Genomic DNA, 57,671 nt, shown 5'->3' on the forward strand with positions numbered 1-57,671 from the left:
TTTTCCTGCACGTCCAGATAGCTGACTTCAAAGCCCTGGCGCTCCAGTTCACGCATGGTGTCCAGCACAGCCTTGTGCTCGGTCTTCACGGTGATCAGGTGCTTGCCCTTGCCTTGATAGAAATGCGCTGCGCCCTTGATGGCCAGGTTGTCCGACTCGGTCGCACCGCTGGTCCAGACGATTTCACGCGGATCGGCGCCAATCAGATCAGCCACCTGCTTGCGGGCCTTCTCGACGGCCTCTTCGGCTTCCCAGCCCCAGGCATGGCTGCGCGATGCGGCATTGCCAAAATGTTCACGCAGCCAGGGAATCATGGCGTCCGCCACGCGGGGATCCACCGGAGTGGTTGCACCGTAGTCGAGATAAATGGGAAAGTGCGGGGTCATGTCCATGACTGGCTCGTCTTGTTTTTGGCTGACAAATCGTGAGGAATCGATGCACCTTGTGGTGCCATCAGGGCGAAGAAACATGCCGCACAGCCATGCATGCATCCAGGCCCTGACTATCGGAGTCGGGCTTCATGCCGATCTGGTTGCCGCCCGAGCACTGCTCGAGCGGCCCCGGATCAGGATTTTGCGAAGGCGTTACCCAGGGCGAACACCGAGTTCGGTGCGTTCACACGGATGGGCTTGACCACGGGTGCTGTGGAGATGGCGCGGCGCACCACGGGCTTGTCCTCGATCTGGATGCCCTTGGCCAGTTGCTCGTCCACCAGCTTTTGCAAAGTGACGGAGTCCAGGAATTCCACCATGCGCTGATTCAGAGCTGCCCACAGCTCATGGGTCATGCAGCGGCCGGCTTCGCCCAGACAGTTTTCCTTGCCACCGCACTGGGTCGCATCAATGGGTTCATCCACCGAGACGATGATGTCGGCCACGGTGATGTCTGTCGCCTTGCGGGCCAGGGTGTAGCCGCCGCCGGGGCCACGGGTGGATTCCACCAGTTCGTGACGACGCAGCTTGCCAAACAACTGTTCCAGATAGGACAGCGAAATCTGCTGACGCTGGCTGATGGCAGCCAGGGTCACAGGGCCATTGTTCTGGCGCAGTGCCAGGTCGATCATCGCGGTGACCGCAAAGCGGCCTTTGGTCGTAAGACGCATACGAGCTCCTTCAGTCAGGATTGTTCGTTACAGAAACGCACGCCCGGTCACAGTACCTAGACGAGCACAGTCTCCGCCCTTACTCCGTCCTGTGATTAGGTTCAGAGCCCTTCTGTGAGGGAAGTTTGTTGTTGAGTGTTTGACGTGAGTATATCACATTCCCCATCAATTTTGTCGGGTAACAGCGTGCACTCACGTAATAACCCCGAGAGTTGCGAAGAAATATTCCTACGGTGCAGCCCCGAACAATTGCTGCTTGAGAAGCGAAAGCTGGTCTCGCACGCGCGCTGCCTGCTCGAATTCCAGGTTCCTGGCGTGCTCGAGCATTTGCTTCTCCAGACGCTTGATCTCCTTGGCAATGTCTTTCTCCGACATATCCTCGACACGTGCCTGCTGTAGTGCCTGCTCCTGCAGGCGTTCGGCCTCTTTGCCGCTCTTTTCGCTGTAGACACCATCAATCAGGTCTTTCACCCTCTTGACAATCTGCTTGGGCACGATTCCGTTGGCTTCATTGAAAGCCATCTGTTTTTCGCGGCGTCTTTCGGTTTCGCCGATGGCTTTCTTCATGGACTCGGTTATGCGATCCGCGTACAGAATCGCCTTGCCGTTGACGTTGCGCGCTGCGCGACCGATGGTCTGGATCAGGCTGCGCTCGGCACGCAGAAAACCTTCCTTGTCGGCGTCCAGGATCGCCACCAGCGAGACCTCGGGAATATCCAGGCCTTCGCGCAGCAAATTGATACCGACCAGCACATCGAAGGCCCCCAGACGCAGGTCGCGGATGATTTCCACTCGCTCCACCGTATCCACGTCGGAGTGCAGATAGCGCACCTTCACGCCGTTGTCGGTCAGGTATTCGGTCAGCTGCTCGGCCATGCGCTTGGTCAGCGTGGTGATGAGCACGCGTTCCTCCAGCTCCACGCGCTGGCGGATTTCCTGCAGCACATCGTCGACCTGGTGAATCGCCGGCCGCACTTCGATCTCGGGGTCGACCAGGCCGGTGGGGCGCACCACCTGCTCCACCACCTGCCCCGCGTGGGTCTTCTCGTACTCGGCGGGCGTGGCCGAGACAAACACCACCTGGCGCATGCGCTGCTCGAACTCCTCGAACTTGAGCGGGCGGTTGTCCAGCGCCGACGGCAGGCGAAAACCATATTCCACCAGCGTGGTCTTGCGCGCCCGGTCGCCGTTGTACATGGCGTTGAGCTGGCCGATCATCTGATGGCTCTCGTCGAGGAACATGATGGCGTCGCGCGGCAGATAGTCGGTCAGCGTGCTGGGCGGATCGCCGGGCTTGGAGGCCGAAAGATGGCGGGTGTAGTTCTCGATACCCTTGCAGTGCCCGACTTCGCTGAGCATTTCCAGATCGAAGCGCGTGCGCTGCTCCAGGCGCTGCGCCTCCACCAGCTTGCCCATGCCCACCAGCTGCTTGAGGCGCTCGGCCAGCTCTTCCTTGATGGTCTCCACGGCCGCCAGCACCTTGTCGCGCGGCGTCACGTAGTGGCTGCTGGGATAGATGGTGAAGCGCGGAATGCTCTGGCGCACCCGGCCGGTGAGCGGATCGAACAGCTGCAGGCTCTCGACCTCGTCGTCGAACAGCTCGATGCGCACGGCCAGCTCCGAATGCTCGGCCGGGAACACGTCGATGGTGTCGCCGCGCACGCGGAAGGTGCCGCGCGAGAAATCCTGGTCGTTGCGCTGGTACTGCATGCGGATCAGCTGCGCGATCGCATCACGCTGGTTGAGCGTGTCGCCCGCGCGCAGCGTCATGATCATGCGGTGGTAGCTCTCGGGCTCGCCGATGCCGTAGATGGCCGAGACGGTGGCCACGATCACCACATCGCGCCGCTCCATGATGCTCTTGGTGCAGGACAGGCGCATCTGCTCGATGTGCTCGTTGATGGCGCTGTCCTTTTCGATGAACAGGTCGCGCTGGGGCACATAGGCTTCAGGCTGGTAGTAGTCGTAGTAGCTGACGAAGTACTCGACCGCGTTTTTCGGGAAAAACTCCCTGAACTCCGAGTACAGCTGTGCCGCCAGTGTCTTGTTGGGCGCAAACACGATGGCGGGCTTGCCCAGGCGCGCGATCACGTTGGCCATGGTGAAGGTCTTGCCCGAGCCCGTCACGCCCAGCAGCGTCTGGAAGGACTCGCCGTCATTGACGCCTTCGACCAGTTTTTCGATGGCCGCAGGCTGATCCCCCGCCGGTGGATAGGGCTGGAACAGCTCGAACGGCGAGTCCGGGTATTGCACGAAACGGCCTTGCGGCTCGGCATTCATATTTTGTTCTTGCATGATCTCATGTCCATGACGCATAGGGTAAGCGCGGAGTAGAATGGCAGCCCAACCCTCAAGCCTAACCTAGGCTGATGCGTTTTTTCGAGCACCGGGCAATGCCCTGCCCGTCTGACGCGCTCGGAGCAGTAGCTGGGGGTGACCTGACTTATTTCCATCCCTCAAGGATTTTTTCATGTCTCTGTTTACCGCCGTCGAAATGGCCCCCCGCGACCCCATCCTGGGTCTGAACGAGCAATTCAACGCTGACTCCAACCCCAACAAAGTGAACCTGGGCGTGGGCGTGTACTTCGACGACAACGGCAAGCTGCCCCTGCTGGAGTGCGTGCAGGCCGCCGAGAAGGCCATGATGGAAAAGCCCACCGCCCGTGGCTATCTGCCCATCGACGGTATCGCCGCCTATGACAACGGCGTCAAGGCCCTGGTGTTCGGTGCCGAATCGGACGTGGTCAAGTCCGGCCGCGTGGCCACCGTGCAGGCCATCGGCGGCACCGGCGGTCTGAAGATCGGCGCCGACTTCCTCAAGAAGCTCAACCCCAACGCCAAGGTCCTGATCTCCAACCCCAGCTGGGAGAACCACAAGGCCATCTTCACCAACGCTGGTTTTGAAGTCGGCACCTACGCTTACTACGATGCAGCGACCCGCTCCATCGACTTCGCCGGCATGCTGGCCGACCTGAACGCTGCCGCTGCCGGCACCGTGGTCGTGCTGCACGCCTGCTGCCACAACCCCACCGGCTACGACATCACTGCCGCTCAGTGGGATGAAGTGATTGCCGTCGTCAAGGCCAAGGGCCTGGTCGCCTTCCTGGACATGGCCTACCAGGGCTTCGGCCACGGTATCGCCGAAGACGGCGCCGTGATCGGCAAGTTCGTGGCTGCCGGCCTGAACATCTTCGTGTCGACTTCGTTCTCCAAGAGCTTCAGCCTGTATGGCGAGCGCGTGGGGGCCCTGTCCGTGGTGGCCTCCGACAAGGAAGAGGCCGCTCGCGTGCTGTCGCAGCTGAAGATCGTCATCCGCACCAACTACTCCAACCCTCCCACCCATGGCGGCGCCGTGGTGGCAGCGGTGCTGAACAACCCCGAGCTGCACGCTCTGTGGGAAAAGGAACTGGGCGAGATGCGTGTGCGCATCAAGGCCATGCGCCAGAAGCTGGTCGACGGCCTGAAGGCTGCCGGCGTGACCCAGGACATGTCCTTCATCACCACCCAGATCGGCATGTTCTCGTACTCCGGCCTGTCCAAGGACCAGATGGTGCGCCTGCGCTCCGAGTTCGGCGTGTACGGCACCGACACCGGCCGCATGTGCGTGGCCGCGCTGAACAGCAAGAACATCGACTATGTCTGCAAGGCCATCGCCGCCGTGATCTAAGCTCACGATTCGGGGCTTCGGCCCTGAAGACCAAAGAGCAACGGATTAAAAGTCCGTTGCTCTTTTTTTATGGCCGCTTCAGGTCTACCTATTAATTGATAGCTTCCAGCGCCCTGCCCATATTGTTTTCAGATAGAAAAGCATCTAAAAACCTTTTGAATCAAGCGCAGCAAGCTACCAAAATATTGATCAGGCGCTCAACCCCCAGATGGCCGAGCGCATGGAGAGCGCCGCATACTGGTAGGCCGTGTTGAACACGCGCGGCGCTTCGCCCTCCTGCACGGCCCCTGCCGCATACAGCAGGGGCAGATAGTGGTCGTGCGTGGGATGGGCCAGACGGGCCTGCGGCCCCCAGTCCAGAAAGGTGCTCAGATCAGCCAGATTGCCGCTGTCCAGGCGCTGCTGCACTTCGGTGTCGAACTGTATCGTCCAGTCATAGGCCTGGTTGTCGCTGGCACCGCGCTGCATGGCGCGCAGGTTGTGCACGATATTGCCGCTGCCCACGATCAGCACGCCGCGCTCGCGCAGCGCACGCAGCTGGCGGCCCATCTCGAAATGCTTTTCGGGCGCCAGCCCATAGGGCATGCTCAGCTGCATGACGGGAATGCTGGCCTCGGGGAACATGGGCAGCAGCACCGACCAGGTTCCGTGGTCAAAACCCCATTTCTGGTCCACCAGCAGGGCTGATCCGTCCAGCGGCGACTGCAGCTCGGCCGCCAGCTGCCTGGCCACCTCGGGCGCGCCGGGGGCGGGATATTGCTGATCGAACAGCTCTTGCGGAAAGCCACCGAAGTCATGAATCGTGCGCGGCTGGGCCATGCCGGTCAGCGCCCAGTCGGACTCGGTCAGCCAATGGGCCGAGATGCAGAGAATCAGTTGCGGCGCAATGCCCTTGGCTGTCAGCTCCTGGCCCAGCGCCTTCCAGCTCTGGCGCCAGTGCGTGTCCTCGATCACATTCATGGGACTGCCATGGCCGAGGAACATCACCGGCATGCGCGGCGAAGGCTTGAGCTGCTGCAGCAGCTGCTCGGGCAACAGGGAAGAAGAAGTGGAGTTCATGGAAAAAGCCTTCCAGCCCCCGCCGGCTGCCAGCACGGAGGCTGCGCCCAGGGACAAAAGCGTACGTCTACGCATCTCGGTCAATCGAACACGCCCCTAGGGGCATTTTTTTTACAGATAGCGCAAGCTTGCCACAGCGCAACAGCGCCTGAAAGCATCGCCACCGCAACAGACTGTCCTGAAAGTGCCAGTGCCGGGGGCCGGCTTGCACTACAACAGCAGTTGAACAAGCACGACTCACCTCAAACAGGCTCAGGCAAGGGCTTCGCCTCAAGGAAACCATCCTGATGCCACCCTGGCTTGCACAAGCCCAGACAAGGAATACTCCCACTCATGCCCAGCACCACCATTCAGCCCCTGCAAGGAATTCGCATACTCAGCCTGGCTCTGAACCTGCCCGGCCCTGCCGCCCTGTGGCGCTGTGCCGGCATGGGAGCCGATTGCCGCAAGCTTGAGCCTCTGGCCCCCGGCGCAGGCCGCAGCGCCGACCCCATGGGCCTCTACTGCCCCGATGCCTACGCGCAGATGCATGACAAGGTGCAAACCCTGCAGGCCGATCTCAAGACTGCCGAAGGCCAGGCCAGCCTGCATGCGCAACTGGCGCAAACCGATGTGCTGCTGACCTCGTTCCGTCCCTCGGCCCTGAGCAAGCTGGGCCTGGGCTGGGAAACCCTGCAGCAGCGCTACCCCCGACTGTCGCTGGTGCGCGTGGTTGGCAGCGCCGGCGAACTGGCAGATGTCCCTGGCCACGACCTCACCTATCAGGCCGAAGCGGGCCTCGTTCACAGCACCGCCCTGCCCCCCAGCCTGTTTGCCGATATGGCGGGGGCGCTGATGGCCAGCGAGGCCGTACTCCAGGCCGTACTCGTCAGCAGCCGCAGCGGGCACGGCATCCTGCGCGAAGTCGGACTGGCCCAGGCCGCGCAATGGCTGGCCCTGCCCTGGCACTGGGGCCTGACCCAGCCCACGGGCGATGTCGGCGGCGCCCATGCGGGCTACCGCATATATCCCTGCGCCGACGGCATCGTGGCCGTGGCCGCGCTGGAGCCTCACTTTGCCCAGCGTCTGTGCGAAGCGGCAGACCTGCCCTTCGGCCATCCCACCGATATGCGCAAGCCCGAAATCCATCAAGGCGTGGCCCGGTTTCTGGCAGCCCGCAGCTGCGCGCAACTGATGCAGCTGGCGCAGGACAGGGATATTCCACTGCACGCCCTGTCCCAAACCTGAAGCAAACCAGAACCTGTTTACGCTCCCCCTCCGCGCCAGGGCCTTCGCGGGATGGGATGCTAGCCTGGGCGCTTTTCAAACGCGTATTTCTCGGTATCCACCTCGCCCTGGCCTTGCAATGCATAGCGGTCGCCGGCAATGGCTTCGGGCTTGAAGATGTCATCGAGCTCGGCCAGCAGCTCGGCGCCGAGATGGACGCGGCCACCGCGAATGTCTTCGTGCAGATGCTCCACGCTGGTGGTGCCGGGCAAGGCAATCACATGCTCGCCCTGGTGCAGCACCCAAGCGATGGCCAGCTCGGCCAGCGTGCAGCCGGCTTTTTCCGCCACGGCCTGCATGGGCGCCAGCAGGCGCAGATTCTGCGCATAGGCCTCGCCGGCAAAGCGCGGCATGGTGGCGCGGATATCGCCCTTGACCAGGTTGTCCACCTGCTGCAGCTTGCCGCTGAAGAAGGCGCGGCCCATGGGGCTGAAGGCTACATAGGCAATGCCCAGCTCCTTGCAGGCGGCGAGCGTGCCCAGCTCTGCATTGCGCGACCACAGCGAATATTCGCTTTGCAGCGCCGCAATCGGGTGCTCCTTGTGCGCGCGGCGCAGTGCATCGGCCCCCACTTCCGACAGGCCCAGGGCGCGAACCTTGCCCTCTTCCTTCAGACGCGCCATCTCGCCCACCGACTCCTCGATGGGCACATTCTTGTCCCAGCGATGCAGATAGTAGAGATCGATCACATCGGTGCCCAGGCGCTTGAGACTGTCTTCGCAGTTCTGGCGCAGGGTTTTGGGGCGACCGTCGATGACGCGGCGCATCACGCCGTCTTCGCCGCGCACGCCGGCCATGCCGCATTTGCTCGCCAGGGTGATGTGGTTGCGGTGGGGCTTGAGCACGGGACCGATCAGCGACTCACTGGCGCCAAAGCCATAGAGGGCAGCGGTGTCGAACAAGGTCACACCCGCATCCAGTGCCGCGTGCAGCACGGCGTGCGACTGCTCGGTAGAGACGGGGTTTCCGTAGGCATGGCAGAAATTCATGCAGCCCAGCGCGACATTGGCGACGCTGAATGGGCCGATTTTGCGGTTTTCCATTAACTTTCCTTAAGCATCCAAAGGCCTTCAACCGAACCAAGCGAGGGCGCAGGCCGCTATACAAGCTGGAGCAATATTATTCCAGCAGCTGCCTTCCGGTTCGTCGATGGCCGATGCCAAGCCAAAATAATGTCCGCATCGAAATCCGTGCTCGTCTGGTGCGTGCCCGGCACTGCCTCACTGCACTGCACTGCCAGGCACGGGCACGGGCACGGGCACGGGCACGGGCACGGGCACGGGCACGGGCGCAGAGGCAGGGCCGCATGCGCCGTCGCCGCATATGTGCACCAAAGGCTCAGGCTCTGGAGATACAGCGGTCAACGATGTCAGATAGCTGCGACAGCGCCGGCACATCCAGAAAGCCCGCCGCCGCATAGGCCGGATTCGGGTAGTCGTAATAGCCCTTGCCCGCCAGCATGCCAGTACGGCCCTTGTCCATCAACTGGGTCTTGACATATTCGGCATTGGCCAGCTGCTGCGCATCGCCCTGCAACTGCCCCCAGTAAATGGATACGTCATAGCAGGTCTTCATGCCCACGATGTCCATCATGCCGAACGGGCCCATGCGGGCACCGCGGTTGGCGATCAGGAAGGTGCGGTCCACATCCTCGGGTGTGGCGATTCCATTGGTCACCAGCGTCTGGGCGGCCTTGAGCAGTGCGGGGAACCAGGTGTTGATGACATAGCCGTTGTGCTCCGTGGCGATGGGAATCGGCACCATGCCGGTCTCGATGCCGAACCGGGTGACGGTCTCCTGCGTGGCCCGGGCCGTCGCTGCATGCGGCATGATTTCCACGACATTGGCCGACCAGATGTAGTTGGCGTAGTGCAGCGCGCAGAACTTCTCGGGCCGGCCCGTGGCAGCCGCGAAGTCGCTGGGCAAAAAGGTGGACGAGTTGGTGGCAACCACGGTATGGGCTGGCAGCAGCGGCGCCATCTGCTGATAGACGCCGGTCTTGACATCCGGGATCTCCGGAACGGCCTCGATGACCAGATCAGCCTTGGCCACGGCCCGGGCCATGTCCGTGGTAAAACTCAGACGCTGGCGCGTGGCCTCGATGTCGGCCTCGCCCGCACCGAGTTCTGCCAGATAGATGGCTGCGTACTGCGCCTGTGCGGCGCGGCAGCGCGCCAGCGCATCTTCCGAGATGTCGTAGACAACCACGGTTTTGCCCTTGAACGCGCTGTGCCAGGCAATCTGGCCACCCAGCACGCCCGAGCCCAGGACGGTCAAATGATTCACATGGGTCATATTGGTTTCCTCAACGGGTTTGCGATTTCAGCAGCCCGGCAAAGCGCTCGATGCTGCGCGTGATGACGGCCTGCGCGCCCGGCGACCAGCGGCCCATGTCGAAGAAGCCATGGATCATGCCCGCCCCTTCAATCAGCTCGGCCTGGCCACCTGCGGCGCGCAGTGCATGGGCATAGGCCGCTCCCTGATCACGCAGCGGATCGAACTCGGCATTCACGATCACGGCGGGCGGCAGGTTGGCCAGACTCTTGGCCTGCAGCGGTGCCAGGCGCGGATCCAGCGCATTGTGGGAGGTGCCGGCGTAATGGTTGTAGAACCAGGCCATGGTCTCGGCTTCCAGGAAATAGCCCTTGGCGTTCTGCTCGGCGCTGGCGTACTCGGCGGCGGCGTGGTCTACCGCGGGGTAGATGAGGAATTGCGCAGCCAGGGGAATGCCCCCATCGCGCAGCTGCTGCGTCACCACGGCGCAGAAGTTGCCGCCAGCGCTGTCGCCCGCCACGGCCACGATGGCACTGTCCCCCAGCTCATGCGCATTGGCAACCACCCATCTGGCGGCAGCCACGGCGTCCTCTATGCCTGCGGGGAAGGGATGCTCGGGGGCAAGCCGGTAGTCCACCGACACCACCACGGCCTGCGCGCCGCGGCAGATCTCTCGGCACATATTGTCATGCGTGTCCAGGTTGCCGATGACATAGCCTCCGCCGTGGAAATACGCCACGGTCGGAAAAGGCCCAGTGCCTTCGGGCCGATAGATGCGTGCGGCCACAGGGCCTGCGCCGCCGGGCACGGTGATGTCCTGAACGCTGGCCACGGGCACGATCTGCTCGGGTGTGAGCGAGCCACGGGTCAGCGCCAGATAGCCGGCGCGGCCCTCTTCGGGCGTACCGTCTGCGATGGCTTTCCTGTTGGCAGCGGCCAGTTGCTGCAGGACGCCGGCCAGATGTGGATCGAGAGCCATGGTTGAAGTCTCCTGTCGTTATAAAGAGTGAAAGAACGGATACGGGGCCGGACCTAGCGATAGGCCAAGGCATCGTCCTGCAGCGATGCGGCGGTCAGAGCCAAGCGTTCTTCGGCGTACTCCATGTCGTGCCTCCAGGGCTGGCGGTCGCCCTGGCCGAACATGGCATCTTGCGCACGCAGCACATAGCCGGCGTTGAAGTTGTCGGCCTCTATCCACGACAGGCGTTGCATGCCGGCATCGGCTGCGGCCACGATGGGCCGTACCTCGGCATGGCCGTGCTCGCGCATATGGGCAAGCAGGCGGCACACCCAGTCGCACACCAGGTCGCAGCGCAGCGTCCAGCTGGAGCGGAAGTAGCCCTGGGTGTAGGCCATGTTGGGCATGCCCTCGATCATCACGCCCCGGTAGGAGATGCGCTCGCGAAAATCCACCGGCGCGCCATCCACGCTGAACGCTATGCCGCCGAACAGCTTGAGATTGAAGCCTGTGGCAGTAACGATGATGTCGGCGTCCAGATGTCCGCCGCCGGTCAGCTGTATGCCGCCGGCATCGAAGCTCTCTATGGTGTCCGTCACCACCGAGGCCTTGCCCTCGCGCATGGCCTGGAAGAAGTCGCCGTCGGGCACCACGGCAATGCGCTGCTGCCAGGGGCGGTAGCTGGGATTGAAGTGCTTGTCGATGTCGAAGCCCTCGGGCAGGTGCGAGCGGATCTCTCCAAGCAGGAAGGCGCGCATCGCTTCGGGGTGCTGCCTGGAGGTTTGCACGATCTCGTCGGTGCGCGCGATGAAGGCGCGGCGCATGATCTCGTGGTACCAATCCTCGGGCAGGTTCAAAGGCTTGAGCAGCGGCACCAGCGGATGCTCGGACGCGGGCAGGAAAAAGGTGGGCGAGCGCTGCAGCATGGTCACATGGCCCGCATCCGGCGCCAGGCTCGGGATCAGCGTGGCCGCCGTGGCACCCGAGCCTATGACCACGATGCGCTTGCCCGTGTAATCCAGACCCTGCGGCCAGTGCTGCGGGTGAATGACTTGGCCCTTGAAGTCCTTGAGCGTCGGCCACTGCGGCGTATAGCCCTGGCCGTGGTCGTAATAGCCGGCGCAAACCCAGAGAAAACCCGTGGTGAAGGTCTGCACCTCGTCCGAGCCGCTTTGGGTGACTTCCAGCGTCCAGCGCCTGTCTTCGGACGACCAGCGGGCCGATTGCACCTTGTGGCCGTAGCGGATCAGCGGGGCCAGATCGTTCTCCTCAATGGTCTCGGCCAGGTAGTGGCGAATCTCATCGGCCGTGGCGATGGCATTGCCCGTCCAGGGCTTGAAGCCATAGCCATAGGTGAACAGGTCGCTGTCCGAGCGCGCACCCGGGTAGCGGTGCGTCCACCAGGTGCCGCCGAAGCTGTCCATGGCTTCGAGGATGGCGAGGCTGCGATCCGCGAACTGCTCACGCAGATGACGGGCCGCACCAATGCCGGAAATACCGGCGCCAATGATGAGAAAGTCGAAATGCTGTGCCATACCGGGTGTCTCCTGCTTGTCTGCTAGGGCGTGAGCCGACAGGAATGAGCAGGTATCACGGCCTTGAGGTGAAGCTCCAGCCTGGGCCCGACATGCATCAATCGTGTCTGTCACGCAGACATGCTAGGTCTAGCCCTCTGGCAAAACTTGTGTTTGCGCGACAGGATTTTGATGTTGAACGACATGCAGTACATACCCCGATGCCTGCCAAGCCCGCTGATTCCGCCGTCATGACCAGTGTCCGCGCCGCCTCGCTCGCGGGTTTCGAAGAATTGGTGCGCGCACAGGGCGGCGACCCCGCCGCCATCCTGCGCGCCTGCGGCCTGGTGCCGGAAGATCTGGCCGACCCCGAGCGCTACCTGCCCAGCCACGCCGTGGCCCTGGTCATAGAGGAAGCCGCCTGTGTGCTGGGCGTGCACGATTTCGGGCTGCGTCTGTGCGCCCGGCAAGGTGTCGAAACCCTGGGCCTGCTAGGACTGGCCATACAGTCCGCGCCCACTGTGCGCGAGGGCATGATGCAGGGCGGCAAGTATGTCCACTTCCACAACCCCACCCTGAGCTACAGAACCTTCATGGCGCCTGACGAGGGGCTTGAATGCGTGGAAGTGCTGTCACGCCTGCCCTCCCAGGCCCTCATGCCCCAGGGAACGGAAATCTGCGTGGCCTATATGTGCCGCCTGATCCATGTGCTGTCCGAAGGCGCGCTGCGCCCTGCGGCCATCCATCTGCGCCATGCCCCCGTGGGCAGCAGCGCGCAGTACAGGCGGCACCTGGGCCAGTTGCCGCGCTTTGGCTCCAGCTTTGACGGCATTGCCATCGACCCGCTGGCCTGGCGTCAGCCCATGCCTCGCCACAACCGGCTGCTGCAGCAGTTTGTCGAACGCTTCTTGCTGGGAGCCGCGCCAGGCAGGAATACCAGCATGACGGACCAGGTGCGCAGCGCGCTGGCCAATCTGGTTCGCATGGGCATGGCCGACCTGCCCTCGGCGGCACGCGCCCTGAGCCAGCACCCGCGCACCCTGCAGCGACGCCTGCAGGCAGAAGGCGCGGCCTTCGAGGATCTGCGCGATAGCGCGCGCAAGACCTGGGTGGCGCAATTGCTGGCGCAGCCCGACCTGAGTCTGGGCCATATCGCGCAATTGCTGGGGTATTCAGACCAGGCCGTGCTCACCCGAGCGTGCCAGCGCTGGTTTGGCCAATCCCCCCGTCAGCTGCGCCATCGTTCCTGGGAGGGATAGCCTCGGTATAGGGCCTGGATTCGGCCACACAAGAATGCGACTACGATCTCCTCGTGCAGCGACAGAGACTTTGCGCGATGAAACAAGCCCCCGCAGCCACAGGCTGCGGGGGCTTTCGTGCGGAGATGCGCCAGGCAATCAGTCCGCGCTGATCAATCCGCGTTCAGTTGCTGCTCCAGGTCGTGCAAGACCTTGTAGCAGTTGAACACCTGCTGCACGCTGGAGTTGGGTTCGCGGCCTTCACGGATGGCGGCGAAGAATTCGCGGTCCTGCAGCTCGATGCCGTTCATGGAGACATCGACCTGGGACACGTCGATCTTCTCGTCCTTGCCGGTGTACAGGTCGTCGTAGCGGGCCAGATAGGTGCCGGTGTCGCCGATGTAGCGGAAGAAGGTGCCCAGAGGGCCGTCGTTGTTGAACGACAGGCTCAGCGTGCAGATCGCGCCGTTGGCGGCCTTGAGCTGGATGCTCATGTCCATGGCGATGCCCAGATCCTTGTGGATGGGGCCTTGCACGGCATTGGCCTTGACGATGGGGCTGCCGGCCTGGTAGGCGAACAGGTCCACGGTATGGGCTGCATGGTGCCACAGCAGGTGATCGGTCCAGCTGCGGGCCTGGCCCAGTGCATTCATATTGGTGCGGCGGAAGAAGTAGGTTTGCACATCCATCTGCTGGATGTTGAACTCGCCGGCTGCTATCTTCTTGTGCACCCACTGGTGGCTGGGGTTGAAGCGGCGGGTGTGACCCACCATGGCCACCAGACCGGTCTGCTTTTGCAGCTCGGCCACTTCCTGCGCGTCCTTCAGGGCATCGGCCAGAGGGATCTCGACCTGCACATGCTTGCCGGCCTTCATGCAGGCAATGGCCTGCTCGGCATGCATCTGTGTGGGCGTGCACAGGATCACGGCATCGACTTCGGGCAGTGCCAGGCTTTCGGCCAGATCGGTTGCCACATGCTGGATGCCGTATTTGTCGGCCACTTCCTTGGTCTGGTCAAAGCGGCGACCGACCAGGGAGACGACTTCCACGCCGTCGATGTTCTTGATGCCGTCAAGGTGCTTGATGCCGAAGGCACCAGCGCCAGCCAGCGCTACTTTGATGGTCTTGCTCATGATTTGGGTCTCCGTAGAGCCGCCTCAAGGAGGCGAAGCCCCCCACTGGGGGGCGGTGGATACGCGAAGCAGCGAACGTGGTGAAACGTTCACTGATTCTCGAGGATCAGATGGCCCACAGCGGTGTTCGATGCGGGCACATGGTAGAAGCGGTGCGCCACCTTGGGCAGCGGTGCGGGGCCGTCCACATCGGACATGGCGCCGCGCGCGATCAGCCACATCACCAGCTCGATGCCTTCCGAGCCGGCTTCGCGCACATAGTCGATATGCGGCATCTGGGCCAGTCCGTGCGGGTTCTCGATCAGCAGGTCCAGGAACTGGTTGTCCCATTCCTTGTTGATCAGGCCGGCGCGCGCACCCTGCAGCTGGTGGCTCATGCCGCCCGTGCCCCAGATATGCACGTTGATGTCCTGGTCGTAGCTCTCCACGGCCTTGCGGATGGCGCGGCCCAGGTTGAAGCAGCGCTGGCCGGTGGGCACGGGGTACTGCACCACGTTCACGGCGAAGGGGATCACCGGGCAGGGCCAGGAGCCGGTCTTGGGGTCCTGCTCGCCACACATCAGCGACAGCGGCACCGTGAGGCCGTGGTCCACGTCCATCTTGTTGACGATGGTCAGGTCGAAGTCCTGCTGAATCACGGACTGGGCAATGTGGCTGGCCAGATCGGGATGGCCGACCACCTTGGGCACGGGACGCGGGCCCCAGCCTTCGTCGGCGGGCTGGAACTCGGCAGCCGTGCCGATGGCGAAAGTGGGAATGCAGTCCAGGCTGAAGGCCGTGGCATGGTCGTTGTAGACCAGGAAGATCACATCGGGCTTGTTGTCCTTCATCCACTGGCGGGAGAAGTCATAGCCCTTGAACAGGGGCGCCCAGTAGGCCTCCTGGGTCTTGCCCATGTCCATGGCAGCGCCGATGGCAGGCACATGCGAAGTAAAAACGGATGCGGTGATGCGTGCCATGTCTTAGTTGCCTTCCTTGTTCTGGTTGCCTGCGCTGCCCTGGGGTTGATGGTGTGCCTGAGCATCACCGTCCTCGCCCACGTAGCGATTGCCTTCGGCAGAGCGACCGCCGCCCATCATCATGGCGCGGTACTCTTCTTCGGTCATGCCGGTCATGGAGCCGGCCATCTGCTGGAAGCTCTTGCCGTCGGTGGCGCCGATCTTGGCCAGGAAGTAGATATTGCCGCCGGTGCGCATGCACCAGTTCAGATCGCGCGCCAGCACGGCCTGCTTCTGCTCCTCGGTCATCGCCCACTCGTCGAGATAGGCTCGCTCGTCGGCGCGAAAGCGCTCGCGGTTCTCGGCCTTCATCAGGCTCATGCAGAACTGGTTGAGCCAGTAGCCCTTGCGGGACTGCTCGGCATCGAAAATGATGGTGCCGGGCACGTCCAGATACGGTTTTTCCAAAGCCATAAATTCTCCTCGTTTACGGATGGCGCAGCCCATGCGACAAGGCTGCGACCTGTTTCCGGGTGTATGTGTCGCCGGAACTCCGTCAGACCTCTTCGGGCCAGTACAGACGCATGGGGTTGTCCACCAGCAGCTTTTGCTGCAGCTGCGCGGTGGGCGCGATATGAGGAATGAAGTCCACCAGCAGGCCGTCGTCGGGCATGTGGTCCTTCAGGTTGGGGTGCGGCCAGTCGGTGCCCCAGAGCACGCGATCTGGGAACTCCTCGACCACGCGGCGCGCGAACGGCACTACATCCTGGTAGGCGTTCTGCTCACCATGAAGGGCCTTGGGGCCGGTGACGGACAGGCGCTCGGGGCAGGACACCTTGCTCCACACGTTCTGGTGCTCGCGCATGAACTTCAGGAACAGGGCGAACTCTTCGCTGTCCACGCCCTTGGTGACGTCGGGACGGCCCATGTGGTCGACCACCACGGTGGTGGGCAGCGCGGTGAAGAAGTCCCACAGCTCGGGCAGATCCACGGCTTCGAAATAGATCACCACATGCCAGCCCAGCTTGGCGATGCGGCCGGCGATCTCCATCAGCTCGTCCTTGGGCGTGAAGTCCACCAGGCGCTTGACGAAGTTGAAGCGCACGCCGCGCACGCCGGCGTCATGCAGCTCCTGCAGTTCGGCATCGCTGATGGAGCGCTTGACGGTGGCTACGCCACGGGCCTTGCCGCCCGAGGACTTGCAGGCATCGACCATGGCGCGGTTGTCCGCACCGTGGCAGGTGGCCTGCACCACCACATTGCGTGCAAAACCCAGGTGGTCGCGCAGCGCATACAGCTGGGCCTTGCTGGCATCGCAGGGGGTGTACTTGCGCTCGGGGGCGAAGGGGAACTCGTTGCCAGGGCCGAACACATGGCAGTGTGCATCCACAGCGCCGGCAGGCAGCTTGAACTGGGGCTTGCTGGGGTTGGCGTACCAATCCATCCAGCCGGGAGTCTTTTCAAATTCGCTCATTTGTCTTTTCCTCGATGGTCTGTGAGTGGGCCATAGCCGCCAATACTGGCGCCGCACAACTCAGAGATGCCAAGCAAGAGCCGCCTCGCAGCGAGGGCATCGTCCCCCTCCGCATTGCCAAGCAAAGCGAGAGAGGGGGAAGGCGCGGGGCCGCCCAGGCGAAGCGACTCAGGGGGTGTTAGTCAATATATTTCAGGCCGGCCTTTTCCAGGGGCTCGCGCATCTTGTACATATCCAGGCCCAGGACGCCCGAAGCCAGCTTGGCGCGCTTTTCGCCTTCGAAGCTTTCACGCTTCTGGGCGGCGGCCAGCACTTCCACGGCACGCGCGGCAGGCACGCAGACCACGCCGTCGTCGTCGGCCACGATCACGTCACCGGGCGTGACCAGCATGCCGGCGCAGACGATGGGGATGTTGACCGAGCCCAGGGTGGCCTTGATCGTGCCCTTGGAAGAGATGGCCTTGCTCCAGACCGGGAAGTCCATCTCCTGCAGCGTCTTCACGTCGCGCACGCCGGCATCGATGATCAGCGCGCGTGCGCCGCGCGCCTGAAAGCTCGTGGCCAGCAGGTCGCCGAAGTAGCCGTCGGAACACTCGGCGGTAACGGCAGCAACCACGATATCGCCGGGCTGAATCTGTTCGGCCGCCACATGCATCATCCAGTTGTCGCCGGGCTGCAGCAGCACCGTGACGGCGGTGCCCGAGACCTGCTTGCCGGCGTAGATGGGGCGCATATAGGGCTTGAGCAGACCGACGCGGCCCATGGCCTCGTGCACGGTGGCGGAGCCCAGGGCGGCCAGGCCGTCAGCAGCAGCGCGGTCGGCGCGCTGGATATTGCGGTAGACAACTCCCAGTTCGTACATGGAAATACCTCTTTGCTAAGACGTTATTGAATCAAAAAAGTGAGCTGGCACCGCTGGTCATTCATCAGATCTGAATAGTTTTCTTGCTGAAAACATTTCATACCTTGCGATAGCAGCTCTTTTTTTGAGAAGTTACAGACCCTTGGCCTTCAGCGCCTTGTCCAGGCGCGTGAACACGCGGCGGGCATTGCCTTCGTAGACGGCGTGCTTTTCATCGGCGCTCAGGTTCTGCGTGGCTTCGATGTAGCGCTTGGTGTCGTCGTAGTAGTGACCGGTCTGCGGATCGATGCCGCGCACGGCGCCGATCATTTCGCTGGCGAACAGAATGTTCTTGGTGGGGATCACTTCCGTCAGCAGATTGATGCCGGGCTGGTGGTAGACGCAGGTGTCGAAGTAGATGTTGTTCAGCAGATGCTCTTCCAGCAACGGCTTCTTCATCTCCTGCGCCAGACCGCGGAAACGGCCCCAGTGGTAAGGCACGGCGCCGCCGCCATGGGGAATCAGGAACTTCAGGGTCGGGAAGTCCTTGAACAGATCCGAAGTCAGGCACTGCATGAAGGCCGTGGTGTCGGCATTCAGATAGTGGCTGCCCGTGGTGTGGAAGCAGCTGTTGCAGCTGGTGGAGACGTGGATCATCGCGGGGATGTCGTACTCCACCATCTTTTCGTAGATGGGGTACCAGCTCTTGTCGGACAGCGGGGGCGAAGTCCAGTGGCCGCCCGAGGGGTCGGGGTTCAGGTTGATGCCGACGTTGCCGTATTGCTCGACACACTTGACCAGCTCGGGAATGCAGGTTGCCGGGTCCACGCCGGGCGACTGGGGCAGCATGGCGGCGGGAATGAAGTGGTCGGGGAACAGCTCGCTGACGCGGAAGCACAGCTCGTTGCAGATGGCGGCCCAGGTGCTGGAGGTCTGGAAGTCACCGATGTGGTGCGCCATGAACGAGGCACGGGGGCTGAAGATGGTCAGATCGGAACCACGCTCCTTCATCAGGCGCAGCTGATTGGTTTCGATGGTCTCGCGGATTTCATCGTCGCTGATCTTCAGATCGGCCACCGACGGGGTCTTGCTCGGGTCCTTGAGGCCGGCGATCTGCAGATCGCGCCATGCGCCCAGGGCCGCAGGCGCCGTGGTGTAGTGACCGTGTACGTCAATGATCATCTTCAAGCTCCGTTAAAAATAATTCGTCAATCAAAAAGTTCAGTGCGCGCCGCCCAGGCCCAGCATGGAGGTGCGCGGTGCGCCGCCGGCATAGCGGTTCTTGACCAGCAGCGCCAGCGCGGCGATGACACCGGGAATGGCCACCACCATGAAGACCTGCGGCAGCTCCAGGTGACGGCGCGACAGCTCGGCCACCAGGAAAGAGCCGGCAATGCCGCCAAAGCGGCCGATGCCCAGCATCCAGGACACACCGCTGGCGCGGCATTCCGTGGGGTAGTACTCGGCAGCCAGCGCCTGCATGGACGACTGTGCCGCATTCATCAGCAAACCGGCAATGAAGACCGAAGCCACCAGCATACCCACGCCTCCGCCGAGCACCTGGCCGATGAAAGCCACGCCCAGGCTGGTCAGGAAGTAGCCCGTCGCAATGATCAGATTGGCATTCCAGCGGTCCATCAGCAGACCGACGAAGATCGCGCCCACGCCGCCGAGCTGGAACAGCGCAGCAATCACGGCCGCCTGGCTGGCGGGCACGCCTGCCTCCTTGAACAGCACAGGCATCCAGTTGACCAGGCCATAGACAATCACCAGGCCCATGAAATACGTCACCCACAGGGCCAGCGTGCCGACCAGATACTTCTGCGAGAACACCAGACGCAGGCCCTGAGGACCCTGCTGTGCCTGGGCGGCCGCCTCGCCGCCGTCGTTCAGCACAAAACGCGCTGCATTGCGGGTGCCGGCGGCGATGCGCACCATCACCTTGCGCACGCGGTCTGCCGAGTAGTTCTTGAGCACCATGAAGCGCACTGACTCGGGCAGCATCACGATCATCAGCACGGCCAGGATCAGGGGCACCACGCCGCCCACGATCAGCAGGCTGCGCCAGCCGAAATGCGGAATCATCCAGGCCGCGATAAAGCCGCCGAAGGCCGAACCGATGGGGAAACCGCAGAACATGCAGTTGGTGATGAAGGAACGCTTGCTGTCAGGGCAGTATTCGTTCATCAGCGTGATGGCGTTGGGCATGGCGGCGCCAAGACCCAGGCCGGTGATGAAGCGCCAGATGGTCAAAGCTTGCAGGTCGTGCACCAGACCCGAAGCAATCGATGCACCGCCCATCACCACCGCAGCGATGATCAGCACGGTCTTGCGGCCCACGCGGTCCGCCAACGGACCCGCGCCCAGAGCGCCGAACGCCAGGCCGAACAGGGCTGCGCTCAGCACCGGGCCCAGATGGGACTTGTCGATGCCCCATTCGCCGAGCAGCGAAGGCGCGATGAAGCCGATGGCTGCGGTATCAAAACCGTCGAGCAGAACAATCAAAAAACAGAGGAAAAAAATCCCCCACTGGAAGCGCGAAAACGGGCTCTCGTTGAGCACGGTCTGCACGTTGACGACCCCCGGGCCGGTGTTCTGTTTGCTAGTTTGCGAAGTCATATTTGGAATCTCAGTTGCCTCTCTTTGTCGCCTCTATCTCCTGTCTCGCGGCTGGCGCCAAAGCCTCAAAGGCATCTGGTACGTCCGTCACGAAAGGGCTATGACTGCCCTTTTGCTGGATGGGGTGTCAGTGCCAGGCCCCCGCCTGGACACGAATCAATTCAAGCGGGCTCCATGCCCTGGCGGCGCTTGGCCGCTTCGGCTTCAGGCGAAGCCATGAAGGCCAGCAGACGCTGCACGGCATCCGCATGGGCCGAGCCCGTAACAACGCCGGCAGAAAACACCGTATCGATGGCAATCGCAGCAGGCAGGCCGCCCACGATGCGAATGCCTTCGACATGGATCAGCTCGCTCAGCTGCTGAAATCCCAGCGCCACTTCGCCCGAAGCAATCATGGAGCCCACGGGTACACCGGGCCTGGCCTGCACGATGCGGGACTTGATCTCGTCGGCAATGCCCCAACGCTCGAACAGCTTTTGCAGTGCCACACCGCTGGGGCCGGTGGAATAGCCAATGCTGGGCGCGGCCAGCACGGCAGCGCGCACGGCCTCTTCAGAACTGATATCGGGCTGCTCCGCAGCAGCAGGCACGGCCACGGCAGTACTGGAGAGCACCAAGTCCACCTTGCTGCCTGCAACCACACGGCCGGCGGCCTGCAGCTTGTCGATGGCGTTGGAGGCCAGGAAGACCACATCAAAGGCCTCTTCACCGGACTGCACACGCTGCGCGGCATCCACACCGCCCACGGATTCGATCTGCACCGGCTCGCCGCCCTGGGCCTGCCAGGCTGCAACCAGATCCGCCAGGACCTGGCGGGTTGCCATGGAAGAAATGCCATTGAGTGCTGCGCTCATGCCGGAAGACTCCTGAAGTGGATGCCATGGCTGCCCCGCGATCTCGAATGCCGCGTCCCGGCCATCGAGGCCTTTCAAGCCACTCCCGTCACGCTGCGGGCAGACTGCACCGGCAGGACGGGGCGCTCGACAGGGCGTGCATCAGGGCAACCATCTAGTCAAAACGAATGAGACTATTGTCGGCAGCCCCGCGCCCTCCCACTAGGCAAGCCCTCCGCTAGCAGCTATGCCGCAAAGGCATAGCAAAGTGCTTGCTCATAACACGTATAAATACCCACAAACAAAGCGCAAAGCCAATAAAAGGAAAAGGCTGAATGCTATTTTTTTAATAGCACTCAGCCTTCATTGCTGCGCATAAGCAACAGTGAATTTAGTGGTTAACCCCTAATTCAGTCATCATGGCGTCCATGCCCACGCCCGTGACCATGACCACGCCCCCGGTCATCGCGATCATGCCTGTCCCAGTCACGTCGATCGCGGCGATCGTCTCTGTCCCAGTGCCTATGATCCCGGCGGTCGTCATGCCAGTCGCGTCGCTCGTGGTGGTGGCGCGGCGGAGGTCCTGCACGCCAATGGGGTGGCGGATTGCGCAGGAAATAGACCGGCTGGCCGCAGGCGTGGTAGCGGCCGCAGTAGCGGCGCCAGTTGCGCGAATGGCCGGGCGGCACCCACATATAGATGGGCTGCACCTGCGGCACTACCGGGCCGCCCCACATCGGCTGGGCATACAGCAGCGGCGGTGGTGCATTACCGATATTGACCTGACCGTAAACCCCGGGCGCCAGCTGCCCCGAGATGGAGCCGCTGATATAGGCCTGCGCCTGGGCGGCACCCGCTGCGCAAACCAGCGCCAAGACTGCCAGGCTGCGGATGAGTGAAGTGCGATTGGACATATGTCTCCATGCTCGATATAGATCACCGTGGGCCGGCGAGATCGCGCTTCGTCCCGGAAACGCTTCAGTCCTTAACGCGCCAGAGCCGAATCTCGCTGACCCGGACCGTGCATGAAGCGTAATGAGGCGTAATGAGCTCATCCGGCTCATGGGCTGGATGGCCTGCAGCCCCGTCACCTGATCGTCTGGCCCTGCAGACCTTTTTTCAGAATCAGATCCACCACGGGCTGCTCGCGCTTGTTGGCACGCATGCAGTGATCCTTCTGGAAGTGATCGGTGATCCGGATGACCCAACGCGCCCAACGCTTGTTCTCGCGTTCGCGCCAGGCATGCGATGACACGCTTTCCCAGGCATAGCCATTGAGCACTGCCGCATTGACAAAATGGTCCAGCGCACGCACTCCGGCCCTGCCCCGCTCCGTCTTGCCGAACAGGCCGACCCAGCAAAGAATCAGCCAGCCCACGACCGCCAGCGGGACGACTGCACACATCAGCGCAAAACCTGCCAGGCGCTCCTTCATGCAGCCTCTCTCTTGCGCAAATTGATGCGTACGCCATTTTCGGAGCGAATCGTCAGCCGCCCCACGGGCTGCGGCACATGGCCTGCCGCCGGCAGGATTTCATAGCGCTGCAGCAGGCAGGCCAGAATCAAGACCGCCTCCTGCAAGGCAAATGCAGCTCCCAGACAGACGCGCGGGCCCATACTGAAAGGCATGTAGGCGTGTTTGATGGCTTCCTTGTCCTCCTCACGGTCAAAGCGATCCGGGTCGAAGGCATCGGGGTTCTTCCACCATTTTCGGTGGCGCTGCAGCAGCCAGGGCGCCACCACCACCGTGCTGCGCTCCTTCAGCTGCTTGCCCCTGATAGGGCAGGACTGAACATTCTCCCGGGCGAAGAAGCCCACAGGGGGAAACAGGCGCAAGGTCTCCCGAAAGATATTCCAGACCTGAGAGAAGCTCTTCATGTCCGCCTGCTGCGGCAGACGATCGCCAACCACCTCCACCACTTGCTCGTAGGCACGCTGCTGTATATCGGGTGACTGGGCCAGAAGATAACTGGCCCAGGTCAGCGCGCTGGCCGAAGTTTCATGCCCTGCCAGAAACAGCATGGCGACCTGATTGACCAACTCTTCCTCGTTGAAAGGCTCGCCGGTGTTCGGATCCTTGGCCTGCATGAAGGCGGCAAGAATATCCTCCTGCTCCTCGGCCTCCCCCTTCAAATGCGCTTCATAGCGCGGCTTGATCATGGCGTGCAGCAAGCCACGAATCTCCCTGGCCGCCTGGTTGCTCTGCCAGCGATACCAGGGCATGGTCAACCAGCGTGCTCCGAACAGCGCAGGCAGCATGAGCTTGGGCGCCAGTGACTGATAGCGGGCAAATGCCTCGAAGATGCGATGCGCATCCGGCCCCTGCATGGGCTTGGAGAAAATCGTGCGGAAAATGATGTCGGCCGTGACATGGGTCATCTCGATCTCGATGTCGTACGGCTGCCCCTCCTCCACGGCATCCAGGCGCTCCAGCATGGATTGCGCGGCTCCCAGCATGCGCGGGAAAGCGACGTTCACGCGCGCCTGGGCGAACGCGGGGTTCATCATGGTGCGCTGACGCTGCCACTGCTCTCCATTGGTCGTGAAGATGCTGTCCCCCAGCAAAGGCTCCAGCGATTCATGCAGCAGATGGCTTTTGGGAAACTGCTGCGCCTCGCTCTGCATGACTCTCTTGACCTCTTTGATGTCATTGAGCATGTAGAGATCCACGCCGGGCAGATGGACCTCGCCCATCTGCATGCTGTAGCTGCGCTCGAACAGGGCGTCCATCCAGGAGCGCCGCGCATGCCAGAACATGCGCAGCTTCGATGTCTGCTCGGGGTGGGGCTTGGGATAAACGGGACAGAAACGACTCATCGCACCAATTTCCTCTCTATGTAGTCATGCATCGGACCGGCGCTGGTGAGTAACTCGAAATAATCATAGGCACCGGCAACTTCGCCGGCCATCAGATACTGAAAATGCATGCGCATCTTGTTCCTGCGCAACCAACGGTAGGTTGTCGGCAAAAACAGCTTGTGAAAGCGCGGGGAGCATATCGCCTGCGGATTGAATCCCCACTGCGGCCGGCGCTTGCTGGAATCAGCAACGGAGTTGACGGCCGAGGCCCCATCCTTGCGCCCATCTTCGCGCAACGACAGCCCCACTACATCGCACATGCCGAAACACACGCTATCGCTGGGAGAAGAAATATCGGCCCAGTACACCGCTTCGTCCATGGCGACCTCACGCAAGGTTTGCCGCAATGCGCCAGCGCCGGGAAACAGCCCGAACAACGGAATGCAATTGCCCAGGGTGACCAAGCTCACCAGCGGCTTGCGAGAAGCGTGTGAGGATAACGGATCTTCAGCCAGCTTACGGCGAAGCGCCTGTGTCAGCTTCAGAGCCTGCACACTGCCGACACTGAAGCCGACCACGACCACCTCGCGCCAACGCTGCTGCTGCATGGCCTGCGCCACCTCAGCGGCCATCGCCTCGATACGAGCATCCAGCACGGGAAATGATTTCCCGGAACTGGCATGGGCAAAGTTCAAAATTCTCAAAAGCCAGCTGATATGCAGATACCGGTCCAGCACAAAGCCGCCCCAGCAAGCGGCAGCAAGCACCAAAAGCATCAGCGCGAATGCGCCTGCTTTCGGCAAAGCGTCCCATAGATTAACGAGCAAAGAGCCCATGCCGATTCCGGCCAGCAGCACCAACAGCACATAAAACAGCGGGTACATCAGCGCCCACAAAGTAAAGCGCGCCTGCTCTCGTACAGGTTTCAGCCACTGCCTCAAATTCCAGATGGAAACATAGGTGCCCAGGGCCTGGCGAAAGACTTCCGCTCGACTTTGGGGCCAATGAAGACGAACCTGATCGTGCCAGTCAAAGAAAACAAAATCGGCAGATGCAGTGTTTTCGGAATCCTTCTGAGAAACCCGCCATTGAGAATGCAATGATTTTTCTTGTGCGGCCTCACCCTCAGTCCACTTTTCTCTGCTGCCAATCGCGTATTTTCGATCCGTGGAAGCCACCGGCTGCTTTTGCGACTCGGCGCGCATCAACTGGTGATAATGCCTTGCTCCACGCGGATCAAAGCCGCCCATGAAGATCACCAGGCGCTCGCAATCACTTGTCTTCCCGGAAGACTCGAATGAGATATTCTTTTCGCTGCTAGTCATTGCACTCCGGGAAACGGCCCCCTCTCCATACCAAGGCTTATTCGACAGAGGCTACCCCCTGCAGCATAGAAGGCATGGCATTGGCCTGATTTTCCTGCCGGGAAACGAATGCCGGCTCCACAGCCTCTTCCGGCCAAAGCAAAGGATCCACCGACGGACCGCCTCCCCACAGGCGCTGCGCCATCTGGCCATCCAGCGCGGCCCCGCAACGCCATGAGACCGCCGAAAGCCGGCGGTAGAAACTGCCATTGATCTGCGTGCACTCTATCAAGGCCTTGCGAAAGCGCGAGAGCATATCCTGATCAGGAATGGCCTGATGGGCCCGAAACCAGAAGTCGCGCATCTTGCCCTGAAAGGTCAAGCCTTCCAGGTCATACAAGGCATTGCCGCAGACCTTGACGGGAGCACCATGACCCAAGGCCGAAAGACCGGTCGTGCTGTTGACCAGCACCACTCCCTTGGCACTTTTGAGCAACGTAGGCAGGTGCTGATCATGGATGTAGAACACCTTGCCCTGCAAACCATGGCGCCGCGCCAGCAAACGAATGATATTGGCGTAGTTCCGATGGCCGCGATCCATGGGGTGGTGCTTGAATACCACCACGTCATCTCCAATGGATTTCCCACCTTCGGGCACACCGTTCATGCGCTCCAGCGCCTGCGCCCTGGAAAATGAATGCAAAACGTGATTGATGAAATCTGTCACGAAATCATAGTTCGAGTGAACCACGATCTGGGCATCGTTATATACCTGCAACGGAGCCAGGAAGAATTTCTTGCGCAAATCTCCAAGCAGCAGATTCTCGATTTCCTTTTCCGTGCGGCGATACCAGAATTTACGCAGATAACTCAGCCACCACCAAGGCGCATCCCTCACGGTCATGCTTCTGTGATGCAGGGAGTTATTCCAGAACCACTGCCCCAGCCAGGCAGCAAAGAAATACAGCATGCCCCACATGGCCGAATGCCAGAATGAATTCCCGACCTTCTTCCATGACTCCGTCACCGGTCCATTCGGATGAGAGCGCTGTGGCGTAGTCTCTTGATGCGCCCTCTGTTTAAGCCATATGGCCAGTCTCTTTTCAAAATGAGAATGCCCGTTGACGCCCATGGGCTCAAAGGTGATGTGGTCGGGCCGCAGATAGCCTTCTTCAAACACGCCAAAGGCACAACCCAGACGCTCCGTCATGGAGCGCACGCACGCATGCACAGGCCGGCAATCGCCGAACAGCAGTACCGCGTCAATCCGGTGCCTGATGATGAAGGCCTCCAGAACCTCGGGCCACTGTGCCAACTCCCCCTTAAACGAATGGGCCTTACGCGGATAGAACAGCCAATCCCCTGCATTGAAGTTGAACTTGAAAACAGTCGCCCCCACCGAGCGCAAGTCCTTGGCCAGGTTCCAGAAAAAAGGCCCTACCGGGCCTTGTAGCAACAAAACACGTTTAGACGCAAATCCACTCTTGTTCTTCATGCGGTAGGAACTGCGGGCTGTCAGGCCGCTTGATATCTTTATGGAGGCGTCATGAAGCATGACCGCCCTATTTTAGGGGTTTCACCGAGAGAAACCTGTGCACATCACGGCACGTTGACAACAAATCGATGAAAAATAATTGCAAAAAAAGGTAAGTATCACCAATCCGACAAAATCGACTGAAGCAATACCTTGGATTTGCGCCATTGCCGCCTCAACCAGCCGGACTTCAGGCCCTGCAAACTGCCCGACTGCTCCAGGGCGGTACGTTGCTCAAGCAAACGCCTGAGCACTGCTTCGCAGCTTGTGTAGCCTCTGAGCACCGGATCCCAGTACAGGGGGTAGTGCAGCAGCGCCCCGGCAACCAGCTCGTCCAGAGACAGCGAGCGGCTGCGGCGCGGCACGGGCAGACAGTCCTGCGTGAGGCCCCAACCAGCGTAGAACGGCCGCCCGTGCACCACCACTTGCTTGTTGCGCAGCAAGGCATCAAAGCCGGTCAACGAAGTCATGGTCGCCACCACATCGCAGGCCTCAATACAGCTCACCACTGAAGCGTCTTGCTCAATGTGGTCGGCATACCGCAAAGCCTGAGCCGGCTCTACACGCCCCTTGCGATTGCCGCTGCTCACATCAGGGTGCGGCTTGAAGACAATGAAAGCATCCGGAAATGCTGTGCGTGCCGCCTGGATCAGACCCAGATTCGTGCAAACACCCTCGGCGTCGCAGCCAAAGCGAATGGATGCGTCGTCCTCCACCTGACCCGGCACCAGCACCACTTGCCGACCATCCTTCGGACGGTCCTTGTGGAACCAGTCCACCGGGCAATTGGGCTCCAGGTTGTACTTGGTGATGCCGTGCTCGACGATGAAGGCGCGCACATTGCGCGCACGCTCCAGGTCCTGCGCCGTGAATGTCCGGGTATTGAGCAAATCCTCCAGCTCCGAAGGCTGGCCCGGATCGAAATAAATGCCCTTGGCGTCCAGCACAAAGGACTGCGGCGGGATCAGGTCGGAACCCAGCCCCACGGAGCGCACAAAGCCGTCCTCCATGCGAAGCAGGCGCACGCCCGATGCCGCAGCCAGTTCCTGCACTCCTTCGGGTGGAACACGACCCCAGCAGACCAGACAGTCATCTCTTTCGGGCTTCAGCGCGGCAGCAGCATTCGCGCTGCGTGCGTGAACAACTCGCTTTGCGTGCAAGGACAGCATCTGCCGAAAATTCCAGGCACGCCAGCGCGGAAAACCTACGCAAATCATCCGACCCGAGTAACGTCGTGCCATCTCCCGCTGCCTATCCAGCCAGACCGTCACATCTGCGATGGAGCCCAACTGCCTTGTTTCAGGATTCAGATATCGGGTGTAGTGCATATAACCGGCGGCAAACAACTCGTCCACCGAGCGCCTGCGCCCGGCCCGGCGCCCCATGGCTGCATGCTGCGGCTGGCGATCATCCGTCACTCCCCAGCCCGAATACCAGGGCACGCCAAAGCAGACCACCGGCTTGCTGGCAAGCAAGGCCTCAAAGCCCATGGTGGAGCTGACCACATAGACCTTGTCCATCTGAGCGATCAGGCTCATCGGGTTGACGGCGTCACGCAGCACCACCGTACGGGCATCGGGCTGCACACGCGTCAGATAACCACTCTTGCGGCCCGAAGTCACTTCAGGGTGGGTCTTGACATAGACAGTGGCCTGCGGATTTTCGTCCAGCGCTGCCGCCAGCATGGCTTCAAAGGTAGCGGCATCCGCCCCACCCTTGGCCACACTCATATCTCCAGCCGTCTGGTCCACCACCAGAACCCGCTGAACATCATCAGCGCGCAATACACCTGTGGGCAGATCCGGTGCATGGTTGTATTTGCTTAGCCCAGCGAACAACAATTTCTCGCGGGCCTGCCGCACGAGCGCGGCATCTGGTGTGAGCACATCGGCATCGCTGCTCAGCAGGTGCTCCAATGCACTGGGTCGCGTGCAATCGTAGTAAATGCCTGCATCATCGACCACCAATGACAACGGCGGGAAATGCTCTCCCGTGCCGAAGGAGCGCAGAAAGCCATCCTCCAGCGCCACATAAGGCAACCCATGCTTGCCTGCATAGGCCACAGCCTTCCGAGTAGTTGGGCGCAGGCCCCAGCCAGCCACAACATCAACCGAAGCAGCGTGCCACGCGCGCAAGCGCACCGGTGTGGCCTTTAGCAACACCGCAAGCAGAGGAAGACGAAGTATTCCTCTCGAAAAAATGCCAATTCTTTCCGACACCAGGCTCTCACATAAAAGCGGGTTTACGGTCTGCCGCCGGCACGCAGCACCTGTTGCCGGACCTGATCCTGCGCGGCCCTGACCTGCTCTGGCTTGACACAGATCTCCTCAGGCGCGGCAAAGAGACGGCCAGCAGACAAAGCCTCCAGATCCAGGGGCAGGCTAGGTGCCTTGCCGTGGCGCAAACAGTCCAGATGCCAGCTCGCCCAAGCCTCCCAGTAAGCCAGCCGCTGTGGCGAAACACCGGCATCCGAGTAGCCTGTGTCTTCTGCCGTCATCAGCGAACCCACCCGGTGCGAACCCAATGCCAGCGGCTTCGCAATGCGCTTGACGGCAGTTTTTCCAAACACCAGCCTCAGCCGTGCATGAAACTCACTGTCCGCTCCCGTTCTCACGCAGTCCCAGGCACCCATGCGCTGCAACACCAGCTCACGCCGAAACATCGGTGAAGAGGGATTCAGGCGCATCAAGGTATGCACGGGACGGGCATAGAAAACGCCATCATCCTGCATACGCACCCAATGCGAAGTTGTTGCCACCAGCGAAGCGTCTTCCAACAAGGGGCGCACCTGCATTTCGATCTTCAACGGGTGCGACCAATCGTCAGAATCGTGACATGTCACAAACTCTCCGCGTGCAAGCTGCAAACCCATGCTTTTGGCCAGGTATGTACCGCCATTCGTTTGCAGCCGCAGCAGCTTCACGCGTGCGTCTTTTTTCGCCCACGTCTCCACCAACTCGGGGGTGTCATCAGTGCTGGCATCATCCACCACGATGATCTCCAGATTGCGATAGGTCTGATTCAACAGGGACTCGATCGCCACCGATGCTCTCGCGCCGGTCTGGAACGTCGTCATCAAGACCGAAACCAAAGGGCCATCCGCCGCTGCCGGCAAGTCGGGCAATTTCACATTGCATGGGCTTGGTGCCTCATGCGGATTACGCAATGCCAACGGCGGCAGGCCATAAGCAGCAAAAAAAAGATTGAGCCGTTCCAGTTGCTGCTCTGGCCGATCAGGCTCCGCCATCGTCTGATAGAGAAACAACTCTGGATAGCGTGCTGCCAGACCGCTGTTTCGGGCACCGGCCAACAGCTCGCGCGCGCGCTGAGTCTGGTTTGTACGCAACAAAAGCGCAGCATGCAGAGCTGGAGATGCGGCCTCTTGCACAGACTCCAGCAATTGCAGAGCCTCTACAGGCATGAAAGGCGCCAAGGCATCGGCCAATGCGACGCGCAAGCGCGCCGGAGTCCCCCGCCATTGCGCCGCCGCCAGCATCTTGCGCGCCCTGTCATGCTGGCCGCATGCGGCCAGAGAAACCACGGCAGGCATCACATGGCGCCTGCGACCCGGCTGCAGCGGCAGCGCCGCCACCGTGGCATACATGCCCATCCGGTAATGCGCCCAGGGCACCCAGCTATTAAGTCCACTCAAAGAGCTAGTTCCAGCCTCGGCCAGGGCTCGGGCAAAATCCCCGCGCAGCAGATGCAGGAAACCACGCAGGACCTTCATCAGACTTGTTCCGTTTCGGAAAGGCAATACGCCATCAATCCCGCCGTGGAAACGTCAAGCCCCGACAGATCGCCAGAATCCATGCGCGTGCGCAAATCCTTGGCCAGCGTCTTGCCCAACTCCACCCCCCACTGGTCAAAGCTGTTGATGCCCCATATCGTGCCTGCCACAAACACCCGGTGCTCATGCAGAGCCAGCAAGGCGCCCAGCGACTCGGGGGTCAATGCATCCAGCAACATGAAGGTGCTGGGGCGATTGCCCGGAAAATCCTGATGGCCGGCCAGTTGCTCTGGGCCAGCCTTGCTTCCCTGCATCAGCGCCTGAGCCTGGGCCAGTGCATTGGCCAGCAAGGCCTCCTGATGCTCGGGCAAGCCATGGGCCGCCGTGCGCGCGGCAATGAATTCCACCGGAATACGCTGGGTTCCCTGGTGCAGCCACTGAAAGAAAGCATGCTGGCCATTGCTGCCAGGCTCACCCCACACCATGCCGGTTGTTGGATAGCCTACGGGCGTGCCATCTGCACGCACCTGTTTGCCATTGCTCTCCATCTCTAGCTGCTGCAGATAGGCCGGCAGTCGGCGCAAGCCGTGGTGATACGGCGCAACGCAGCGCCCCGGCATGCGCAGAAAACTGCCGTACCACACATCCAGCAAACCCAGCCATACCGGCGCGTTGCGCTCTAGTGGTGCCTGGGCAAAGTGCGCATCCATCTCCACTGCACCGGCCAGTAAACGCTCGAAAACCGCAGGCCCAACGGCCAGAGCCACCGGCAATCCCACTGCAGACCAGATGGAAAAACGCCCGCCAATCCCCTCCGGGATATGCAGCGTCTGGGTGAAGCCGCTCTGTCGAGCCAGGTCCTCGCGCGAAGACACGGCCACAAAATGATCCGGCCAATGCAGGTCGCCCGCCGCGCATACCCAGGCCTTTGCCGATGCCATATTGCGCTGCGTCTCGGCCGTGGACCAAGACTTCGAAGCCACAATAAACAATGTCCGCGCAGGCTCCAGCCCTTGAAGCGCCTGGTGCAAATCATGTCCATCCATATTGGACACCACGTGCACACGCGGCCCGCCTACGCACCAGGGTTGCAGTGCCTGCAGTAACAGTTCAGGCCCCAGGCCCGAGCCACCAATGCCAATATGCACCACATCCGTGAAACGGGCCTGGTCACGCAACTGCTGCGCCAACGTCAGCATGGCGCGCAAGCCTGCATGGCATTCTTCCTCTGGCCTGGAGCAGCCCTGCGGTGCCAAAGGAGCACGCAAACGCACATGCAAAGCCGGACGCTGCTCTGTTTCGTTCACCACAGCCCCGGCATACAAGGCATCACGCCGCTGTGCCAAACCAGCCTCCCTGGCCAATTGCAGCAAAGCCTCCAGCACAGCCTCATCCCAGAAGGATTTGGAGCAATCCAGCAAAACATGAGGTGCCTGCAGGCTCAAATGTTCAAAACGAGACACCTGCCCTAGCGCGTCGACCAGACTCAACTCAGTCCCGCAAGTGCTGGCCAAGGCCTGCAGTTTTTTCCAGACACCAGGTCGCGCTGCCTCATCAATGGCTTTCATTTCCACTCTCCCTGCTCACAGCGCACCATGGCTTTTTCGAAAAGCTTTTCAGCACACATTCACAAAATAAAAAATAAATAAAAGACTTCCAGTCCCTATTCATCAAGGACCAGAAGCCTTTTTGAATAGTTAGACCTTCAACGACTGCAGCAGCTGCTCAAACTGTTCGCCCACCTCAGGGTGCTTGCGCGCCATAGCCAACGTTGCCTCCAAATAACCAATCTTGCTTCCGCAGTCATAGCGCTTGCCTTGATAGCGGTAGGCCAGCACCTGCTCTTCCTTCATCAGCGCTGCAATCCCGTCGGTGAGTTGAATCTCTCCGCCAGCGCCCTTACCCTGGCGGGCCAGATGATGAAAGATACGCGGCGTAAGCACATAGCGGCCCACCACGGCCAGCGTGGAAGGCGCTTCTTCAGGCTTTGGCTTTTCCACAATGGCGTGCACGGCCTCCAGGCCTTCCTTGAGAGGCTTGCTGTCCACGATGCCGTAGCTACGTGTGTCTTCGCGCGGCACTTGCTGCACGCCCAGCACCGAGCACTTGTAGTAGTCGTACACATCCACCATCTGGCGCATTACCGCTGGCTCGCCATCTAGCAAATCATCAGCCAGCAACACGGCAAACGGCTCATTGCCCACTACAGGCTGTGCACACAGCACAGCATGACCGAGACCCAAGGCCTCGGCCTGGCGAATGAAGACGCACTTCATGTCTGAAGGCATCAGGCTGCGCACATAGTTGAGCATCTCGGTCTTGCCGCGACGCTCCAGCTCATTTTCCAGCTCGTAAGCCTTGTCGAAATGGTCTTCGATGCTGCGTTTGCTTCTGCCAGTAACGAACACCATTTCCTTGATGCCTGCAGCCAGAGCTTCTTCCACCGCATACTGAATCAGCGGCTTGTCAACCACTGGCAGCATCTCCTTGGGACTTGCCTTGGTGGCAGGTAAAAAACGGGTTCCCATACCCGCGACCGGGAAAACTGCTTTTGTGACCTTCATCGTTGCAAACCTTTAATGGACAAATGACGACTCACGCATCGCCGCCGAACAAGTCACGTGTGTAGACCTTGTGCGGTACATCGACCAACTCATCCACAACACGATTAGCCACGATCACATCGGCAATCTGCTTGAACTCTGCCAAATCCTTGACAACGCGGGAGTGGAAGAAATCAGGAGCATCGAGCACAGGCTCATACACCACCACCTCAACACCCTTGGCCTTGAGGCGCTTCATCACCCCCTGGACGGAAGAAGCACGGAAATTGTCCGAACCAGCTTTCATCACCAGGCGGTAGATACCGACTACCTTGGGATTGCGCTTCAAGATATCGTCCGCCACAAAATCCTTGCGTGTGCGGTTCGACTCCACAATCGCATGCATCAGGCTCTGCGGAACATCGGCATAGTTGGCCAGCAACTGCTTGGTATCCTTGGGAAGGCAGTAACCGCCGTAGCCAAACGATGGGTTGTTGTAGTGCCCACCAATGCGTGAGTCGAGACTGACCCCTTCAATGATCTGGCGCGTATCCAGCCCATGCACGGCCGCATAGGTATCCAGTTCATTGAAATACGCAACGCGCATAGCCAGATAGGTATTGGCAAACAGCTTGATGGCCTCGGCTTCGGTGCTGTCCGTCAGCAATACCTGAACATCCTTTTTGATGGCGCCCTCGCACAGCAGGTCGGCAAACTGCTGACCGCGCTCGGAACGCTCCCCTACCACAATGCGGCTGGGATGCAGGTTGTCATACAGGGCCTTGCCTTCACGCAGAAACTCTGGCGAGAAAATGATGTTATCGCTACCCAGTTGCTCTTTCAGACGCTTGGTAAAGCCGACAGGCACCGTCGACTTGATCACCATCACCGCATCCGGATTGATGGCCATCACCTCTCGTGCCACCGACTCCACCGACTTGGTGTTGAAGTATTGCGTTTGAGGGTCGTAGTCCGTAGGCGTGGCGATGATGACAAAGTCCGCACCAATATAGGCATCCTGCTTATTCAGAGTGGCGCGGAAGTTCAGCTTTTTCTCTGCCAAAAAACACTGGATCTCGGTATCCACAATGGGAGATTTCTTGTCATTGAGCAGTGCTACCTTACGCTCGTCAATATCAAGCGCCACCACCTCATGATGCTGAGCAAGCAACATGGCATTGGAGAGGCCTACATAACCGGTTCCCGCAATCGCAATCTTTTTCATTTTTTCAATCCTTTTCAAACACCTCGGCCTGCTTGAATGCGGGCTGATTCCGGTCCTTTTCGGACAAGGAAAACTCGATATCGAGCTGTGGCCACGCAATAGCTATATCTGGGTCGTTCCAGAGCAGGCCCCGATCCGACTCCGGCGCATAATAGGCCGTGGTCTTGTACACAAAGTCCGCCGTGTCGCTGAGCACCACAAAGCCGTGGGCAAAGCCCGGCGGAATCCAGAGCTGTCGGTGATTCTCGGCACTCAGCTCCGCACCCACCCATTGCCCAAAAGTGGGCGAGCTGCGGCGGATATCCACGGCCACATCAAACACCGCACCCGAGATCACACGCACCAGCTTGCCCTGGGCATGGGGCGGCAGCTGGTAGTGCAGCCCACGCAGCACGCCCTTGCTGCTGCGGCTGTGGTTGTCCTGAATGAACTCGTAGTTCGTGCCCGTAGCCTGGTTGAAGAGATCCTGGCGAAAGCTTTCCAGAAAAAAGCCGCGCGCATCCCCAAACACCTTGGGCTCGATCAGAAAGACATCGGGAATGGCCAAAGGCGTGAACTTCATGCGTGCACCTTTTCCTTGAGCACCTGCAGCAGATATTGTCCGTAGCCATTCTTGACCAGCGCCTGGCCCAGCTTCTCCAGTTGGGCGGCATCAATCCATTTCTGGCGATAGGCGATTTCTTCCGGGCAGGCCACTTTCAGGCCCTGGCGCTGCTGCAAGGTGGCGATGAATTGCCCGGCTTCGAGCAGGCTGTCATGGGTGCCGGTGTCCAGCCAGGCATAGCCTCGGCCCATCAGCTCGACATTGAGCTTGCCTTGCTGCAGATACATGCCGTTGAGATCCGTGATCTCCAGCTCGCCCCGCGCCGAAGGCTTGACCTGCTTGGCCAGCTCCACCACCTGCTCGTCGTAGAAGTACAGGCCGGTGACGGCATAGTGGCTCTTGGGCTGTTTGGGCTTTTCTTCGAGCGACAGCACTTTGCCGTCGACGTCGAACTCGGCCACGCCATAGCGCTCGGGGTCTTGCACATGGTAGGCAAACACCGTGGCGCCGCCCTGGCGCGCATCGGCTTTTTTGAGCAGCGGCTGGAAGTCGTGGCCGTAGTAGATGTTGTCCCCCAGTACCAGGGCGCTGGGAGCGCCGTTGAGGAATTTCTCGCCAATCAGGAAGGCCTGGGCCAGGCCATCCGGACTGGGCTGCACCTCATACTGAAGATTCAGGCCCCACTGGCTGCCGTCGCCCAGTAGTTGCTCGAAGCGCGGCGTGTCCTGCGGGGTGCTGATGATCAGAATGTCTCGGATGCCCGCCAGCATCAGCGTGCTCAGCGGGTAGTAAATCATGGGCTTGTCGTAGATCGGCAGCAGCTGTTTGCTGATGGCCAGGGTGGCGGGGTGCAGACGGGTGCCGGAGCCGCCAGCCAGAATGATGCCTTTGCGCTGTGTCGTCATGATGAATCAATGGATGGCTTCCAACGCCTTGCAGATAAGCGCTTGAAGCGAGTTATTTGAAAATTACAGAATTTCGCGCAGCATGCGCTCCACGCCTTGCTGCCATGCGGGCAGATGCAGTTGCATGGCCGCTTGCAGCTTTTGCGTATCCAGACGCGAGTTCAAGGGCCGTGCTGCCGGAGTCGGGAAGGCCGTGGTCGGCACGGCAGCAATGCTTTGCACCTTCCAGTCCAGATCCGGTCGCAGGCTTTGAGCGCGCTCGATCACATGGCTGGCATAGGCATGCCAGTTGGTTTCTCCTGCCGCAACCAGATGGTAGAGACCGCCATCGCCGTCATGAGCGCTCACATGGCGCACGGCATGGGCCGTGACATCGGCGATCAGATCGGCGCCGGTGGGTGCCCCCCATTGATCGTTGATCACGCTGAGCGCTTCACGCTCCTGCGCCAGGCGCAACATGGTCTTGGCAAAGTTGCCGCCACGCGCTGCATAGACCCAGCTGGTGCGAAAAATCAGATGACGGCAATGCGTGGCCGCAATCCGCTGCTCGCCCTCCAGCTTGGTGCGACCGTAGACCGATAGCGGCCCGGTCGCATCACCCTCTTTGCGTGCCGCACTGCCGGAGCCGTCGAAGACATAGTCGGTGCTGTAGTGCACCAGCAGGGCTCCCAGGCTTTTGGCCTCCAGCGCCATGACTTCAGGGGCTTCGGCATTCAGGCGCAAGGCCAGATCCGGCTCGCTCTCGGCCTTGTCCACCGCCGTATGCGCTGCGGCATTGACGATCACATCCGGGCGTACGCTGCGAATGGTCTGCGCCAGTGTCTGCAGATCGCCGACATCACCGCACAGGCCATTCCCATCCACAGTCACGCTCTGGCGATCCAGCGCAATCACCTCGCCCAAAGGCGCGAGACTGCGCTGCAACTCCCAGCCGACCTGGCCGTTCTTGCCCAGCAGCAGCAGCTTCATGCCGAAGCCTCGCCGGTGTACTGCTTTTGCACCCAATCACGGTAGGCGCCCGACTGCACATTGGCCACCCACTCGGGGTTGGCCAGATACCACTGCACGGTCTTGCGAATGCCGGTCTCGAAGGTCTCGGCAGGCTTCCAGCCCAGCTCGCGTTCCAGCTTGCGCGCATCGATCGCATAGCGGCGATCATGGCCGGGACGGTCGGTCACATAGGTGATCTGCTCGGCATAGGCCTTGCCATCGGCGCGCGGGCGCAGCTCGTCGAGCAAGCTGCACACGGTCTTGACGATGTCGATATTGGCCTTCTCGTTCCAGCCGCCCACGTTATAGGTCTCGCCCAGTTGGCCGGCCTCGAGAACGCGGCGGATGGCGCTGCAATGGTCGCGCACATACAGCCAGTCACGCACCTGCATGCCGTCGCCGTAGATGGGCAGCGGCTTGCCGGCCAGCGCATTGACAATGACCAGCGGGATCAGCTTTTCGGGGAAATGCAGCGGGCCGTAGTTGTTGCTGCAGTTCGTCGTCAGCACCGGAAGGCCGTAGGTGTGATGCCAGGCTCGCACCAGGTGGTCAGAAGCCGCCTTGCTGGCCGAGTACGGGCTGTTGGGCTCGTAATTGTGCTCTTCGGTAAATGCAGGATCGGTCGGCGCAAGCGTCCCATAGACCTCGTCGGTGGAGACATGCAAAAAGCGAAAACCGGACTTGGCCTCGCCTTCCAGGCCATTCCAATAGGCGCGTACCGCCTCCAGCAGGCGGAAAGTGCCCACCACATTGGTCTGAATGAAATCCTCGGGTCCATGAATGGAGCGGTCCACATGCGACTCGGCCGCAAAGTTCACCACGGCGCGAGGCTGGTGCTGCGCCAGCAATTGCGCCAGCTGTGCACTGTCGCCGATATCGGCCTGCACAAACACATGACGGGCATCGCCCTTCAAGCTGGCCAGATTCTCCAGATTGCCCGCATAGGTCAGCTTGTCGATATTGACCACGGGCTCATTCACATGTGCCAGCCAATCGAGAACAAAGTTGGCGCCGATAAAGCCTGCACCGCCACAAATTATAATGGACATTATTTAACCCTAATCGCCTAAGCCGTTCTTATAGGTAGTTAATGAATTTTTCAATGATGAATCAAAACCAGATCCTCTGGAGTCTATTCCAGCCCAAGCATCAAGCACCGATCCCATATCGATTCCAATTCCACCTTTAGATTTCGCAATGGAGCAATACTGTTTGCCTGCAACACCTACGCCTATTAGGAAAACAACACCAGGCCCAGCTATCTCATCTATCTCATCTTCTATTTCAAAAAATCTTCTAAATCTATTATCAATATCACCACCTCCCCCATCGATTCTAAATTCTCCATCCAACGATATTAAATCAATAGGTATCTCATTAAATATACTTTCAAAAATATCTTTCAATTCTTTTCTAGGTGTTACTAAAACAATTTTTTTAGCCTTTTGTAGTGCATCTAAAAACCCCAGATCCGTCGCAATCTTAAAATGTATGTTGGGCGACGTCTTACACTGTCCAGGTTTAAGTAGAGAGAGGCTCGCCAAACAATTTAGAACGCTATTTTCTAAAATTTTCAGTCCTCTTGACGAAAAATCGCCTCTATTTTTAAAGCCTAAAATATCAGCTTCCTGTACAGATTTTCTTAGATTACCTTTTACCCACTTTACTTTCTCCTCATCTATCGCACCTCCCCACTGCATTTGGGCGGATTTTTGGATATCAGTTAACCCATAATATAAGTCTTGCCCCAGAAATCTCACTTCACAGTGGCCGACTCGGATCAAAGAAAATGGATTACCATTTTTCACCGCCTCTGTTATTTTTTTTATAGCATCAGCCTCAGATATATCAAAGCAATACGGTGCTGGATTTTTAAACCATTGTGTCTTCTTTAAATAAGAAACAGCCCCCCTATTTATCTTAAATACACACTTATTATTTAAAACTTCAGTCTCAAAATAATTATCTAACCCAAGGACTCTCAGTGCTCTAAAAACAAAAATAAGTCTAGGGGATTTAATTGGCTCAGATATCACCAATAAACCTTTCCCTGTCTTAACAATTTCAGAAATTACAAGCCTATAATTAGCCTCCGTTGAATAAACTGTAAGAGATCCATCTAAAACTATATTACAATCTTGAAAACCATCAATATCCTCTATAAATTTTAATATATTTTCATATTTATCATCAATTCTTAGATGAGGAGATCTAATTTTCAGGTTATTAACAAAGACAGAGTCAACCAGCTCATTATTTTTATCAAAAATAATTGTTTCAAATTCATTTATCATAACATTATCACCATCTTTATTAAAATGCCAAATTTTGATAATTCAGATCAATTCACACTTACAGAATTTAGCAACTTCAAGTAGCAATCTCCATTAATAATACTATTTTCCGCCACCCCACCCCCATTAATTTTCATACTATCTCTCATCGACTTATCCAAAATCAACCTCGTTAATGCATCAACCCATTTTTCGGCTTCATTCTTTACAGAAATGCAGTTAACATTATTTTTAGCGACTTCATTAAATGCAGGGCAATCAGATACGACTATAGCCATATCCAAAGCAGAATATTCTAAAAATTTCAAAGAGCTCTTAGATCTATTAAATCCATCATCAATCATTGGAACTATCCCAATATCCCAATGTACACGTTGCTGCAGCCATTTCACAAAACTAGGATAATCATTCTTCTTAGGCAACCCCACTCTTTTCCCAAAAGTCGCAGGTAGCTTTTGAAATCCACCAATTACCTCAATTTCAATTTTTGATCCAAATTTTCTTTGCAGCATTTGCATCGCCTCAACGATCACATCAAGGTCTGCATTATGTTCAGGTGTTCCGATATAGCCAATGCGCACAGGATCACCCTCTTTACATGCATAAGGCCCTTTACTGTGATCGCGCTTTTGGCCCAAGTGCCATAGCTTACCATCTAAGCGACTCGGTACAAATAATACATTATTGTTGAATTTATTTAGTTGCTCAACCAATGAAGGACTTGATGTTGTCACTAAATTTGCATTTTTGGCTAAAAAACTTATTTTTTCTAAAGTATCTTGTGGATTCATATTAAATCCCCTTCTATGAACCCCTTCAATATCCATTAAATCGTCATCAATATCATATATTAACTTGCCGCCTGCCTTACGCCAATCCTGAAGCCATTCTTTCAAATGTGCTAGTTTCCATGAAGCAGCGTCACGTTGAATCACTACAATATTCGCGGAACCAGGCACTGGGAGGTCCTCACTAACCTCCACACTCCACTCTCTGAGAACTTCTTTAGAGTTGAACGGAAGAACCAACCTAACATAACCAGGCTTTGCAGGCAGGCCATCGCTGCGCAAAGCAGGCAGAAGAATCAGTTTCGATTTAATAACAACAGGATTCTCGACTCGATGCATTTTCAATGCTGCGAAAATAGGAACATATTCGCTGACAGCCGCCTGATGGACTGAGTAGCGTGCTGCTGTCAGCAAACCCTGGTGCTTCATCTGCTCAATCTTTGCGCTGCCCGAATCAATTAACTCTGACAACTTATTAAAGATCCGCTCTTCATCCAGAGTGTCTACAACAATGGAATTTATACCATCTACAGCATATTCATCGGCACCACCTGCCACCGGAACCATCGCTGCGCATCCACAGGCCATAGCTTCCAAGGCAGTACGGCCAAATGCTTGATAATCTGAAAAATCAAGAAATAGATCACTCTTACCGAGCAATTCTGCAACTTGCTCTCTCTTTAATGAGCCATAACACACATATGGAAAATCACGTTGCAGAGCCTGAAAAGCCGCATCATCTTCCGCACACCCGAACAAAAGAAAATTCAACTTTCCTGGATACTTCTGATGCAAGCGAGAAAGCACGCGCATTGATCTATCTGCACCTCTACGCGGAGTCTGGGGACGGATCATAACTGCTATATGCAGCTTTTCATCACTCTGACGAACAGCAGGCTTGTAAATAGCATGATCAATGCTTGGTGAGACCTTGTGAACTCTACTGGCGTGATGGCGTTGAACCTCGTCAATAATCCATTTAGTTTTGGCAAATAAAAAAGCATTGGGCACTAAATCATAAGAATCAAATGCCTCTTTCCATTTCTCACTACCTTCTTCAGAAAATAAAGGTTCATAATCTTGAACATAATAGGCAGGCATAATATGTGGATTGACCTCCACAATTTTCTTTACCAACCGCATGGAAGAAAAAATTGTCCCAATCACAACATCATAATTTTCGGAAATTTTCAGAATACTATTCTCTGAAAACCCCTCAAACATATCTATAGCGCCCGGGATAATTTCATAATTCTGATGAAATCCGGAAAGATGCTCGTTTTTAACGCCCACCTTGGCATTAAACCCAAGGCGGCGCATTTCTGCCACTTCTTGCACAACAGAATGCGCGCCGCCACCCCCACCTTTTACCGGCAGGAGATAGAGCACACGCATATCCATCAAATCAAGATGCTTTGATTTATCCGTTTTCTCCCTTATTCTCTCCTGCAAACGTGCTCTTACCTCGTCCAAAATATCGGTCTTTTTGACAGCACTTACCCGGCTGAAATATTTTTCAGCCGAATGTTTTCTTTTCAAACTTTCGGTACCTTCTTGCGAAAGTTTTTTACGCTTCTCATGCCCAAAACTTTTGGATTTTGCATGAAAAACGTAAGTATCATCGGCGATAACAATTTCAAAGCCTGCGTCAATCGCACGAATACAAAAGTCATTTTCCTCACCATAACCGACAGGGAAATTTTCCTCATCCATAAAGCCGATCCTGTCCAGAACAGCTTTTTTGATCATGAAGCAAAATCCATTCGCAAATGGCAGCCGTGGATAGACCCGCGTAGATGCTGATCGCACCAATTCAGCCATTTCATCGACCGAATAGCCATTCGGAATTTCATTGACGGCAAACGCCCCCGTCTCATCATGCAAATTGGGGACATTTTGCCAACTGGCAGCATTCGACAAGGGTCCAACAATACCAATTGACGGGGCAGACTCCATACAACGAATCAGCCCCATTAGCCAGCCCTTAGAAACAATCGTGTCAATATTTTTCGTCACTGCATAATCAGCGTTCGATGCTTTCAAGCCAGTATTCACCGCTTTGGTATAACCAGAGTTTTTCGCATGCTCAATTAACTGAAATAATGGCTTTCCGTTGCAGAACTCTCGTAGCCATTGAGTGGTATCTTTTTCTGAACCATCATTAACCACAATAATACGCACATTGAAGCCGTCCGTATTACGCTGTAAAGATGCTAAACACTTTTGAACATCTTCCAATGCGTTGTATACAGGAACAACCACATCCACACTGGATACCCGATTTTTGTCGGGAGCAGGCATCGCACCAATCCGGCGCTTAGCCAGTTCAATATTCCCGCTCATCAGATGGGCAAGTTCTGGATTAATCGCCTTGGCACGCATGTAGTGCTCTATGGCGGCCTTATAGTTTTTTTGGCGGAAGGCTGAATTGCCTTGCATCAGTTCAGAATTACTCATTTTAAATGTTCAATTAATTAAAGATAATATCCACAATCTTCAAATCGCTGCTTTTTATTTCATGTGACCTGTCACCATCTGGCTGAGCAGTTCTTTGAATGAAACAAGAAAGAATTTTTTCTTTCCGCCATCTTTCCCTATCTATGACAGGTTCTGAAAATTCTATATATTCTGGCCATAGAATTTCATTAGAAATAGTCACCTGATACTTAGCATTTTCCATTTCAAGCATGGAAAATGCTAAAGCATCACCTGACATATCCCCTCTATAGATAACCAATACACGATCATTATCATCAATCACAATTTCAGGGCGACTTATTGGGATTTGTAATGTTCCACCACCTTGTAGATTGAAAGACTTGTCCCGTTCAGAAATCTTCGTACAACACCATTTACTTCCATCAAACCAGAGATGCTGGTACTGAGGAATACCATTAACATCATTCGCATAATATGCAATATGTGGCCTATTTTTACTATCAAGAGCCATACTGCATTGATTAATTAAATTACCACCTGGGGAAACTGGCCACACGGTCTCGGCATTGACTTGTGTTATTGGGAGCTTGCAAGGTTTACCCAAGGAGGTAAACCAACTCACCCCATTATCTGGAGACCATGCATAGCCAACATTTACATTGTTGACTAGTTGCTTCTCACCCAGCATTTCGGTTCGCCAAACAAAAGATAGATGCAGCGATCCATCCGTTCCAATAGCCGGATGATTCCAATAGGCATTGCTTGTCCAAGGTTTATTATCAGCACCACTCAAAATAGCTGTAGGATAATCTTTCCAAGACTGATCTTTTTCGTCATACACCTTAATACGTGCACTGCCTTTGTTGTGATTTCCATCACGGTATAGCATCGTCAATGGGAAATCATGGCGAGGTATTATAAATGCAGGGTATGTCACCTTATCCTCATATACCCCAGTCATTGGCAACTCATCTGTCCAGCTTTTTATATCGTGAGGAACTAAGCAGCGGCGATAGCGCAAACGGGTTGCATGATGGTCATAGCTCATATGCAAGCACCCATTCCTATCAATACCTAAACTAATGCTGTTGTGAGCATCTTTGAGATTAAATTCCCCTTTGATATCGTTGGTATATATATCATTGTTTTTTAAATGGCGCTGCACAACACGCAAAGTGAATTCATCAATATAAAATGCAGTATATTGATATCCATCTTTCGTCAGGATTCCATGGTGACGAAAAATCACCGTATTCACGGTATTTCCCGCCCATGCATCCCTTAAATCAATACAAGCAAGCTGCTTGACATCAACTTTGTTCTTTGCATAGGTAGAAGAATTTTCTTGAGAATCTGATATTTCAAAAGCATGCTCTTTACTTGATCGCAAGGTCTTTGACGGAAACAAGCGCTTAAGAATATCCAACTGAGCCGAAGCAGTATTCAACGCTTCACGCAGTTCGCTGTTGCTATTCGTTTGAATCGTCGAAAGTGCTTGCAATTGGGAAATCCGTAATTCAGAGGCGGATAACTGAGCCAATCGCTGACTCGCTAGCTTTTCTGTATTTTCAAGTACCTGTCGTACTTTCTGAAATTCAGCTTCCATTTGCTGCTTTTCCTTAGTGGAAGCATTGCGGGCATCGCGCTCTGTAACCAACTCCTTTTCCACTTGCGTCAGGTTGGCCTCCAGCTTTTTCTGAGCGTCACTTTGACGCTCACTTTTTTGCAGCAAATCCGTTTCAGCCTTTTGGGTTTGCTGCAGCATCTCTTTCAATTGCTGCTGCTCCTCCAAGGAAGCTTTACGAGCACCACGCTCAAATACCAGTGCCTCACACATTTGTGTCAGATTGGCCTCTAGCTTTTCCTGAGCATCGGTCTGGAGCTCTCTTTCTTGGAGCAAATCCGCTTCAATCTTCTGAGCTTGCTGCAACACCGCTTTCAGCTGCTGCTGCTCCTTCATGGATGCATTGCGAGCGTCCCGCTCCGTAGCTAGCTCCTGCCGCACTTGCATCAGCTTGGCTTCTAGCTGCTTCTGAACGTTTGTCTGCTGCTCGTTCTGTTGCAACAACTCCGCTTCGCCCTTTTGGGCATGGTTCAGCGCAACCTTCAATTGCTGTAGTTCCTTAACGCAAGCGTTGCGAGCATCACGCTCGGTCACCAGTTCCTGCCGTACTTGCGACAGATTGGCCTCTAGCTCTTTCTGAGCATTGGTCTGATACTCGTTTTTTTGCTGCCACTCCGCTTCGACCTTTTGGACGTGCAGCAACGCAGTCTTCAATTGCTGCAACTCCTCAACGCAAGCATTGCGAGCATCACGCTCGGCCACCAGTTCCTGCCGCAATTGCTCCAGATTAACCTCCAGCGCCTTGTAAGCCTTTGCCTGTTGGTCATTTTTTTGCAGCAACTCCACTTCTGCTTTCCGTGCATGCAGGAGATCTTCTTGCAATTGCTGCTGTACATTCAGAGCAGCTTGCGTTGCTTGGTGCTCTGACACCAGCTTTTGATGAGCTTGGGCTAAATTGGCTTCTAAGCTCTTATTGGCTTGCGCTTCTTGCTCTTTTTCTTGAAGCAGATCGGCCTGTTTTTGTCTCGACAAACCGATATCCAGCAGCAATCGCTGTTTTATTTGCTCGGATTTCTGCCATGCTCCTCTGTAGTCACGTGCAAAAAGTGCGTAAGCAATTCCAGGATGAGCTTCATGATGCACATATTGCAGCCCAAAGCCGGGTAAGGCTTGAGCCAGTTCAGCCAAACCGGTGCCTTGTGGCAATTGTCTGCGCCCTGCATCGTCAGCCAGGAGTACTCGCGCCAAGACGACATCCAGCAACGGTAGAGTATCTTGGGCCGATTTCAGTAAAGTGGCCGCAGGTAGGCAGTCCAGAATCAAAAACTGTCCTGAAGAGCCCCCAGCCAATAACGATGCCAATGCAATGGCTTGTACAGATTGCCTATGCAGTGCATATAAATTAGGCCAAAGCGAGTGAAGCAATTCAGGCTCCAGCAAACCACTTTCTTGCGCCAGATTCGCCGTAAAAACCTCTACCTCCGCTGAAATAGGTGCCACAAACTGGTTGAGTAAAGTGGCATTTTCCAGAGCACTCGAAGCTGCGCATAAGCGCTGCAGAGCAGCAAACCGCAATGGTTCGCCTTCAACCAGAGTGCAAGATTCTTTACGATCTTTCAACCATTGAACCCAAGGCCCCTTGCCGGTTCCCGCACCGACCAGAGTCAGATGCGACGCAGGCATCAAGGCTTGAATGTGCTCCATCCAGTTGATGAGGCTCTTAGATATTTCATTCATCGCACACGACCTATTACGACAGTAAGAGATAAAGGCTCTTTAAGGGAAGCCTTGCATAGGCTCCCTTTCAGCACCTGCCGAATATTTTTCAGAAGAAAAACCGTCATTGAGAAACGCAGCTTCATTACGTAAAGCCCAAAAATTCACGTACACCTCAATTGGAATTTCTTCAATGCATAAGTGGATTTAACGGCTCTTATGACGCTCTTTCCGGAACGCTCTGACCTGAGCATACAAAGCACCGGGCAATGTCACCCAGCCTCCCAGAGTCTGGGTACGCTGCACCCAAGTTTCACCCAATCGGTAAGACAGATGACGCTTTACCTGCGCTGCTTCATGTGCATCGCGGTACTCTGCAATCGACGGTAGTTGTTCTGGACTTGCAGTCTGTTCGGCACGAATGCGATCAGCTTCGGCACGCAATGCCCAAGGCATGAAAAGCAGGCCAGAAAGACTTCCTGACCTTTGAATCATGGTAGCGCCTAAACGGTAAGGCAGGTCTTGCTTCACACGATCAACAGCCCCGTAGTAAGCCTTAGGCTTTGAGGCGGCTTTGTATTGCGCATTTTCCAGGTAATAGCGCTCCAGCTCTTCCTGCACTTTGTGCAATTGGCCTAGCAATAGCTCATTTTCTTTTTGCAACTCGACCACGGGCGCTTTGGCTCGCTCCGTTTCCAGTTCCTTTTTGAGCTTGACTTCGCTGCTCTGCAACTGCGTAGCCTTGTCCTGAGCCGCTTTCAGCTCCGCCTTGACCTTAGCTTGCTCGGCCAGCAGTTTTTCATGCTGCTGCGCAAGCGTTTTTCGACTCGCCAACTCCTGCTGTACTTTTTGCAATTGCTCCTGCAGGGCCTGCTTTTCGCGGCTAACATTCTGCAGAGCAGTGCTTTTTTCCTGCGAAGCTTTCAGGTCTGCTTTCAATTTTGGCAGCTCGGCTAGCAGCTTTTCATGCTGCTGAGCTTTCATGTAACGGCTTTCAAGCTCTTCCTGCACTCTATGTAGCTGCTCCAGCAATAGCTGGTTTTCCTGCCCACTCTCTTGCAATTGCGTTTCATGGTTAGTCAGTAAACGCTGCTGCACCTTGGTTTGCTGCTGTGCCGCGGCCTGCGCCTCTTTCAGCTGCGCGAGCTGCAGATCCAACTGCTGCATTTGCAAGACCTGCTCGTCCAGCGTTTTTCCGAGCTGAGTAATGCGCAACGCACGCTCCTGCAAGGTGGCTTGCTGCGCCACAAATGCAGACCAGGCACTGTGGTTGCGCTCTGTTTGTATGCACTCCAGCGAGCTGTTGCCTTTGCTATTACCACTGCGCTGTGGCAATGAGGCTGCGGCTTGCAGTTGCTCATACAGCTCTGATGCCTGAGGATAGCCCTGCAGCAGTTGTTGTACCAGCCATTGGGCCAAGGCGTTGCCATCAAGTCCTTGCTTTGACTCGATGTTACAGACCATGGTTTCAGAGTCGCCCTCAAGCTCAATAGCTATAACGCTGGAGCTTTCAACAACTGTCTCGATTTGCCTATCGATGTCAGCCTCACCTACAGTTTGCTGTGCTTGTTCTTCAAGTACCCGAGCTTCTTCAGAAGAATTGGTGATTTCAGCTACTTTCCCATATTCAGCTTCGACACCCGGCACTTGCAGTGGAGCGTCAATTCGCGCGCTCACCTGTTGCAAATAGCTCTGCGCAGATCTTTGGACTTGCGCTGCATGAACCAGCATGCTGCGCTCCGGGTATCGGAGATGAAAATTCAACAGAGCAGAGTTATAGGCAATCCAGGCATTGATGCGCGCTTCAAGCTCTTCGGGATTAGCATCCGCCTGATCCAAGGTCTGGCGAGTCAGGATGCTCTGGGGCTCATCAAAAACCAGTACAAACACAGTTTGAGGGTCCTGAAATCTCCAATAGTCGAGCAAATACACCGCTTGTGTGTCTGACCAGCCCCATAGCGACTGCTCCATATTGGCCAGCATTAAATCCAGAGCCAAGCCATTCCAGAGCGGAGTGACTTCAATCTGCTTGAGAGGACCTACAGCACTTAGCTTCTGCACAGGCGTTGCACCGTGTACTTTGAGCAAAGTTTCACTGATCTGCGCTGGCGTAAGGCCTTCGCGCCGCGACGGCTTGGCTTCAGCCATGCCGCAGTCCAATAACAACTCCTCTACCCTCTCAAAGCCTGACTGAGGGTGTCCCACCACAATAATTTTGTTCATAGCTATTCAACAAATCAGAAAAAATCAAAGACCAAACACGACCTTTGCACCGATAGCAATCTGGTACATGATCTGAGTGATGTCCTTCCAGAACTGGCGCTTTTTCTCATCCACTTTAGGTAATACCAGCACCTGATCGCCAGCCTTGAGTCGGGTGTTTTCAAAAAGCTTGCCAGTATCCACCTGCTCAAAGGCACCATCTCGGTGTGCAACAACGACACGGGCCGCATCCGCCGTCTGGGTAAAGCCGCCAGCGCGATCGATATAGTCCTTGAGGCTGAGTGAGCCATCGAATGCCACAGCGTTTGGAAACAGAACCTCACCGCTCACCAGCACCAGACCATCTTTGCGCGGGATGCGAATGACATCGCCGTTTTCCAGCAACATATTGTCTCGCTGTACAGCCTGCGCAATCTGCACCTGACCGGTAGGCTCCACTTTCTTGGCACGCTCCACCCACTGCAGGGTCAGATCGGCTTCTTCCTTGCGCAGTCGAGCCTCTTCGCTGCTGCCACTGCGGGCCGTAAGCAAGGCCGTTTCCAAACTGCGCAAACTGGTGGCAAGCATCTCCTTCTGGCGCTGCTTCACGCTCTGACGAAACAGCTGAATGCTTTCAGGCTCGGCATCGGGCAGGGTCTGAATGCTCTGCATCAGCGCGCCCAGACGGGTGCCATAAGGCAACACATATTCCTGGGAGTTCATGTGCTCGCCTTCAACGCGAACGGTAATGGTGCCGGGCTTCTTGTCCGCGGTGAATTCCAGCTCATCGCCGTTTTGCAGCACCAAAGCATTCGCTTCCTGCAGCGGGTAGTACTCCGTGTTCTTGACCGTGCCAGTATTGCGAGCAATACGTACATGGGTGGCCTGGGCCTGCGGCTTGGCCAGTTGCATCAGCTGAGCCACGGTTTCCGAGCCTTGGGCAAACTCGAAGCGCTTGGCATTGTTCACAAGACCCGATACGCGCACCCGGTTGGCAATAGGGGGGACAAAAATCACATCTCCATCATTAAGCTGCAGCAGCGGCAACTGGCCTTTGAGCAGAAAGTCATAGAGATTGAAAGTGGCACGCACGGTGCTGCCGCGCTTGACCTGTACGGTCAGAAAGCTGCCGCGCTCGGGGTCGATGCCGCCCGCCTGGTCCAGATAGTTAAGCAGGCTGTCCATGCTGGTGCCGTTATAGAGGCCCGGGCGCATGACATTGCCGCCCACAAAGATGCGCACCGGCTGCGCAGCAGCCAGGCTGGCATAGCTATAGACATTGGCGCGGAATACACGGCGTACTGCGGCCTCTACCTGCTGCTGAAGATTTTTGTTGGCAATGCCCAGCACCTTGATGGGCCCGACCTGGGGCAAAAAGATATTGCCTTGCGGATCGACTGCCGCCACGCTGTCAAAGGTAAAGCCACCCCAAAGCCGCAAATGGATACGGTCACCCACCGTCACCAAATAATCAGGGTTGAACTGCGTTGCCCCTGCACGCGCAAAGTTGCCGGTAAACAGGTTCGCGCCAAATACATCGCTACTAAGGTTTGCCGTGTAGTCGGCTGTCTGGGGTGCTTGCGGCAACACCGGTGCTTGCATTGGGACAGCAGCGCCAGAACGGCTTGCCGAAGCATCGCTGGAAGTCCCGCCAGAAGGCAACAAGCCCAGCGCCTGATTGATCTGGAAAGGATCAATACTGGATGCCGCCGATGCATCCTGCCTTGAACTAGCTTGAGAGGTCTGAGCCTGGGCCGGTGCCAAACCGGCCAGCAGGACTGCCACTGCTAAGCCGACACAGGTACGCGCGATAAAACGTTGCATGATGAAACTAGAGAAATTCAGAATAATCAGTCGCGGTGATCGCGGACGATAGAGGCCAACAGTTGCACCAACCCGGCCAACAACAAGGCGCCAAGGATAAAGGTGACGATGTTGTAGAGGCGGCGAGGCCGCATCGGGTACTCAGGCATAGACGGGCTTTGCAACACCAGCACCTTTTTCAAAGTGCGCGTTGCCTCTACCCGGCCTTTTTCCAGTGCTATCAGGGCGCTCTTATAGGCATCCTGCTGAAACTGGGCCTCCAGTTCCAGGCGCTGATACTCTTCCACTGTCTTGTTCAGCGACTGTCCCTTGGCGCTGGTCAAACGGGCTTTTTCCGTTTTGATCTGCTTTTCCACGGCCTGGATCTGCAGATCGACTTCCACAACCGCAGGAGCTGTAGGTGCGAGGTAGCCCAGCAGCGCAGTCTTGCGCGCACTGAGTTCGGTTAGTTGCTCATCCAACTTGTTGACTACACCGGCCAGATTCTCGGCAGCGGACTGAGGCGAGATCAGGCCCTTAGCATTCTGGAAGGACAGCACGCGCTGACGCGCGTCCAGCGCATGCTCACCACGCACTTTGACCTGTTTTTCGAGAAAATTCACCTGCTCTTGAGCCAGTTGGTGGCCCAACGAATTCATATAGCGCTCGCCCTCATGGACCAGTGCCTTGGTGATCTTCTGGGCCATTTCTGCATCGTAGGCCTGGGCCTGGATGACCAGCACACCTCCATACTCGTCATATTCCACGCTGATGCGTGACAAAAAATGCTTGTGAAAGAACTCCAGCGATGCATCATGGAAGAACATGCGAGAAAGAATGTCGTGATCGTGGCTGCTGTAGTGCTCGCGTAGATTCAGGTCTTTATCCAACTGCAGCAACATATCGACAGACAGCAATCTGTCGCGCAACAACATCTGGTCTGCACGCGAGATTCCATCGCCACCAGCCAGCAGCGACCCGAAATCCAAGGCCTGTGATGCAGCCATATCGGTACGCTGGATCAATACATGGGCTTCTGAAACATAGCGATCGGAAGCAATTACCCCCCAGTAAAATGCCGCCAATAAAGATGCGCATAGTGCAACAGCCAAGGCCTTCATACGCCAGATGACTCGAAGCATTCCCATAAAACGTTCTTTTTTCAATAACTCAGTCATTTCGAAATACTATCTTTATAACTTTTCAGGGCATCTTCAATATCATCAAACCAATGTGCTTGACCTTCGTCCAACCATATTCCTGCCTGACAAAATTGGCGTAATGTCCCATCACTGTGCGAAACCATAATTAATCCCGAACGATCTGCAATACGCTGAAATGCATCGGAGGCTTTCTTCTTGAATGAAGCATCGCCAGCAGACGTGGCCTCATCCGATATATAAACATCAAAATCAAAAGCCAACGACATACCGAACTGCAGGCGTGATTTCATACCAGATGAATAAGTGCGAACGGGCTCATCGAAGGATGAGCCCAACTCGGCAAAATCTTGTATATAGGCTATTTTTTCAGTCATAGCACTTAATGAGTCAAACCCATGTAAGCGCGAAACAAACTTGGCATTCTGGCGGCCTGTCAAGGAGCCTTGTAGGCCGCCGCCATAGCCCATGGGCCAGGATACTCGACTACGCCTCTCTACCGTTCCACGTGTTGGTGTATCGACCCCACCAATCAAGTTGAGCAAAGTAGATTTACCTGCACCATTGCGACCAACCAACCCAACACTGACTTTGGAGGGTATGCAAATATTGACCCCTTTGAGAATCCAGCGCCCTGCCCCATGAGGTGTCTGGTAGCGTTTATGCACATCATTGACAATAATCATTGGGCCCTCAAACTCCGAGCAAACCGAACCTGCAAGGCCAGGCCGAGGAAAATGGAAACCACCGCAAACCAGAAAAGATACTTGAAGTTTGCTTCCGGGGCAGCGTGATAGACAGGAAAAAATCCAGCTCTCAGCAATTCGAGTCCATGTGCAAATGGATTATAAAAAGCCCATTCTCTATATTTAATCGGAATTGCTGACAATGGAAATATTGCGCCCGTCAAGAAATACAAAGGCCTCAGCAAGAACATCATCAAATTGCCCGCCTCGGGGACAAGATCGCTGAGAACCGACAAAATAAGCCCCACTCCTAAAGCACAAAGCATCAGCCCAATATAGGCAAGCATTGCCTCCATAGGTGAATCAGGAACAGCAGAGCGCCCTAGGAAAGCCAAAATACCTAGAAGCACAATCAATATCAAGAGACCTAGTAACGCTTCAAGGCATGCTCGAACAATCACGGTATCAATGGGACGAACCTGACGATAGGCAAACAAGGCCTTGTTGGCATCAACTGCTCCCATAGAACGCAGAAATACATTCTGTACCGTGAAGTAGCCAGTGAGCCCCAGTACCAGCCAGACAGCCACATCTGCGCCAGCCACGGAACGTGCACGCAGAACCGTATACAAAAGCAGCATGAGGCATGCATGCAACACTGGCTCCAGCACGATAAGCACCCAGGCTCCGCGCGTTGCGCTCAGCCGCGCAACGGCCTCGCGCAGGAAAAGTGCGTTCCATACCGCAAAAGTGACGGAAAGTGAACTACGTGGTGCTGTGATTTCACCAGACGACGGGGCTGAGTCCAAAATAAATCCTCGTTCTTTTGGACTCAAGACGCACTGAAATCCAATCGGAAAATTATAAATGAAAACATAAGCAAAACCTTATTACAGACAGCCATCACACCCGTTTCACATTCAATTACATTACAAATATTCTATTGACTTGATAGAGTCAATTTATTTTAACTATTTAATTATTTCAATGCTAAAAGTAATCCAGTAAAATTTTCTCAATCTGCGGGGTACGTTAGCGAATAAATATGCTATTCATCTCTCGCACCTATTTTGAGAAATATCAGTAAAAAATTACAAAGCCTAAATCCCTGGAATCTGGCCATTAAAAACTTTAGTTATTGAATATTCAAAAATAATATTCCACAACGCCTGGTACACAGCGGAGCCATCTTGATGCCTCTCCAAGCACATCCCCCAGAGAATCGACAATAGACTGCAGACCAACACCCGAGACAGTCAATAATGAGCGCCTACTGTGCATTCGGGATGAACTTCCGGCAGAGCACAAGCATCTCTATCACTACCGCAGCAACAACAGTGCTGCTTGCCGTCTGGATTGACATGAACACCACTCAAGAAACAGCCTCCCCTGCGACCCCGCGCCTGACTTCTCTCTCCCACGGTGGCGGCTGCGGCTGCAAGATTGCGCCCGGCGTGCTGTCGGAGTTGCTGGCCAAAAGCAATCTGCCCAAGCAGTTTTTCCCCGACCTGCTGGTAGGCACAGAGACCGCAGACGACGCGGCCGTCTACAAGATCAATGACGAGCAGGCCATCGTGGCGACGACGGACTTTTTCATGCCCATCGTCGACGACCCGTATGACTTTGGCCGCATTGCCGCCACCAACGCGCTGTCCGATATCTACGCCATGGGCGGCACGCCGCTGATGGCGCTGGCCATTGTGGGCATGCCCATCAATGTGCTGCCGCACGATGTGATTGCCAAGATTCTGGAAGGCGGCGAGTCGGTCTGCCGCGATGCCGGCATTCCTCTGGCGGGCGGCCACTCGATTGATTCGGTGGAGCCCATCTACGGCCTGGTCGGCATCGGCATCGTCAATCCCAAGCAGATGAAGCGCAATGCCGATGCCAAGGACGGTGACGTGCTGATTCTGGGCAAGCCCCTGGGCGTGGGCATTCTCTCGGCGGCGCTCAAGAAGAATCTGCTGGACGATGCAGGCTACCGCGCCATGGTGGATGCAACCACCAAGCTCAACCGCCCCGGCGCCGAGCTTGCCAAACTCGAAGGCGTGCACGCTCTGACCGACGTGACCGGTTTTGGCCTGCTGGGTCATGGCCTGGAACTGGCCCGTGGCGCCCAGCTCAGCGCACGCATTGAAAGCGCCAAGCTACCCGTACTGCCCGGTGTTCAGGCACTTGCAGAGCAAGGCATTTTCACGGGCGCATCGGGGCGCAACTGGGCATCCTATGGTGAGCACATCCAGTTGGCATCGACCGTGACAGACGCCCAGAAAGCACTGCTGACCGACCCTCAGACCTCTGGCGGCCTGCTTGTTTCCTGTGCGGCGGATGCTGTCCAGCAGGTGCTCAAGGTCTTTGGCGACAGCGGCTTTGGCGATGCTGCAGTGATTGGCCGCATGGAGGCAGGCGCGCCCAAGGTCTTTGTGGACTGAGCGCGCCAGGTAGTCGAGAAGGAGCGCGACTCTGCTCTCCTTCCACCACAGAATGCAAAACGCCCGGTTTGAGCCGGGCGTTTTGCATATGAGCGTCAGATTATGACTCTGGGCTTCTAAGCCTCTCCCACGACCTCGGCCGTGGTGCGGCGGTCGATCTTGCGGCTCAGCACCACCGAGGTATAGGTCTGCTGGATGCCGTCGATCAGGCCGATACGGTCAAGCAGCGCGTCCAGTTTTTCATTGCTCTCGCAGCGCACAAACACCATGTAGTCGTACTGTCCGCTAACGGCCGACACCTCTTCCACCTCGGTGAAGCGGTTGAGCGCCTGCATCACCGAAGTTGCCGTCTTGGGCTGAACACGGATACCGCAATAGGCGCGCACGGCAGACTGCTCCATGCGCGAGCCAAGGCGAACGCCATAGCCGGCGATCACGCCCTCCTGCTCCAGCTTGGCGATGCGAGCGACCACCGTGGTCCGAGCCAGATTCATCTGCCGAGCCAAATGCGCGGTCGAGGCACGCGCGTTGGTCTGCAGCAGGCGCAGCAGCTGGCGGTCCGTTTCATCCAGTCGATATTCCATACCTTGTCTATCCAAATCTTGCCGTGCACTTACGCAAACGCTGCGTTAAACACAAACCCCAAGAACTCTCTGCCACCACCTGCAGCCATGCCTTGCGCCGAGCGACTTCTGTTGCTGTTCGCCCTCAGCCAAACGCGTGGAGCGAACCTCAGCGACACCTAACAGCCAATCATTGTGTCAGCTAACCCAGCCTGGTAGGGAGCTTGTCTTTTCAGATGGCAAATATGTATACATTTGTTTCAATCAGGCAAGATGTATCAACATATCTGCACTTGCCTGCGCTTGTGACCATGGCAAGGGCGCACTGCGGTACGTCAGAGTGGCCCCGGCCGAAACCAGGCCTCTGTTGCGGGCGAGCGGTCAAGCTCGTTCACGAGAACCCAAGTGCGCTCACCGAGTAACAGCGACACAAAAGAGCGAAGAGTCTAATGGTTGTTTTCCCGCACTTATCGATGCCACCGACGATACGGCGAAAACACTCGGTAAGTTTGGCTGGTTTGCTGCAAATATCTGCAAAAGGTAAGTGCTTACCCTAGGTTATCCCTTGGCCTGGTGCGTCGCTTTCGGCAAAGCCTGAGCCACCAGACTGCAAGCAGCCTCCAATCACCGACAACTGCGCCTTGTGCTGCTCAGCAAGGCTGAATGCGCGATAACGCACCCTGAGTGCCCCAATCGCGCATGACTGAAAGCTTTGGGCTCGCTTGCATGCACCCCAAGCTCACAAACAAAAAACCCTGCTCATTGCAATGAGCAGGGTTTTGGATTTTGGCAGGGGAGGAAGGATTCGAACCTTCGCATGCTGGAATCAAAATCCAGTGCCTTAACCAGCTTGGCGACTCCCCTACGATGGAACGAATTCTACAACGACTTTTCGCTATAAATTTCGAAGTAGTCCAAAAATGTGCAATTGCACATGGAATAGGTTTGCAGCCTTCCTGGCGTCAAGCCAGCTCAGTCGCTGGCGGCCTATTCCACCACGACAGCCGTGCCGCTGGCCGAGACCATGAGCATGCCATTGCCCTGGCCCAGCACCTCGAAATCAAGGTCCACGCCGACCACCGCATTGGCACCCGCCTCGGCGGCGCGTTGCTCCAGTTCCTTGAGGGCAATTTCACGCGCTCTTTGCAGCTCGCGTTCGTAGGTTCCAGAACGCCCGCCCACGATGTCGCGAATTCCGGCAAAGAAGTCCTTGAACACATTGGCGCCCAGAATGGCCTCGCCCGCCACCACGCCGCAATAACGGGTGATGCGTTTGCCTTCGATGGAGGGAGTGGTTGTGACGATCATGCTTTGCTTTCTTAAAAATCAGCGCAAGGAGACTGGCAGCCATACGCTCTGGTCATAGCGCTGCGCGCGACAGAGGCAGATATAGGCCGGGCCTTGCCGCAGGCTCAGAGTCATCCGGTCGGATCAGTATATGCGTGCAATCCGCGCTGTTATCAAGGCGATGGCGGCGGCATCCATCGGCGCTCAGGGCTTCGGCTTCTCATGACTGACTCCCAACTGGTCTGGCAGCGCAGACCAGCCTCCATGCAGCGCATGGATGCATGGTCAAATCAGAAGACAGACCGCCCCATCAAGGGCAAGACGCCATCAAAAATCATGCATCCGGCAATAGCAGCTTCTGCATGCCTTGCACGGCATCGCGCAGAAAGCTCCAGGTCGTGGCTATGCGCGGAATCTGGCGCGACTCCACGGGCATGCTCATCCAGAAGGTGCGTGTGAAACAAGCCTGCTCGGGCAGCACGCGGCTCAGTATTGGATCCTTGTCGGCCACAAATGCTGGCAGCACGGCCAGACCGGCACCGGCACGCACGGCTTCGTATTGAGCGGTGATGCTGGTGCTGCGCAGCGCAAAACGCTCGGGCCGGTGCAAGGTATCCAGCAATTGCAGCTCGCGCGTGAACAGCAGATCGTCCACATAGTGCACAAAGCTGTGATGGCGCAGATCCTCGGTCCTGGCCACCAAGGGCTTGCGCGCCAGATATTCACGCTGGCCGTAAAGATAGAGCCGGTAGTCGGTCAGCTTGGTGACCACGACCGAGCCGCGCTTGGGCCGCTCCAGCGAGATGACGATATCGGCCTCGCGGCTGGACAGATGCAGCATGCGCGGCAGCGCCAGCAGGTCAACACTGAGCAGCGGATAGCGCAGCGTGAGCCTGGCGAGCTCGGAGGCCAGCATCTGCGTACCAAAGCCTTCGGTGGCACCCACCCGCACCAGCCCGGCCAGCCCTTCCGCGGTCGCTGCATGCGCCAGGGGACCCCGCTCCAGCCCGTCCACCGCGCTTTGCATGGTGTTGGTCACTTCCTGCAGCTGCCGCCCGGCCTCGGTCAGCCGCCACTGGCCGCCTTCGCGCGCAAACAGCACGGCACCGAGCTGCTTTTCTAGCGCCTGAATGCGCCGCGACACCGTGGTGTGCTCGACCCCCATGCGCCGCGCAGCCGCCGCCATGCTGCCGCTGCGAGCCAGTTCGCCAAAAAAACGCAGATGGTCCCAGTCCAATGTCTTTCCTTGCGATCTCGGTTCGTGGTTCAGTCGTTCACGCTGTCCTGCGCCTTGCCCGTGAGGCCCTTGACCGCCTTGACGGCAGCACTGCGCTTGCGCTCGGCACTGCGCTGGGCCACCGCGCTCGGGGCGCGCGCGAACTCGTCGTTCTCGTGGATCAGCAGCGACAGCATTTCCATGAACTGTGCCCGTTTGTCGTCAGGAAGAGGCTCCAGCATGCGGCGCTGGGCTCGCAGCACCGAAGGCTCGGCTTCCACCAGCAGGCCGCGCCCCTCGTCGGTCAGGCTCAGCAAACGCACACGCCGATCGGCAGGGCTGGCGTTGCGCGCCATCAGGCCGCGTGCTTCCAGGCGGTCGATCACGCTGCCTATGGTGGAGGTGTCGAAGCCGATATTGCGTGCCAGCGTGCGCTGGTCGATGCCCGGCTGACGCAGCACGGCCGACAGGGCCGCGTACTGCACAGGCGTCACGCCGAATTCCTCGGTTTCTTCCATGAACACGGCTACGGCTATCTGCTGCAGCCTGCGGATGTGATAGCCGGGATAGTTTTCTAGTTCTGCGGGTTGGTATTGCATGTCTTGGGTGGCCGAAGCCGAGCCCGCCCTGCCGTGCGGCAGTTGAAGGGCCATGACTGAAAGACCCCGATATTCGCACGACTGCCGCCCCGATTCGAGCCAGGCCTGCTACCGGGTTTAACCCAATCATCGCTGATGCAGATCAACATTATGCTAATCATCAGTGTGCTGTTGATTTAATTCATAGCCTATCTTTGCCCCCATCTCAGGCCGTAAGCCGACAGACAAGGCAGCAACGCACTGCCAAGCAGATACCAAAGAAAGAGACAAACCATGAGCCTTGTGCAAGCCCAGCCCTCACCGGTAAAGCTCACGGCCCTTGAAGCCCCCGGCCAACCCGAGCCCACAGCTGCTCTTGAGCAGCTGTACCGAGGTTTCGAGCAGGAAATGCTGGTGCCGCTGTGGACGGAGATTGGCGGCCTGATGCCTGCC

Annotated in this window: 47 protein-coding genes and 1 tRNA gene (2 of these 48 running past the window's edge); 5 read left to right on the plus strand and 43 right to left on the minus strand. The window is 57.3% G+C overall.

Going from position 1 to position 57,671, the window contains the following annotated elements:
- From F0P97_RS15950 to uvrB, 3 genes are all read right to left on the minus strand, one after another.
- On the minus strand, positions 1 to 392 hold the start of the coding sequence (locus F0P97_RS15950; protein WP_182283077.1) for an IscS subfamily cysteine desulfurase. Its footprint begins 829 nt before the window's first position; 392 of the gene's 1,221 nt are visible here — the first part of the coding sequence; its start codon is at positions 390 to 392; its stop codon lies beyond the left edge, outside the window.
- Between the two features lie 173 nt (positions 393 to 565).
- A complete protein-coding gene (gene iscR / locus F0P97_RS15955; RefSeq protein ID WP_003054211.1) occupies positions 566 to 1,102 on the minus strand; it encodes a Fe-S cluster assembly transcriptional regulator IscR in 537 nt (178 codons plus the stop codon).
- 228 nt (positions 1,103 to 1,330) lie between these two features.
- Entirely contained in the window at positions 1,331 to 3,397 is a 2,067-nt protein-coding gene (uvrB, locus tag F0P97_RS15960) for an excinuclease ABC subunit UvrB (RefSeq protein WP_269780046.1), read from the minus strand.
- A 175-nt stretch (positions 3,398 to 3,572) separates the two neighbouring features.
- On the opposite strand from uvrB, the gene F0P97_RS15965 reads away from it, so the two are divergent.
- Positions 3,573 to 4,769, plus strand: a complete 1,197-nt coding sequence (locus F0P97_RS15965) for an amino acid aminotransferase (protein ID WP_003067573.1) — start codon at positions 3,573 to 3,575, stop codon at positions 4,767 to 4,769.
- Between the two features lie 189 nt (positions 4,770 to 4,958).
- Here F0P97_RS15965 and ygiD read toward each other — a convergent pair whose 3' ends face one another.
- A complete protein-coding gene (ygiD, locus tag F0P97_RS15970) occupies positions 4,959 to 5,885 on the minus strand; it encodes a 4,5-DOPA dioxygenase extradiol (RefSeq protein ID WP_182287220.1) in 927 nt (308 codons plus the stop codon).
- Between the two features lie 276 nt (positions 5,886 to 6,161).
- Between ygiD and F0P97_RS15975 the strand changes: the two genes are divergently transcribed.
- Positions 6,162 to 7,055, plus strand: a complete 894-nt coding sequence (locus F0P97_RS15975; protein ID WP_182283078.1) for a CoA transferase — start codon at positions 6,162 to 6,164, stop codon at positions 7,053 to 7,055.
- A gap of 59 nt (positions 7,056 to 7,114) precedes the next feature.
- On the opposite strand, the gene F0P97_RS15980 is transcribed toward F0P97_RS15975, so the two are convergent.
- From F0P97_RS15980 to F0P97_RS15995, 4 genes are all read right to left on the minus strand, one after another.
- On the minus strand, positions 7,115 to 8,137 hold the full coding sequence (locus tag F0P97_RS15980) for an aldo/keto reductase (protein ID WP_182283079.1): 1,023 nt from the start codon (positions 8,135 to 8,137) through the stop codon (positions 7,115 to 7,117).
- 295 nt (positions 8,138 to 8,432) lie between these two features.
- Complete coding sequence (locus F0P97_RS15985; RefSeq protein WP_182283080.1) at positions 8,433 to 9,389, minus strand: 3-hydroxyacyl-CoA dehydrogenase; 957 nt, start codon at positions 9,387 to 9,389, stop codon at positions 8,433 to 8,435.
- Between the two features lie 10 nt (positions 9,390 to 9,399).
- Positions 9,400 to 10,347, minus strand: a complete 948-nt coding sequence (locus F0P97_RS15990) for an alpha/beta hydrolase (RefSeq protein ID WP_182283081.1) — start codon at positions 10,345 to 10,347, stop codon at positions 9,400 to 9,402.
- Between the two features lie 53 nt (positions 10,348 to 10,400).
- On the minus strand, positions 10,401 to 11,861 hold the full coding sequence (locus F0P97_RS15995) for a flavin-containing monooxygenase (protein ID WP_182283082.1): 1,461 nt from the start codon (positions 11,859 to 11,861) through the stop codon (positions 10,401 to 10,403).
- Positions 11,862 to 12,091: 230 nt separating this feature from the next.
- Here F0P97_RS15995 and F0P97_RS16000 point away from each other — a divergent pair, with 230 nt between their 5' ends.
- A complete protein-coding gene (locus F0P97_RS16000) occupies positions 12,092 to 13,099 on the plus strand; it encodes an AraC family transcriptional regulator (RefSeq protein WP_232537954.1) in 1,008 nt (335 codons plus the stop codon).
- Between the two features lie 152 nt (positions 13,100 to 13,251).
- Here the strand turns inward: F0P97_RS16000 and F0P97_RS16005 are convergent, their stop codons facing one another.
- The 30 genes from F0P97_RS16005 to F0P97_RS16150 form a co-directional block, all read right to left on the minus strand.
- Complete coding sequence (locus F0P97_RS16005; RefSeq protein WP_182283084.1) at positions 13,252 to 14,211, minus strand: Gfo/Idh/MocA family oxidoreductase; 960 nt, start codon at positions 14,209 to 14,211, stop codon at positions 13,252 to 13,254.
- An 89-nt stretch (positions 14,212 to 14,300) separates the two neighbouring features.
- The gene (locus tag F0P97_RS16010) at positions 14,301 to 15,170 is read right to left on the minus strand and encodes a class III extradiol dioxygenase subunit beta (RefSeq protein WP_012838736.1); all 870 of its coding nucleotides are present in this window, start codon (positions 15,168 to 15,170) and stop codon (positions 14,301 to 14,303) included.
- A 3-nt stretch (positions 15,171 to 15,173) separates the two neighbouring features.
- Positions 15,174 to 15,623 carry a protocatechuate 4,5-dioxygenase subunit alpha gene (ligA, locus tag F0P97_RS16015; protein WP_046460217.1) on the minus strand — a complete coding sequence of 150 codons (450 nt, stop codon included), beginning with the start codon at positions 15,621 to 15,623 and terminating at the stop codon, positions 15,174 to 15,176.
- 82 nt (positions 15,624 to 15,705) lie between these two features.
- The gene (locus tag F0P97_RS16020; protein WP_182283085.1) at positions 15,706 to 16,623 is read right to left on the minus strand and encodes an amidohydrolase family protein; all 918 of its coding nucleotides are present in this window, start codon (positions 16,621 to 16,623) and stop codon (positions 15,706 to 15,708) included.
- Between the two features lie 178 nt (positions 16,624 to 16,801).
- Positions 16,802 to 17,485 (minus strand): 4-carboxy-4-hydroxy-2-oxoadipate aldolase/oxaloacetate decarboxylase, encoded by a 684-nt coding sequence (ligK, locus tag F0P97_RS16025; RefSeq protein WP_003075867.1) that lies wholly within the window; start codon positions 17,483 to 17,485, stop codon positions 16,802 to 16,804.
- A gap of 132 nt (positions 17,486 to 17,617) precedes the next feature.
- Positions 17,618 to 18,646 (minus strand): amidohydrolase family protein, encoded by a 1,029-nt coding sequence (locus tag F0P97_RS16030; RefSeq protein ID WP_182283086.1) that lies wholly within the window; start codon positions 18,644 to 18,646, stop codon positions 17,618 to 17,620.
- Between the two features lie 39 nt (positions 18,647 to 18,685).
- Entirely contained in the window at positions 18,686 to 20,083 is a 1,398-nt protein-coding gene (locus tag F0P97_RS16035; protein WP_182283087.1) for an MFS transporter, read from the minus strand.
- 161 nt (positions 20,084 to 20,244) lie between these two features.
- Positions 20,245 to 20,937, minus strand: a complete 693-nt coding sequence (locus F0P97_RS16040; protein ID WP_182283088.1) for a substrate-binding domain-containing protein — start codon at positions 20,935 to 20,937, stop codon at positions 20,245 to 20,247.
- 389 nt (positions 20,938 to 21,326) lie between these two features.
- Positions 21,327 to 21,830 carry a hypothetical protein gene (locus tag F0P97_RS16045; protein ID WP_012838741.1) on the minus strand — a complete coding sequence of 168 codons (504 nt, stop codon included), beginning with the start codon at positions 21,828 to 21,830 and terminating at the stop codon, positions 21,327 to 21,329.
- A 173-nt stretch (positions 21,831 to 22,003) separates the two neighbouring features.
- The gene (locus F0P97_RS16050) at positions 22,004 to 22,351 is read right to left on the minus strand and encodes a hypothetical protein (RefSeq protein ID WP_003067549.1); all 348 of its coding nucleotides are present in this window, start codon (positions 22,349 to 22,351) and stop codon (positions 22,004 to 22,006) included.
- Positions 22,348 to 23,733 carry a cytochrome P450 gene (locus tag F0P97_RS16055; protein ID WP_012838742.1) on the minus strand — a complete coding sequence of 462 codons (1,386 nt, stop codon included), beginning with the start codon at positions 23,731 to 23,733 and terminating at the stop codon, positions 22,348 to 22,350. Before F0P97_RS16055 ends, F0P97_RS16050 begins: the two co-directional genes overlap by 4 nt.
- Positions 23,730 to 25,040, minus strand: coding sequence for a hypothetical protein (locus F0P97_RS16060; protein ID WP_182283089.1), 1,311 nt, complete (start codon positions 25,038 to 25,040; stop codon positions 23,730 to 23,732). Before F0P97_RS16060 ends, F0P97_RS16055 begins: the two co-directional genes overlap by 4 nt.
- A gap of 37 nt (positions 25,041 to 25,077) precedes the next feature.
- On the minus strand, positions 25,078 to 26,514 hold the full coding sequence (locus F0P97_RS16065) for a capsule biosynthesis protein (RefSeq protein WP_232537955.1): 1,437 nt from the start codon (positions 26,512 to 26,514) through the stop codon (positions 25,078 to 25,080).
- A 158-nt stretch (positions 26,515 to 26,672) separates the two neighbouring features.
- The gene (locus F0P97_RS16070; protein WP_182283091.1) at positions 26,673 to 28,772 is read right to left on the minus strand and encodes a capsular polysaccharide biosynthesis protein; all 2,100 of its coding nucleotides are present in this window, start codon (positions 28,770 to 28,772) and stop codon (positions 26,673 to 26,675) included.
- Positions 28,773 to 28,795: 23 nt separating this feature from the next.
- The gene (locus F0P97_RS16075) at positions 28,796 to 30,049 is read right to left on the minus strand and encodes a glycosyltransferase family 2 protein (protein WP_232537957.1); all 1,254 of its coding nucleotides are present in this window, start codon (positions 30,047 to 30,049) and stop codon (positions 28,796 to 28,798) included.
- Between the two features lie 233 nt (positions 30,050 to 30,282).
- The gene (pgi, locus tag F0P97_RS16080; protein WP_182283093.1) at positions 30,283 to 31,851 is read right to left on the minus strand and encodes a glucose-6-phosphate isomerase; all 1,569 of its coding nucleotides are present in this window, start codon (positions 31,849 to 31,851) and stop codon (positions 30,283 to 30,285) included.
- A gap of 129 nt (positions 31,852 to 31,980) precedes the next feature.
- Positions 31,981 to 32,847 carry a UTP--glucose-1-phosphate uridylyltransferase GalU gene (galU, locus tag F0P97_RS16085; RefSeq protein ID WP_182283094.1) on the minus strand — a complete coding sequence of 289 codons (867 nt, stop codon included), beginning with the start codon at positions 32,845 to 32,847 and terminating at the stop codon, positions 31,981 to 31,983.
- Between the two features lie 31 nt (positions 32,848 to 32,878).
- On the minus strand, positions 32,879 to 34,051 hold the full coding sequence (locus F0P97_RS16090; RefSeq protein ID WP_182283095.1) for a nucleotide sugar dehydrogenase: 1,173 nt from the start codon (positions 34,049 to 34,051) through the stop codon (positions 32,879 to 32,881).
- A gap of 4 nt (positions 34,052 to 34,055) precedes the next feature.
- Complete coding sequence (gene rfbC / locus F0P97_RS16095) at positions 34,056 to 34,613, minus strand: dTDP-4-dehydrorhamnose 3,5-epimerase (RefSeq protein ID WP_182283096.1); 558 nt, start codon at positions 34,611 to 34,613, stop codon at positions 34,056 to 34,058.
- Positions 34,610 to 35,500: a glucose-1-phosphate thymidylyltransferase RfbA gene (rfbA, locus tag F0P97_RS16100; protein WP_182283097.1), complete on the minus strand. Its 891-nt coding sequence runs from the start codon at positions 35,498 to 35,500 to the stop codon at positions 34,610 to 34,612. Before rfbA ends, rfbC begins: the two co-directional genes overlap by 4 nt.
- Positions 35,501 to 35,563: 63 nt before the next feature.
- Positions 35,564 to 36,469 carry a dTDP-4-dehydrorhamnose reductase gene (gene rfbD, locus F0P97_RS16105; protein ID WP_182283098.1) on the minus strand — a complete coding sequence of 302 codons (906 nt, stop codon included), beginning with the start codon at positions 36,467 to 36,469 and terminating at the stop codon, positions 35,564 to 35,566.
- Complete coding sequence (rfbB, locus tag F0P97_RS16110) at positions 36,466 to 37,539, minus strand: dTDP-glucose 4,6-dehydratase (RefSeq protein ID WP_182283099.1); 1,074 nt, start codon at positions 37,537 to 37,539, stop codon at positions 36,466 to 36,468. The genes rfbD and rfbB overlap by 4 nt, the downstream gene beginning before the upstream one ends.
- A gap of 9 nt (positions 37,540 to 37,548) precedes the next feature.
- Positions 37,549 to 38,784 (minus strand): hypothetical protein, encoded by a 1,236-nt coding sequence (locus F0P97_RS16115; protein WP_182283100.1) that lies wholly within the window; start codon positions 38,782 to 38,784, stop codon positions 37,549 to 37,551.
- 47 nt (positions 38,785 to 38,831) lie between these two features.
- Entirely contained in the window at positions 38,832 to 42,029 is a 3,198-nt protein-coding gene (locus F0P97_RS16120; protein ID WP_182283101.1) for a glycosyltransferase, read from the minus strand.
- A 13-nt stretch (positions 42,030 to 42,042) separates the two neighbouring features.
- Positions 42,043 to 45,312 (minus strand): BNR-4 repeat-containing protein, encoded by a 3,270-nt coding sequence (locus F0P97_RS27395; RefSeq protein WP_198424698.1) that lies wholly within the window; start codon positions 45,310 to 45,312, stop codon positions 42,043 to 42,045.
- Between the two features lie 186 nt (positions 45,313 to 45,498).
- The gene (locus F0P97_RS16130; protein ID WP_182283102.1) at positions 45,499 to 47,514 is read right to left on the minus strand and encodes a chromosome partitioning protein ParA; all 2,016 of its coding nucleotides are present in this window, start codon (positions 47,512 to 47,514) and stop codon (positions 45,499 to 45,501) included.
- A 24-nt stretch (positions 47,515 to 47,538) separates the two neighbouring features.
- Positions 47,539 to 49,317, minus strand: coding sequence for a polysaccharide biosynthesis/export family protein (locus tag F0P97_RS16135; RefSeq protein ID WP_182283103.1), 1,779 nt, complete (start codon positions 49,315 to 49,317; stop codon positions 47,539 to 47,541).
- Between the two features lie 26 nt (positions 49,318 to 49,343).
- The gene (locus tag F0P97_RS16140) at positions 49,344 to 50,474 is read right to left on the minus strand and encodes a chain-length determining protein (RefSeq protein ID WP_182283104.1); all 1,131 of its coding nucleotides are present in this window, start codon (positions 50,472 to 50,474) and stop codon (positions 49,344 to 49,346) included.
- Positions 50,471 to 51,142 carry an ABC transporter ATP-binding protein gene (locus tag F0P97_RS16145; protein ID WP_182283105.1) on the minus strand — a complete coding sequence of 224 codons (672 nt, stop codon included), beginning with the start codon at positions 51,140 to 51,142 and terminating at the stop codon, positions 50,471 to 50,473. The genes F0P97_RS16140 and F0P97_RS16145 overlap by 4 nt, the downstream gene beginning before the upstream one ends.
- On the minus strand, positions 51,139 to 51,978 hold the full coding sequence (locus tag F0P97_RS16150; protein ID WP_232537958.1) for an ABC transporter permease: 840 nt from the start codon (positions 51,976 to 51,978) through the stop codon (positions 51,139 to 51,141). The genes F0P97_RS16145 and F0P97_RS16150 overlap by 4 nt, the downstream gene beginning before the upstream one ends.
- Positions 51,979 to 52,503: 525 nt before the next feature.
- On the opposite strand from F0P97_RS16150, the gene selD reads away from it, so the two are divergent.
- Positions 52,504 to 53,574, plus strand: a complete 1,071-nt coding sequence (gene selD / locus F0P97_RS16155; protein ID WP_182283106.1) for a selenide, water dikinase SelD — start codon at positions 52,504 to 52,506, stop codon at positions 53,572 to 53,574.
- Positions 53,575 to 53,690: 116 nt separating this feature from the next.
- On the opposite strand, the gene F0P97_RS16160 is transcribed toward selD, so the two are convergent.
- From F0P97_RS16160 to F0P97_RS16180, 5 genes are all read right to left on the minus strand, one after another.
- The gene (locus F0P97_RS16160; protein ID WP_003067511.1) at positions 53,691 to 54,158 is read right to left on the minus strand and encodes an Lrp/AsnC family transcriptional regulator; all 468 of its coding nucleotides are present in this window, start codon (positions 54,156 to 54,158) and stop codon (positions 53,691 to 53,693) included.
- A gap of 766 nt (positions 54,159 to 54,924) precedes the next feature.
- Positions 54,925 to 55,001: transfer RNA gene (locus F0P97_RS16165), tRNA-Gln, on the minus strand.
- 123 nt (positions 55,002 to 55,124) lie between these two features.
- Positions 55,125 to 55,445 carry a heavy metal-binding domain-containing protein gene (locus F0P97_RS16170; protein WP_003054127.1) on the minus strand — a complete coding sequence of 107 codons (321 nt, stop codon included), beginning with the start codon at positions 55,443 to 55,445 and terminating at the stop codon, positions 55,125 to 55,127.
- A 313-nt stretch (positions 55,446 to 55,758) separates the two neighbouring features.
- Positions 55,759 to 56,661, minus strand: a complete 903-nt coding sequence (locus tag F0P97_RS16175; protein WP_003067507.1) for a LysR family transcriptional regulator — start codon at positions 56,659 to 56,661, stop codon at positions 55,759 to 55,761.
- 29 nt (positions 56,662 to 56,690) lie between these two features.
- The gene (locus F0P97_RS16180; RefSeq protein WP_182287223.1) at positions 56,691 to 57,239 is read right to left on the minus strand and encodes a MarR family winged helix-turn-helix transcriptional regulator; all 549 of its coding nucleotides are present in this window, start codon (positions 57,237 to 57,239) and stop codon (positions 56,691 to 56,693) included.
- A 273-nt stretch (positions 57,240 to 57,512) separates the two neighbouring features.
- On the opposite strand from F0P97_RS16180, the gene F0P97_RS16185 reads away from it, so the two are divergent.
- On the plus strand, positions 57,513 to 57,671 hold the 5' end (the start) of the coding sequence (locus F0P97_RS16185; protein ID WP_182283107.1) for a cupin domain-containing protein. The gene runs 969 nt beyond the window's last position; 159 of the gene's 1,128 nt are visible here — the first part of the coding sequence; it begins with the start codon at positions 57,513 to 57,515; its stop codon lies off the right edge, out of view.

The organism is Comamonas testosteroni (assembly GCF_014076415.1).
In the GTDB taxonomy this organism is placed as follows: Bacteria; Pseudomonadota; Gammaproteobacteria; order Burkholderiales; family Burkholderiaceae_C; genus Comamonas; species Comamonas testosteroni_F.

Excerpts from the sequence above, each read along its gene's own strand:
- F0P97_RS16045 (WP_012838741.1), bottom strand. The coding sequence starts at position 21,830 with ATGTCCAATCGCACTTCACTCATCCGCAGCCTGGCAGTCTTGGCGCTG.
- F0P97_RS16120 (WP_182283101.1), bottom strand. The coding sequence starts at position 42,029 with ATGAGTAATTCTGAACTGATGCAAGGCAATTCAGCCTTCCGCCAAAAA.
- F0P97_RS15995 (WP_182283082.1), bottom strand. The coding sequence starts at position 11,861 with ATGGCACAGCATTTCGACTTTCTCATCATTGGCGCCGGTATTTCCGGC.
- rfbC (WP_182283096.1), bottom strand. The coding sequence starts at position 34,613 with ATGAAGTTCACGCCTTTGGCCATTCCCGATGTCTTTCTGATCGAGCCC.
- F0P97_RS16050 (WP_003067549.1), bottom strand. The coding sequence starts at position 22,351 with ATGAAGGAGCGCCTGGCAGGTTTTGCGCTGATGTGTGCAGTCGTCCCG.
- F0P97_RS16130 (WP_182283102.1), bottom strand. The coding sequence starts at position 47,514 with ATGAACAAAATTATTGTGGTGGGACACCCTCAGTCAGGCTTTGAGAGG.
- F0P97_RS16060 (WP_182283089.1), bottom strand. The coding sequence starts at position 25,040 with ATGACTAGCAGCGAAAAGAATATCTCATTCGAGTCTTCCGGGAAGACA.
- F0P97_RS16180 (WP_182287223.1), bottom strand. The coding sequence starts at position 57,239 with ATGCAATACCAACCCGCAGAACTAGAAAACTATCCCGGCTATCACATC.
- F0P97_RS16115 (WP_182283100.1), bottom strand. The coding sequence starts at position 38,784 with ATGATAAATGAATTTGAAACAATTATTTTTGATAAAAATAATGAGCTG.
- F0P97_RS16010 (WP_012838736.1), bottom strand. The coding sequence starts at position 15,170 with ATGGCACGCATCACCGCATCCGTTTTTACTTCGCATGTGCCTGCCATC.
- F0P97_RS15985 (WP_182283080.1), bottom strand. The coding sequence starts at position 9,389 with ATGACCCATGTGAATCATTTGACCGTCCTGGGCTCGGGCGTGCTGGGT.
- F0P97_RS16160 (WP_003067511.1), bottom strand. The coding sequence starts at position 54,158 with ATGGAATATCGACTGGATGAAACGGACCGCCAGCTGCTGCGCCTGCTG.
- rfbD (WP_182283098.1), bottom strand. The coding sequence starts at position 36,469 with ATGAAGCTGCTGCTGCTGGGCAAGAACGGCCAGGTCGGCTGGGAGTTG.
- ligA (WP_046460217.1), bottom strand. The coding sequence starts at position 15,623 with ATGGCTTTGGAAAAACCGTATCTGGACGTGCCCGGCACCATCATTTTC.
- F0P97_RS16030 (WP_182283086.1), bottom strand. The coding sequence starts at position 18,646 with ATGATCATTGACGTACACGGTCACTACACCACGGCGCCTGCGGCCCTG.
- F0P97_RS16170 (WP_003054127.1), bottom strand. The coding sequence starts at position 55,445 with ATGATCGTCACAACCACTCCCTCCATCGAAGGCAAACGCATCACCCGT.
- F0P97_RS16135 (WP_182283103.1), bottom strand. The coding sequence starts at position 49,317 with ATGCAACGTTTTATCGCGCGTACCTGTGTCGGCTTAGCAGTGGCAGTC.
- F0P97_RS16040 (WP_182283088.1), bottom strand. The coding sequence starts at position 20,937 with ATGAGCGCAGCACTCAATGGCATTTCTTCCATGGCAACCCGCCAGGTC.
- F0P97_RS27395 (WP_198424698.1), bottom strand. The coding sequence starts at position 45,312 with ATGAATGAAATATCTAAGAGCCTCATCAACTGGATGGAGCACATTCAA.
- F0P97_RS15980 (WP_182283079.1), bottom strand. The coding sequence starts at position 8,137 with ATGGAAAACCGCAAAATCGGCCCATTCAGCGTCGCCAATGTCGCGCTG.
- F0P97_RS15965 (WP_003067573.1), top strand. The coding sequence starts at position 3,573 with ATGTCTCTGTTTACCGCCGTCGAAATGGCCCCCCGCGACCCCATCCTG.
- F0P97_RS16000 (WP_232537954.1), top strand. The coding sequence starts at position 12,092 with ATGACCAGTGTCCGCGCCGCCTCGCTCGCGGGTTTCGAAGAATTGGTG.
- F0P97_RS16005 (WP_182283084.1), bottom strand. The coding sequence starts at position 14,211 with ATGAGCAAGACCATCAAAGTAGCGCTGGCTGGCGCTGGTGCCTTCGGC.
- galU (WP_182283094.1), bottom strand. The coding sequence starts at position 32,847 with ATGAAGGTCACAAAAGCAGTTTTCCCGGTCGCGGGTATGGGAACCCGT.
- ligK (WP_003075867.1), bottom strand. The coding sequence starts at position 17,485 with ATGTACGAACTGGGAGTTGTCTACCGCAATATCCAGCGCGCCGACCGC.
- F0P97_RS16145 (WP_182283105.1), bottom strand. The coding sequence starts at position 51,142 with ATGATTATTGTCAATGATGTGCATAAACGCTACCAGACACCTCATGGG.
- F0P97_RS16075 (WP_232537957.1), bottom strand. The coding sequence starts at position 30,049 with ATGCTGGCGGCGGCGCAATGGCGGGGGACTCCGGCGCGCTTGCGCGTC.
- rfbB (WP_182283099.1), bottom strand. The coding sequence starts at position 37,539 with ATGTCCATTATAATTTGTGGCGGTGCAGGCTTTATCGGCGCCAACTTT.
- F0P97_RS16055 (WP_012838742.1), bottom strand. The coding sequence starts at position 23,733 with ATGAGTCGTTTCTGTCCCGTTTATCCCAAGCCCCACCCCGAGCAGACA.
- iscR (WP_003054211.1), bottom strand. The coding sequence starts at position 1,102 with ATGCGTCTTACGACCAAAGGCCGCTTTGCGGTCACCGCGATGATCGAC.
- F0P97_RS16090 (WP_182283095.1), bottom strand. The coding sequence starts at position 34,051 with ATGAAAAAGATTGCGATTGCGGGAACCGGTTATGTAGGCCTCTCCAAT.
- F0P97_RS16020 (WP_182283085.1), bottom strand. The coding sequence starts at position 16,623 with ATGAGCGAATTTGAAAAGACTCCCGGCTGGATGGATTGGTACGCCAAC.
- pgi (WP_182283093.1), bottom strand. The coding sequence starts at position 31,851 with ATGAAAGCCATTGATGAGGCAGCGCGACCTGGTGTCTGGAAAAAACTG.
- F0P97_RS16035 (WP_182283087.1), bottom strand. The coding sequence starts at position 20,083 with ATGACTTCGCAAACTAGCAAACAGAACACCGGCCCGGGGGTCGTCAAC.
- rfbA (WP_182283097.1), bottom strand. The coding sequence starts at position 35,500 with ATGACGACACAGCGCAAAGGCATCATTCTGGCTGGCGGCTCCGGCACC.
- F0P97_RS15990 (WP_182283081.1), bottom strand. The coding sequence starts at position 10,347 with ATGGCTCTCGATCCACATCTGGCCGGCGTCCTGCAGCAACTGGCCGCT.
- selD (WP_182283106.1), top strand. The coding sequence starts at position 52,504 with ATGAACACCACTCAAGAAACAGCCTCCCCTGCGACCCCGCGCCTGACT.
- uvrB (WP_269780046.1), bottom strand. The coding sequence starts at position 3,397 with ATGCAAGAACAAAATATGAATGCCGAGCCGCAAGGCCGTTTCGTGCAA.
- F0P97_RS16065 (WP_232537955.1), bottom strand. The coding sequence starts at position 26,514 with ATGAAGAACAAGAGTGGATTTGCGTCTAAACGTGTTTTGTTGCTACAA.
- F0P97_RS16140 (WP_182283104.1), bottom strand. The coding sequence starts at position 50,474 with ATGACTGAGTTATTGAAAAAAGAACGTTTTATGGGAATGCTTCGAGTC.
- F0P97_RS15975 (WP_182283078.1), top strand. The coding sequence starts at position 6,162 with ATGCCCAGCACCACCATTCAGCCCCTGCAAGGAATTCGCATACTCAGC.